Origin of the sequence: Lacticaseibacillus manihotivorans DSM 13343 = JCM 12514 (assembly GCF_001435035.1) — a bacterium.
Lineage (GTDB): Bacteria > Bacillota > Bacilli > Lactobacillales > Lactobacillaceae > Lacticaseibacillus > Lacticaseibacillus manihotivorans.
Genome location: NZ_AZEU01000174.1, coordinates 1 through 57,137 on the forward strand (window position 1 = coordinate 1; position 57,137 = coordinate 57,137).

The window sequence follows — 57,137 nt, forward strand, 5'->3', positions numbered from 1 at the left end:
CTCCACGTACCGGTGGCCAGCTGGAGTCCCAATTTCAAATCACTGTAACGGAGTTAGACCACTGGCGCCTGATGGCGGGCAAGAAACACTTACAATGCCGGACGGCGCCCAAAAAAGCCAGACCATTTGGCCTGACTCTCAAGTTGTCTATTTGGTTAAGGCTTTAACCGCCGCATTGAGTTGCGGATCATCATTGGCATACTTCGTGGAAAGTTCTGCCACTAAGGCTTGCAAGGTTGCGGTATTGGCAGCGCCATCAGCCGTTAAGCCATGAGCGGATTGGAACGCCTTGACGGCGGCTTGCGTGGATGGCCCATAATACCCATTTTCAGTCTGAGGGTTGTTGCCTAAAGCTTTCAACAATTGTTGCAAGGACTTCACATCACCAGATTCATCTCCGAGTTTCATGGACGTCACTGAAAAGGCAGTGATGTTCATGTAATCTGGATACTTCACTTTGATCGTTGGCGTGAGGCCTTTTTTGTTGATCCACGTACCGTTTGGTGTCAGCCACTTGGCGACGGTCAACTTCAATTCGGCACTGGATGACATCGAGGCGACATTTTGCACCGTGCCTTTGCCAAAACTTTGTTCCCCGACTAATGGCGTCTTGTTATTTTCGTTTAAGGCGGCGGACAAAATTTCGGAAGCAGAAGCAGAGTTGCCATCGATCAAAATGGCCATCGGTTCTGTCACTTTGAAGCCTTTGTCATATTTCTTGCCGGCTTTATAAGTTTGCACGGCGCCGGTACGATCTTGGACTTTGACGATCGTTTGGCCATTCTTCAAGCACATCGACGCGATTGCCAAGGCTTGCGTCAATTCCCCACCAGGATTGCCACGTAAATCTAGGACAAAGGATTTAGCCCCTTGTTTGCGCAACTTCTTAACCGTACTTTCGAATTGCTTAGACGTTGGGTCAGAGAAGGTGTCCATGGTGATGATGCCGATGGTTTTATTGGTTTTAGACATACTGCCTTCAACGGTATCCGTGGTGATCTTCGCACGCTTCATTGAGAAGGTCATGGTTTTACCATCGCGTTTGACGGTAACTTTCACCGTGGTGCCAATTTTACCGCGGATCTTTTCAACCGCAGTGTTCACATCATCTTTGGCGACGTTTTTGCCATTGACTGCGATCAGCACATCAGCAGTTTTCATGCCGGCTTTTTTAGCTGGCGTATTGGCCATGACGCCTTCAATGGTCAACTTGTTGTCGCCTTGTTGAACGGTGGCGCCGATACCACCAAATGATGCCGAAAGCGTGGAATCAAGGCTTGATTTAGAATCATTGGTCAAATACGTGGAGAATTGATCGCCTAATGAGTTGACCATGCCTTTGATCGCACCATTGGCTAACTTTTTGCTACTGGTGGATTTGTAATAGTTGTTTTCAATCGTTGCATAAGTACTTAACACTTTATCAAAGCCGGCTGGCAAATTGGCGCTAGACACGCCGACTGCTGAATCTCTTAAGCCATGGGCATAATAGCCGATCAAACCGCCACCGACTAAGGTGACACTCATCCCGACAGCTAAAAGCCAAGCAGGCACTTGTAAATGTTTTTTTGCCACAATTATCCTCCGATCTGTTCAGACGCTAAATATTCGCGCCAGACATCGTCAAACACACTCATGCTTTGCAAATAATTACCGTTGAGTTCCAAGTAATTGCTGAGTGCGTCAAAATCTGTTTCTTGCTTGGGAAAACTGTGGTCTAAAAATGCGTTTTGCGCAAAACCGGCAATTTCGCCGTGATCATTGGGATCGCGCTTGGTCATTAAATATTGATAAAAGGTCTGGCGCATGCCCGACTCCTTTCAAACTACTGCCAATTCTCGTCAATAAACGTTTGGCGTTGCGCATGTTCTTGGGCATAGCGCCGCGGGTTGTGTTGATAGAATTCTTGATGTTCATCTTCTGCTGGATAAAACGTTGACGCATCCACGATTTGGGTGACGATTGGGTGATCAAATCGCCCGCTGGCTTCCAAAGCTTTTTTAGAAGCCGCTGCAATGGCGCGTTGTTCAGCGTTGGCCACGTAAATCACGGGACGATAATTGTCGCCGCGATCTTGGAATTGGCCCATGGCATCAGTGGGATCCGTTTGTTGCCAATAGATCTCAACCAGTTGCGCATAGGTGATGATGTCAGGATCAAAGGTAATCTCAACGGCTTCCGTATGGCCAGTGGTGTGGCTTTTGACTTGTTCGTAAGTCGGATTGGCGACATGGCCGCCAGTATAGCCGGAAACCACATTTAAGATCCCAGGTTGGGTCTCAAAAGGTTCGACCATGCACCAAAAACAGCCGCCAGCAAAAATTGCAGTTTCTTTCATTTCAAATCAGTCCTTTGTTGAACTGCTTGGCAGGTACACTGAAAAGTCGATATCATCGTTTGGTAAATCGATTTTCGTGGCTTTCAATTGCATGCCGTTTTGCAGTTTGAATTTGCTCAATTTTAACACAACCGTTTCTTTTGAGCTATTGAGTTTGACCCAGCTAGGTAATTTATAGCTGTGGCCAACATAATTGAGCACATAAGAAATCGGTACCGGTAAGCTGCCAATATTGAGCTTGGTAGCTTGGAGCTCGACATCACCATTGGCGCGCACTAGCGGGTCAAATTGGAGTCCGAACTTGATCGTCGCCCCAAAGAATTTGAAGTGGCCGCCAAGGACTGCCGAGTCCCCCACTGTCAGCGTGTATTTAATTTTGGAATCTTTTAAATAATCGTTTAAATAGTAATCAACGATATGATTAACTTGGCGTTTCGTCAATTGAACGGAAAATGCCGGTTGTGAGTCATCAACGTCGGCACTTTGCGTAATTTGATCGTTGTACGGCGTCAAGATCTTGGCCGTGAACCAAATCCCTGAGCCTAAAATCAAGCCCAATAAGATCAACGTCGCCCAACGCCACCAGTTGATGGCTTTTTTTGGACTAGTCGATTTTGCCTCATTTTGTTTTTGTCGTGTCATCGTTATCGCTCCCATTGATTCTTGGTTTTTGCCATCACTTGCCACAACTGTTTGGTCATTTGCGCATACCCGGCATTGTTAGGATGGAAATGATCTTGCGTGAAAATCAACGGATTGGCACTACTGTCGCCGTTAACGGCATCTTTCAAAGCCTTTTTGGTGGCTTTGGACTTGTCGCTGGTGTTGCCCTTAGTCAAAACTGAATCAATATCGACGTAATAAGCGTGATCGACTTTAGTCAAAGTTTGCTTCGTGCCTGAATTCCACTTTTGGACACTGGTGGTCATTGCCGTTAAATTCGGGAAATACACGTAAAACGGATTATAGATCCCAAACACATAAATCGGCGCATCAGGATTATCTGCACGCAAGGTTTTCACCAACTTCAACAGGCGTTTTTGAAACTGAGCATTCCCGTTGGCCACATCTTTTGCCGTCATATCAAAAAAATGCTTCTGCAAAACCGCCATTAAATCATTGCCACCAACCGTTAAGGTGATCACATTCGCTTGCTTGACGGCTTTTTGCATTTTAGGTTGAGAATCAAGGCGATGTTGCACTTGCGGCGCCGTGTTGCCAGTGACGCCAAAGTTTGCCGCCGTAACCGTATAATCGCCGCTTTGTTCCAAATCCCGCTTGATCAATTCGACATACCCGCCAGAATCGGTGGCATCCCCGACACCATGGGTCAACGAATCTCCGACTCCGACGACATTCAAATGTTTCACTTTTGTCGTCACGCCAGCTAAGCGCGTGGGTTCGACTTTAGGGCCAAACAGTTGCCAGCCGCCAAACGCTAACAGCGCAACGACTAAGATTGTGGCCAGATTTTGCCATAAATGTTTGATGAGGTTCACCTCTCTATCATATTTTCCGATAATGATGTCGGGTAGCATAAGTGTACGTTTAATCTCCCAGTTAGCTATGCCAATAAGCCTTACGACCCGAAAATCTGTGAGCGCCAGCGGATTTCTGGCTTAACTATTATTTCAGGCAAATTTCAAGACAAGCGGTTTTCTTGGCTCGAAATTTAGGCAAAAGAACATCGGCGGTTTGTGCCGATTTCTGGAGACGGCCGGTCACGAGAGATGATTTCAGTTCCGAAACGGAGCTAGATCGCTGGCGTCTGGTGGCGACATGAAACATTATCGCTGCCGGTCCTCATTAGCGGCCAACTAAAAAATGGCAGGAGTTAGCCTCCTGCCAGCAGTCATTAATCGGTGTAGCACATAATGGCAAAGGCGCCATCACCAGTATGCGTGGCGATCACCGGATCAGTCGGCCGCACCAGCACTGGCAAGTTTGGCAAGACGGCTTTGATCTTGTTGCCGATTTCTTGAGCATAAGCTTCGCCACCAGCAAAACTGATGCCGACTTCTTTGAGATTTTCTAAACCTTGAAGTTTTTCCACGAAACCATCGACGAAGCGATGCAAGGTTTTGAGCCCGCGGCCTTTTTGCATCACTTTGAGTTCGCCGTCAGCCACTTGTAACACCACTTTGATGTTCAACAAGCTGCCGACCACACCAGCAGCCTTGGACAAGCGACCACCTTTGACCAAGTTATCTAACGTGGACACACCCATTTGTAAAATGGTATGTTCGCGAACTTCAGTCATGCGCGCTAAGACGCCATCCATATCCGCCCCTGCTTCAATGGCTTTGGCGGCTTCGATCACTTGAAAGGCCATAGCGCGATCAGTGAAGTCGCAATCAACCACCGTGACGTCGCCATCAGATAATTCTGCGGCTTGGCGCGCGGAGTTGACCGTGCCGGAAATGGCTTGCAACATATTGACGCAAAGGACTTGGCTGCCATCTGCGGTCAAGTCATTGAACACATCTAAAAATGTGCCGGGCGCTGGTTGAGACGTTTTAGGTAAGGCTTTGGCTTCAGCCATTTTTTCCATAAATTCTGAACGGGTGATGGTTTCGCCATCAATATAAACGGTGGAGTCGATCATGATGGTCAACGGGACCACGCGGATATCGTATCGGGCCACTTCCTCCGGGGTCAGTTGGATCGAAGAATCAGTAACGAGTTTAATCTTTGCCATGTCGCGGCCACACTTTCTTATAGGTTAATTCACACCGCTATAGTATAACAAACAGTGGCGTGATTGTCAGTAGTTGTCATCTAGTATTAAAGACTAGTTATCATTGCATAGTGTATTCTACCATGTTAAAATGAATTCGTAAACGACAACTAGTCTTCAACACCAGATATGGAGGTCACCCATGCAATTGACCAAACAAAATGCAAATTATCGCTTCACCAATGAAACGTTAAGCGCCACCACCCATGCCACCGGCTTAGGCATGGCCATCATCGGGACCATCGCCCTCGCCTTTCGTGCCGGTCACTCACCGCTGCGATTGGTGACTTTCATCGGCTTTGGCGTCGCCTTGATTTTATTGTATTCAGCGTCAACGGCTTTTCATAGCTTTTACTTCACCAAAGCGCGGCATGTGTTGCAAGTCCTCGACCACTCTGGCGTCTTTATTTTAATTGCCGGATCGTACTTACCTTATTGCCTCGTGACCATCGGCGGCGCGTTAGGCATCGGCTTGTTAATCGCGATTTGGAGTTTGTGTTTAGCTGGTATTTTGTATAAATGCTTCTTCAACGGCAAATGGAAGTATTTAGAAACCAGTATTTACGTGATTTTAGGTTGGCTGTGCTTGATCGGCATTCGGCCGCTGTGGGCAGGCTTGGGCCCGATCGGCTTTTGGTTATTAGTCGCAGGCGGGGTCGCTTATACGTTAGGCGCAGTGCTTTACTCACAAAAACAAATTCCTTACATCCACGTCATTTGGCATTTGTTTGTCATGTTAGGCTCTGCTTGCATGTATGCGTCGATTTACTTATTTGTTTAACAAAATCTCAAGGTCCGGCCATCCCGGCTGGGCCTATTTTGTTGCACAAAAATAGTCGCAGCATATCAGCTGCGACTACTGAAATTACCGTTTCTCCCAACGCTCAAACACATGAGTCAACGCGGGATCTGGATTTTCCACTTGGCGAGTTGAAACCAATTGATAATCAGACCAAGGCAGATCCACCATCGTCACATCTCCGTCGAACTTGCCAGCTAAGCGCGTCACCAACAAGGTATCTGGCCAAGCTTTCAAGCTTTCAAAGACGCCAGCACCGCCAGTGATCACCAAATCCATATCGGGATGTTGTGCCTGGAGGTCTCGCAATTCAGCGCCTGAATGTACCACCACGGCGCCTGGAGCAACACATTCAGGATCGCGGGACAACACCACATTGGTGCGCCCTGGCAGCGGTCGCTTTGGCAAAGCCCAATACGTCTTGCGCCCCATCACCGTCAGCGTCCCTAAGGTTTGTTGTTTGAAGTATTTCAAATCATCGGGTAAATGCCATGGTAGCGTTCCATTTTTACCGATGGTGCCTTGAGCGTCTTCCGCCCATAAAAATGCGATCATGTTAAGCTCCTTTAAACAGCCACCGGCGCTTTAATGGCCGGATAAGGGTCATAGTCCAAGACTTTGATATCATCCATTTGAAAATCAAAGACATCTTTGATCTCAGGATTCAACCAGAGTTTCGGTGCGGGACGTGGCGTGCGGCTGAGTTGTTCATGAATTTGATCGATGTGATTGGTGTAAATATGCGCATCGCCAAAGGTATGAATAAAGTTGCCGACTTGCAAGCCGCACACTTGCGCGATCAAATGCGTGAGCAGGGCATATGACGCAATGTTAAACGGCACGCCTAAGAACATGTCCGCCGAGCGTTGATAAAGTTGCAACGACAACTTACCATCATTCACGTAAAACTGGTACATCGTGTGGCACGGTGGCAAGGCCATGGTCGGCACATCTTCAGGATTCCAAGCACTGACGATCAAACGGCGCGAGTTCGGGTTCGTTTTGATCTGTTCGATCACATCCCCGAGTTGGTCGATGGTGTCGCCTTTTGAGGTTTTCCAAGCGCGCCACTGACTGCCATAAACATTGCCGAGATCGCCGAATTTTGCGGCGAAGTCGTCGTCTTCAAGCACTTGTTGATCAAATTTGGCCATTTGTTCATGATAAACCTTGGCAAATTCCGGATCTGACAGGCGGCGTTGACCGAAGTTGGTCATATCAGGGCCGGTATATGCCTCAGAATTGACATAGCGTTCAAACGCCCATTCATCCCAAATATGATTGCGATGCTTGAGCAAATATTGAATGTTGGTATCGCCATGCAAAAACCACAACAGTTCGCTTTTGATCAAGCCAAAAGGCACTTTTTTAGTGGTCAACAACGGAAACCCTTGACTCAAATCAAAGCGCAGTTGTGCCCCAAAATGACTATAGGTCCCAGTACCAGTGCGATCGCCTTTAAAGTCCCCTTCGTCTAAAATCTGTTGGCAAAGATCCAAATAAGGTTGTTCGAGACTGCCCATGATTTCCTCCTAGTTGACGTATTCATCCAGCGCGGCAAAACGGTCAAACATCTCATCAAGTTGCGCGTTGGCATCATCGATTTGTTGTTGCAAGCCGCCGAGTTTTTGATAATCTTTGCCGTCGGTGGCATCCATTTCCGCTTGCCAAGCCGAGATCTGATCATCTAAAGCGTCCATTTTTTCTTGGAGCTGGTCGTGTTCGATGCTTTCGGCATAAGTCAGTTTAGTTTTGACTTTCGGCTGCTCTGGGGCAACTGGTGCGGTCTTTGGCTTGGCTGGAGCGGCAGTGGTCGTTGGTTGATCGGCTTGTTTGGCCAAATAATCGGTGAACATGCCGACTGCCCGCTCAATTTTGGCAATGCCGTCAAAAATCAACAAGTGATCGGCGACTTTGTCCAAGAAGTAGCGATCATGGCTAACCGTGATCACAGTGCCTGGGAATTGATCCAAATAATCTTCCAACACGGTCAACGTGGCCACATCTAAATCATTGGTCGGTTCATCTAACAATAAGACATTAGGTTGTTCCATTAAAATGGCTAACAGATACAACCGGCGTTTCTCCCCGCCAGATAAGCGCCCGATCAATTCCCCATGCATACTGCGCGGGAATAGGAATTGTTCCAGCAGCTGGGTGACGGTGATGCGTTCGCCAGAATCGGTGACTAAGCCTTCTGCGATGGATTGCAAGTACGCGATCACCCGCTTGTCATTGGGGAGATCTTGGGACAACTGGGTGTAATAGCCGAGCTTCACTGTGTCACCGATCTCTAAAACTCCAGAATCCAACTTGCGAGAGCCTGAGATCACATTCAACAACGTGGACTTGCCGGCACCGTTTTGCCCGGTGATGCCGATCCGCTGGCCTGGTTGCACCAGCCAGTCGAAATCATTGAGAATGTGATGCTCGCCGATAGTTAAGTTCGCGCCTTTAAAGACGATCACTTTTTTGCCTAAGCGCGTGGAAGCGACTTTCATTTCCACTTGCCCTTGGGCTTCTGGGCGATCATTCATATTTTGCTTGATATCGTTGAAGCGATTGATCCGCGCTTGTTGTTTCGTCGAGCGCGCTTGGGCCCCGGCATGCATCCAAGCGAGTTCTTGTTTGTAAAGTTGTTGTTCTTTGTGAGCGGCAATCGTGTCTGCTTCGACTTGTTCGGCCTTTTTCTCAACATAAGCTTCATAGTTGCCAGCATATTGATACAGTGTGCCGTGGTCGAGTTCCCAAATCGCATTGGCCACCCGGTCTAGGAAGTAGCGATCATGCGTCACGACCAAAAGCGCGCCTTTATATGTGCTCAGGCGTTTTTCCAGCCAAGCAATGGAATCAAAGTCCAAGTGGTTGGTCGGTTCGTCTAAAATCAACAAATCAGGCGATTCGATCAAGACTTGCGCCAAGCCCACCCGCTTTTGTTGACCACCGGATAAATTACCGATGGTTTGGTCGAGATCTGGCAAGTGCAGTTGCGTCAAAATGGTTTTGATATCCGTATCCACCGACCACGCATCCGTTTGCGTCATCGCCGCATCCGCTTTTTCATAACGGGCTTGGGCCTGTTGATCCATGGGGTCTTTGGTATAAGCGGCTAAGGCACTTTGATATTGTCGCAATGCGGCAAATACGGGACCTTGCCCGCCGTATACGGCATCCATAATTTTTTTGTTGGGATCGAGTGCCGGTTTCTGTGCCAAATACGCGATCCGATAAGTTTTGCTGGTTTCCACGGTGCCGGCATCAAACGGATCCGTATCGGCCAAACCATTTAATAACGTGGTTTTGCCCGTCCCATTGACCCCGATCAAGCCGATGCGGTCGCCTTCGTTGATCAGAAAGTCGATCGATTTAAATAATTGTTTGTCGCCATACGCCTTACTGACGCCTGTTGCGCTTAATGTTTGCATGTTCATGCTCCTCGTTAATCTAAGCTCTAGTTTAACAAAAATTCTCAGTGCATACAAAAAAGACCGCCAAGGCGATCTTCAATGGATTTCGTTTAAAGCAGCTTTCAGCAACGTGGCTTGATCATTCGCCAAGTCCCCAGAAACCACTGCTATTTCCAGTTGGTGTAGCGTTTGCCCAAGCTTCGGGCCAGGTTTAAACCCATGTTTGATCAACATCCCACCATCGACGGCTAAGTCTTTGCTGGATTTGATCGGTAACGCCGCATAAGCGTTCAAAATCGTTTGGGCCTCAAACCCAGGTTGCAAATATTGTTGCGCCAAGGCTGCGGCTTCAACACCTTCAGCACCGGCTTCATACAGTGGCCAAGCATCAGCGTCAGTCAAGTGTGATAACAAGGCCACCGCCCGCTGCACAGTGTTACTCAAGGCATTGGCTTGCTTCCAAGCTTTCATCAACTTGACTACTGGCAAGTTTAAGCCGGCTGCGATCAACGTCCAAACCACGGCTTCGGATGAAATCGGCGTTGGGTCAATGGCAGCTAAGTTTTCTAATTCGCGTTGATGGCCGGCAAACAGCGGTGCATGTTCACTTAAGCCGGTTTCAACAAAGTCAGCTAAGCCCGCTGTGCGCGCTTGGCCTAACATCATTTTGACAAATTCCGTGGCGATACGTTCAACCGAGATTTTCTCCAGCAACGCGGCATTTTCGCGAATCGCTTTTTTGGTTTTAGCTTCAATTGAAAAGTTTAATTGACTTTCAAAGCGCACGGCCCGCATCATCCGCAGCGCATCTTCGTGAAAGCGTTCGTGGGCATCCCCAACGGCGCGCAAAACGTGTTGTTGCATATCATCGATGCCGCCAAATAAGTCGACCACCGTGCCGTCGTGCCGCGCAGCTAAGGCATTGACGGTAAAGTCGCGGCGCTTTAAGTCTTCTGATAGTGATCGCACAAAGGTCACATGATCAGGTCGGCGGAAGTCTTGATACGTCGATTCGGTTCGAAACGTGGTGACTTCATAGCCGACGCCATGTTGTAACACCATCACCGTGCCGTGTTGGATCCCAGTATCTACCGTTTTGTGAAAAATCTGTTTGATTTCTTCAGGATAAGCGGAACTGGCGATGTCCACATCATGGATCGGCAAGCCTAACAGCGCGTCGCGAACACTGCCGCCGACAAAATACGCTTCATACCCGGCTTGTTCGATCGCCTGTAAAATCGGGATCGCCGCTTGAAAATCTGGATGAGTTAAATCAATTTGCATAAAAACACCTCGCTTCAACTATACCAGAAATTAGTTTTCCGCGTTGAGTTCATCCAAGCTCGCTTGCATTTGGTCGTCATCAGGCACCAACGCCACATATCGTGTGAGCGCCGCTTTGAGTTCGGCGATCGCTGCAGTGGATTGGAAAAAGTCGATGATGTCGCGCAAAAAGTCTGGAGAATCTTGGAAGGAGCCAAACGCCAACAAATAATTCTCGCGGGCATGGTCAACGTCATCCAAGCGATCATAAGATTTGGCTAAGTTCCAATAAATTTGCGGATCCACATCCCCAGATTTGTCGATGGCTTCCAAAAATGCGATATTGTCGTCATCTTCATGCTTGGCCAACAGCAAGTTACTCCAAGACAGCATCACGGCTTGATTTTCTGGATCGATGGCGCGCGCTTTTTGCAAATAAGTCGTCGCTAAGTCGTTGTCTTCTTCTTTTAACGACAAGTCAGCGCCAACGGCAAACAATTCGGCATTGGTATCATCGACTTGGATCCCGGCTTGAACTGTCGACAAGGCTTCCGCTTGTTGATGATCCGCGACTTGTGCTTGGGCAAGCGGCAAATAGGCGTTGGCAAAACTTGAATCTTCTTCTAGGACCGCCTTCAGTGAGTCGATGGCGCGCGGATAGTCTTTGAGTTGTAAATATAAACTGCCTAACGTGAAGCGGCTATTGAAATCAAGCGTGTCGCCGAGTTCTTCAAACACCGCCACGGAATCTTCATACTGCCCGAGATTGGCCAATACAGCCCCATAGCGCGCTTTGACGGAAACATTGGCGATCTCGTCAACGCCTGCTGCGATCAAGTCAGAATAAGCTAAGGCTGCTTGCGAGTCTTTGCCCCAGTCAAAATACAATTCCCCTAGCGCAAACGTCACCACCGGTTCATCTGGAGCTAAGCGTTGGGCCGTGAGCAACTTTTGTTCACTGACTTCATATAAGCCTTGCGTTTGATAAACATCGGCTTGGGTCATCAAGCCCGCCACGTAGCTATCCGAATCTGGTTGGATCTGGGCCAAATAATTCAAGGCTTTGTCGGGATCGCCATTGGATACGGCAATATCTGCCAAATTGGCCCGCAATTCATCCATGTCGGGATATTTGCCTAACAATTCTTCATAAAGGCGCTGGGCTTGGCCGATAAACCCTAACGCGTAAAGTTCACCTGCCAAGTTGTACAACGTTTCATCGTCATCGTTTTTTAAGGCTTGGGTAAACAATTCCCGAGCTTGGGCTTGATCGCCTTGTTCTAAGGCTGCTAACATTTGTTCAGAAAAGCTCATGTGTGCCTCCATCCATTCGCGAAAAAACGGCCGAATCCCATGGGGACTCAGCCGTTATGTGTATCATTGTCTCAGGAGACTACTTAACAGCGTCCTTGAGAGCCTTACCAGGCTTGAATGCTGGTACCTTAGATGCAGGGATTTCGATCTCTGCACCAGTTTGAGGGTTGCGGCCCTTACGAGCAGCGCGTTCGCGCACTTCGAAGTTACCGAAACCGATCAGTTGAACCTTAGCACCTGCGGCCAAGTTATCTTGGATCGAAGAGAATACGGCGTCAACCGCAGCAGTTGCGTCTTTCTTGGTTAAACCAGTCTTTTCCACAACGCTTTCGATCAATTCAGCTTTGTTTGCCATGAGCAATTTCACCTCCATATAGATTTAAGTGATTTCCACTTAAAGTCCCAACTGTGAGTCGCCTCACAGCATGAGGAAACAATGACCAATACGTATCACTATTTCATGCTTAAAGATAGCACACCAACGCTGGTGTAGCAAGGGTTTTCGCGTTTTTAAGGCGAAAGTTAGCCTAGAATTCAAGAAATCACGTGAAAATCGCCTCAAATTCTTGCAAGCGCCGACAAGCTTGATTACTTGCGGCTTCTTGCGATCAAGTGGATCGGCGTGCCATCGAAGTCGAAGGTTTGACGCAATTGGTTGATCAAAAAGCGCTGATACGAAAAGTGGAGCAAGTCCGGATCGTTGACAAAAGCCACGAATGTCGGCGGCTTGACCGCCACTTGGGTGAGATAGTAAATGCGCAAACGCTTGCCGTTGATGGTTGGCGTTGGCGTCACGGCCATGGCATCCATTAAGACATCGTTCAACACCGCACTTTGGATCCGACGGTTTTGGTTTTCAGAAACCAAGCGGATCATATCCGGTAAGTTTTTCAGGCGTTGATGGGTCTTGGCAGACACAAAGACGATCGGTGCATAGTCCAAATATTGGAATTCATCGCGGATATGCTGTTCGAACTCTTGCAAGGTGTGGTTGTCTTTATTGTGCAAGGTGTCCCACTTGTTGACCACAATAATGATCCCACGCCCGGCTTCATGGGCGTAACCGGCCACTTTTTTATCTTGTTCGCGAATACCAGTTTCCGCATCTAACACGACTAAGACGACATCTGAGCGATCGATAGCCCGCAATGCCCGCATCACGGCATATTTTTCCGTGTTTTCGTAGACTTTCCCACGTTTGCGGATCCCAGCTGTGTCGATCATGGTGAATTCTTGATCGTGATCGACGAACTTGGTATCGATGGCATCACGAGTGGTGCCTTCAATGTCAGACACGATCACCCGCTCTTCGCCTAAAATGGCATTGACCAAACTGGACTTGCCGACATTCGGCCGCCCAATAAAGGAGAATTTGATCGAATCGTCTTCAACGTCTGTGCCTTCTTCAGGAAAAGCTGCCAGCACGGCGTCTAACGCATCACCTAAGCCGATCCCATGCGTCCCAGACAATGGATATGGTTCACCAAAGCCTAAGGAGTAGAAATCATAGATCTCGCTACGCCGTTCAGGGTTGTCGACTTTGTTGACGGCGAGCACCACTGGTTTGTCGGCACGATACAAGATCTGCGCGACTTTTTCATCCGCGTCAGTCACCCCTGCTTCCACAGACGTCAAAAACAAAATGACGTCCGCTTCTTCAATGGCGATTTCCGCTTGTTGGGTGATTTGAGATAAAAATGGTTCATCCCCCATATCGATCCCACCAGTATCGATCAAGGCAAATTCTTTGCCGAGCCATTCTGCTTTGCCGTAGATCCGATCCCGGGTAACCCCAGGGGTATCTTCGACAATGGAGATCCGCTCGCCGATGATCCGATTAAAAATAGTCGATTTCCCGACGTTTGGGCGGCCAACAATGGCCAGAGTTGGTAATACCATTTTGTCACTTCCTTTACTTGTTTCCGAAGCCCTTCAGGAAATGGGCCTCTCGAGTTGGTGCTTACTAAGTTGCGCTTTGAAATTGGGCCTCCGGCTGGCTCGCCGCTACATAGTGAGGGTCCTCGGGAAAGCTAGCCGAATGGGTCGCTACGCTCCCCATTCGCCGGATCTTTCCCTGCGGATTCTCGTAAGCGGTAAACCGCTAACGAGAATCTCACTATGCATCGGCGGCCAGCCTCCGTCCCAATTTCAAATCGCGGCAACTACTAACGAAGACTGGCATCCGATTTGTAACGGAAAGTCTACGAGGCAATCACTAAACTGTTGAAAATTCGTGGTCACAGCGCAAATCCGGTGTCACCTTTCCACGATGGCGCGAAGGCGTTCTGAATTTTGACCAGAAGCTGGCCGGCACGGCATAGTGAGATCTCCGTTGGCAGTTTACTGCCTACGGAAAACCGCAGGGGAAGATCCACTTGGTTCAACGCGAAGCGATGAATCAAGTTAGCTTCCCCGAGGACCCTCATTATGCCGTGCCGGCCAGCTGGAGGCCAAAATTCAAAATCTCCGCTGAAACCAGCAAAAAGCGGGACAAAATCACTTTTGTCCCGCCTTTTTATTTGCATTGATGAAAATTACTTTTCGTCTTTGCCGAAGTCTTTCAATGCATCACCGAGCATATCGCCCAAGGAGAAGCCGGAATCATCTTGTTGATATTCGGCTGGGATGGACGTACGTTCTTGACGGTTGTTGCGACGAGGACGATCGTTGCGGCTGTTATCGCGGTTGTTGTTGCGAGGACGGCTTGAACGTTGTTCTTCTTCAGCAGCACCTTCAGGAGCTTCTTCAAGCGCCTTGATGGATAATGCCAAACGATGTGCTTCTGGGTCGACGGACAGAACCTTGACCTTGATTGCTTGGCCTTCCTTCAAGACATCTTGAGGAGTGGCAATGTGTTCGTGAGAGATTTGGGAAATGTGAACCAAACCTTCAACGCCAGGGAATACTTCCACAAAGGCACCAAAGCTAGTCAAGCGACGAACAGTACCATCGAGCACTGCGCCAGCTGGGGCTTCAGTTTCAACGTTGTCCCAAGGTTGAGGCAAGGTTGCTTTGATGGACAAGGAGATACGATCGCGGTCAACGTCAATGGCGAGGACTTTAACCTTAACATCTTGGCCCACTTTGAGGACATCAGATGGCTTGTCAACGTGATCAAAAGCAATTTCTGATACGTGGACCAAACCGTCAACGCCGCCAAGGTCAACAAAGGCACCGAAGTTAGTCAAACGAGCAACCTTACCTTCAACCACGTCGCCAGGTTGGAGCTTAGCGAAGATTTCCTTGCGGGCTTCGGCTTTAGAAGCTTCAACGATCGCACGGTGGGAAAGGATCAAACGGTTGTCAGATGGTTCGATTTCAATGATCTTGAATTCGAGTTCTTGGTTCTTGTATTGGTTGAGGTCTTCAACGAAGTGATCTTCAACCATGGATGCAGGCACGAAGCCACGTACACCAGCGTTAACAACTAAGCCGCCTTTAACAACGGAAGTAACGGGTGCAGTGATAGTTTCACCAGCATCAAATTTAGCTTGGATTTCTTTCCAAACTTTTTGCGCTTCTAAGCGGCGCTTGGAAAGCAGGTATTGGCCGTTTTCCTTATCTTTACCAATCGTGGAGATGACCACCAGGTCGATCTCATCGCCGACGTTAGCAACCGAACGAATATCATCGATTGGCTGAGTTGATAATTCTTTCAGAGGAACGACACCTTCTACACCGGTGCCTTCGATACCGACGATCAGTTGCTTGTCCTCTACGGCTAATACTTCACCCTTCACGGTGTCACCGATATGAACGGTTTCGACGCTGTTTAAAGCATCCGCCATGGTTTGGGCGTTTTCGTTTACGTTGTTTTCACTCATGCCAAAAAAATCCTCCTATACGACTGTCATACATTGTCTATTGTACATAACTCTCGTGAAAAATGCCAACTTTTTCGTTGAAAATCATGCAGAATGTTTGGGTACTAACGCAATGATCTCGGCGACTTCTTCGTCGATGGTCATTTTGGTGCTATCGATTTCAACTGCATCTTCTGCTTTGCGTAATGGTGACACCGCGCGAGTGGAATCTTTGCGATCGCGTTCGGCAATTTCTTCTTCCAACTTCGCAATTGGGGTCATGATGCCTTTTTCGACATTTTCTTTATGCCGACGAATGGCGCGGGCTTCCACTGAGGCGATCATAAAGACTTTGACTTCAGCGTTTGGCAACACCGTGGTGCCAATATCGCGGCCATCCATCACGATGTCATTTTGCGCGGCGATGTCGCGTTGGCGTTGCACCAAGTCTTCGCGCACTTTTGGCAAAGCGGAAACTTGTGACACATTGTTGGTGGTTTCAGGTTGACGAATCGCCAACGTCACATCAGTCCCATTCATCAACACCTTTTGACCGTCAGCACTGGGAACAAAGCGAATGTCCAATTGTTTCAATTGGTCCATGATCGCCGCTTCATCACCGAGATCGATCCCTAAGCGTAAGGCCATCACGGTCACGGTGCGGTACATTGCGCCAGTGTCACAATAAATATAGCCGAGTTTGTGGGCCACTAACTTGGCGATCGTACTTTTCCCAGAGCCTGCTGGTCCATCAATTGCAATTTGCATGAATACATACCCCTTTTGCTGTTTTTCCAAAAAAATTGAGCCGTCGCCGACTCAACTGTGGTTACTGGTTCACTTTCAAGGTTTGTCCGGCAGAAATACTTGCACCGCTGGACATGCCATTGAGTTGTAACAATTCGCTTAAGGTCATGCCGTGGTTGACCGCAATGCGATACAAGTTGTCCCCGGCTTTGACGGTGTAAGTGCCAGTGGCCGCGCTGCTGCTTGAACTCGAAGAAACACTTGAACTGCTGCTTGAAACGCTAGAACTGCTGCTTGAAACGCTAGAACTGGAAGCCGGCGTACTGCTGGATGACACACTAGACGAACTGGTACTTGATGATTTGCTAGACGTTGAGCTACTAGATTTCTTGGAACTTTCAGATTTTTGGCTCGACGAATGCGACTTGGCTTTTTTCGACGTCGACGTGACCGTGATTTTATCATTCGGATAATTGCTGGAATTTGCCGAATTGTTCCGCAGCGCCTGCCACGTTACTGGAATGATGATCACTAATGCCAACGCCACCCATACCACGATTGCTAAAATGGAGCCGCCACGCTTTTTCTTGCGTGTCGCTACGCGTGATAAGTTGCCATCATCATCGCGATCATCTTCAAATTGCTTATTCCATGGTTTGGTTTGGTCGGAAGCGTCTTGTTGGACAGGTTCCTTTTTATTGGTGGTTTTCTTGCGCAAACCGATCCCCCCTCACATACTGCAATTATTGTATCATAGAAACCCCCGAAAAGGTTTTAGACTTCATTAAATAACCGGGCAAAATCCACCTGCCAGTCTGAGTCTGGCGCAACCCGCAAGGAACTTTTGGCTAAAGCCGCAATTTGTGGCCCTAAAAGTTCCCCACAGCATTGTTCGTGGTGCTCAGTAGTTGGGGCATCAAAGTAGCGCAACCACAAGGCACGTTTACACCCAGGATTGGTTAAATAAGTTGCCACTGCTTGGGCGCTGGTCATTTTTTCATCCGCCCGCTGAGCGAGTAGCTGTTGCACTTGCGCTTGGGAAAAGCCTGATTGTACATAGGCTTGCAACAACGCAATTTGCGGATCGTCAAAGTCTGTGTAGGCATCCGGATGCGCATAAATGGTTTTGATCAGTTGTGGATCTGGTAAACTTTGGGCAAAATGGGCTTGGCGGCTTAAGTCCCCTGGTGCCAACAACACCACGCTAGCAGAATTTTCCCCATCCCGGCCAGCACGACCGATGCCTTGTGAATAAGCTTCCAAGGATTCTGGCGCGTAAGTGTACATCACTAAACGCACATCCGCTTTGTCGATCCCCATGCCAAAGGCACTGGTTGCGCAGATCACTTGCAACTCCCCGGCCATAAATCGCCGCTGGATCAATTCGCGCTGTTGACTGGGTAAACCGGCATGATAAAAATCTGCCGCCACGCCTTTTTGTTGTAAGGCTTTGGCCCAAGTTTCGGCTTGGGCTTTCGTATCAAAATACACGATCGTGGCCGCATTCACTGCTTGAATCAACTCGATGCCGCTGACTTGTTTTTCTGCCGGGTTGGCCACTTGATTCACCCCGAGAAAAATATTGGGCCGATCAACGCTGGCGATCACCATTTCAGGCGCCTGTAACTGTAGCTCGGAAACGATTGCGTCTTGAACGCGTTTAGGTGCCGTGGCCGTCAACGCCAAGCAACTGCGCGGATGCAGGCGCTTAATGGCTTCACCTAAGCGCAAATAAGCAGGCCGAAAATCTGGTCCCCATTGCGCAATACAATGGGCTTCATCGATCACAAAACAATTGATCGATAAAGCTGCCAACGCATTTAATACATCTGGGCGCATCAACGTTTCCGGCGCCACAAATAAAAACTTCGCCTGATTTAAATGATGCAACAACCACTGAAAGTCTGGCGGCGTCAAGCGACTCGATAACGTGACCACTTGTTTTTGTCCAGCATTTTGCAGGCGGGCAACCTGGTCGTCCATCAACGCCAATAACGGTTCAACCACCACGCACAAACCATCCAACACCAAAGCGGGCAATTGATAACACAGCGTCTTGCCACTACCCGTCGGCAAAATACCTAAGGCGTCACGCCCATCAAGGACGGCTTGGACTAATTCTTTTTGGCCTGGGCGAAAGCTAGTGAACCCAAAGTGTTGTTCAAGTAATGTTTCAAGCTTGTCCATGTGGCCACCTACCTTGTAAACACAAAATTTGAAATAATCGAATCTGGAAAAAATCACTATCAGGAACTTGTTCCAGCAAAGGTTGATAATTTAAATGGGCATCTGCTTGATTCAACTGCGTCAGCATCGTGGCAGGATACAATCGCGCCAATGGCAGATCCGCACCAAAAATTGCCGCCGTCAACAAATGCTCATTGATCGTTGATGGTTTCAAACGCAGGCGCTGGCTAACTTGTTCGCGCGTGGCCCCTTGTTGGATCATTTGTAACGCAGCGTATTGCGTTTTGGTGCCTAACGCTTTGCGCCCACCCCAAAGTGCCTGCCAACTTGACGCAAGGCCGGCGTCCAGTTGGGCGATCAATTGGGCTAAGGCTTGGATTTGGCTGATGTCATCAACTTGACCCGCCCCGACAAAATCATGGCCGATCATGGTACTCAGCAAAACTGTCGCCGATTCATCCCCAATGACTTCAAGCAAAGTTTTTAATTCTGAAATTGCAGTTTGGCGGTCAATATGTTGCCACCACTGGCGTAACTGTTGTTGAATCGCCCAATCTTGCGTTACCGGGCGATAACGTGCATTATGAAAGCTGGCTTCAGACAACATTTGTACCGCCAAGTGAAACTTCGGGCTGAACGTGTGCACCCCCATCCATGGCTGATAAGCGGTGGGCAAGTTTGCTGGTTGAGCCTTGGGGCCACCCAGTATCATACCCAAATCAGTTTTTTCAAGGTGATGCGCCGCTTGGAGTCGTGCGATCGCCGCTTGAAAATCTGGGCGTGACAGCGTAGGGTACAAGTGAAGCCATTGCAATTGCTGATGTTCAAGCGCCGCAAATAACACCGACAACGTTTTTTTACCCGTCAACAGCAGATATAAACTGGTTGCCCGGCGCGGCTGATCGTCAAAGAATTGCAAGAGAAAGTCATCTAACACGTACTCACCACCTTGGAGGAAGATATGCATCCATTATACGCGCAGGTCGACCGCGACGCATGCATTGCGTGTGGTCTTTGCCAAATGCTCGCCCCAGAATTGTTTGATTATGATGCAAATGGGATCGCCAGCTATACGCCAGATCAAAACACCGGATCAATTTCTTTGACGCCAGCGCAAGCAATTTTATTTAAAAAAGCCTTCAGTCGCTGCCCCACTGGTGCCATTCAACATTCCGATCAGCCGTTTGAACCCAAAGAAAAACCACGCCGATAATTTTTCAGCGTGGTTTTTTGATTTAGTGCATCTGTTGCATGCGTTGGGCTTGAATCGCTTGTTGCTTATCTAGCCATGGCATCAAAGCTTTGGCCAAAGCGAAGAATACGACCGAAACCACAACGCCTTTGATCAAGTTGAACGGCACGACGCCGATCAACACGTATTTCGTGGTGGACATCCCTAATTGGAAATTCATCACGGCTAAGTACATCGGCATAATGGCCACGAGATTTAAAATACTCATGATTACCGTCAATGAAATCGTGCCACCAGCCAAGCCGGCAATTTGACGGCCCAGTGAGTTCTTTGATTTCATCAACATCACCACCGGATACATGAAGCCGACACTGGCAATGAAGCTAGCCAAATCGCCGACTAAGTTGACGATCCCAGCGCCAGTCATCAAAAAGTGAAGCAGCGAACGCACAAACGCAACGGCGATTCCGCCCACCGGCCCATATAACAGCCCGCCGAGCAATACTGTGAGATCTGATAAGTCAAGTTTCAAAAATGGAAACATCGGCAAAATCGAAAACTCAAGAAACATTTGCAAAATAAAACCCACAGCAGACAACAATGCGATCCCGACTAAACGGTGCACCTTAGAACCAGACATAGAACATTCCTCCATGTTGGTCGCTTCAGAAGAGCCTAAAAAGGCCTGTTTACCCAAGGGCAAACAGGCCTTATTTGAATGTTAGGATTCAATAAGCCCCATCTTCTTTTATCTAGACTTTAACTATCGGTCAAGGAATCACACCTTACTCAACCGCACACAAGGTACGGGTCGCGGACTTTTACCGCCGGTCGGGAATTTCACCCTGCCCCTGAAGACGAACCAGTTTATTTAATTACAAGCGTATTGTAACCTCTTACAGATTCACTTGTCAACAGTAAGTTAGAAAAATAGCTGATTGCGGCTATCTGGTCTCATGATCAACGTCAACCACAAACGCTAAACACGAAAAAGGCCAAGACCGAAAATCGTCTTGACCAATTGTTTAACGCAAATCTTCGCCTTTGGCTAATTTCCGCAACGCATCAACTTCGCGTGGCTTCAATGGCCGATAGTCGCCTGGTTGCAACCCGTCTAACGTCAACGGTCCGTATTGTGGTCGAGATAGCTTGATCACAGGGAAACCAACAGCCTTTAACATGTTTTTGACTTGGTGGTTAACGCCTTGGTGAATGGTCAATTCCACGATCGCCGTTTTCTTGGCTTTATCAGATGAAATAATATTGAAGCGTGCTGGCGCTAACTTCTTGCCGTCGATCTTCATGCCTTTACGCAAAGGATCCAAGGCCAAACGCGTTGGGATGCCTTGCACTTTGGCAATGTAATGCTTTTCGATTTTAAACTTCGGATGCATCAACTGGTTGGCGAATTCACCATCATTAGTCATGATCAACAACCCGCTGGTATCATAATCCAACCGACCGACAGGATATAAGCGTTCTGGCACTTCTTCGAAATAATCAGTGACGACTTTGCGCTTTTTATCATCAGTCACCGCGGTGATCACCCCACGCGGCTTATAAAATAAGTAATGCCGGGAAATCGGCTTGGTCAATGGCACGCCATCGACTAAGACTTCATCACGCGAGGTGACTTTCACACCCATTTCCGTAACCACTTGGCCGTTGACTTCAACGTGTCCGGTGGCGATCAACTCTTCTGCATGCCGGCGTGAGGCCACCCCAGCATTGGCGATCGCTTTTTGTAAGCGAACCAGTTCTTCATTCATTGGTTTCTCCTTCTAAAGCCGAATTGAAATCAAACAAATCGATTTCACTGGCGGCTTGGTGTTCTTCCAGCGGTGGCAGATCTTTCAAGGTTTTTAAGCCAAAATAATCTAAAAATAACGGCGTGGTCGCATATAAAATCGGCCGACCGGGGGCTTCTTTTCGGCCAGCTTCTTTGACCAACTGGCGACTAGCCAAAGTGGTCAAGGCGCCACTGGACTGTACGCCGCGCACTTCATCGATTTCGATGCGGGTGATCGGTTGTTGATACGCAATGATCGCCAACACTTCAAGGGCAGCTTGTGATAACCCTTGCGCAGGTGGCCCGGCAAAATACTTCCGCAACGCGTCAGCAAATTCTGGCTTGGTCAATAAGTAATAGCGATCTGCGCTTTGGCGCACGAACAACCCGGCATTGGCGTCTTCAGCCAAAGCCTTTTGGTAAGCTTCCAGTTGTTGGCGCATGGCGGCGGTACTGATGCCTAAGATCCCAGCAAAATCTTGCAGTTCGACACCAGCTGTCCCTGCCGTATATAAAACTGCTTCAATGACGCCTTGCATCAAGCCGCCTCCTTCAACGTTACGGTGATCGGCGCAAAGGGCTCAGCTTGCGCACAATCCACTTGATTATTTTTCATCAATTCCAAAATCGCCAAAAACGTGGTCACCACCCCATCGACAGAATGCTCTGCCAACAAGTCTTCAAATAAACATTGATGGCTTTGACTCAATTGTTTCATGACTGCCCCAATGCGTTCCGTCAACGAAATGGGCTCTGCTTCAATATGCGCGATGGTTTTTGCCGTGGCGAGCTGATTGGCCACCACTGCGCTCATCGCTTGCACCAAGTCGCGCAACTTCACCGCGCCAGGTGCCATCGGGACGGCTAAATCGCTATCCGGCAAGGTCGGGTCTTTGGCAAACGACTGCGCCCGCTGAACTTCTCGCGTTTGTAGTTGTTTGGCGGCAGCCTGATACATTTGATAGGTCAGCAGTTGATTGACCAAATCAGATCGCGGATCGACATATTCTTCGTCATCCACATCGACTTCAGGCTGTGGCAAAAGCAGTTGACTTTTTAATGCCATCAAACTTGCAGCCATGACAAAATAATCACCAGCCACATCTAGGCTTAATTCTTGCATTTGGTGCAAGTAGTCAAGGTATTGGCTAGTGATTTCAGCGATCGGAATGTCATAAATATCGACTTCATTGGTGCGGATCAAATGCCACAACAGATCCAGCGGCCCAGAAAAGTCATCTAGCACTAAGGTCAGTGCCATCTTGTTCCTCTTTTCTAAACGTGTTGAACTTGGCCACTAAGCTGGCGGTTTCCATGGATCCCATCAATTTCTTATCAGGATACAAGGCCACCAAATCACTTAGCGCCGCAAATTGGGTTTTTTCGTCGCGCACTGCCGGAGATAATGACAAATGGCGCAACATCACAAAATCGTTGGCGGATTCCACGCCGACGACCCCTTCAAAGTCCGCATCACGATCTTGACGGTATAAATATAAGACGTGCGTCGGGTCTTCTGTATAGAGTTTTAACTCCGTTTGCAGATGATTGATGTCTTTAAGATCGGGAATGAACGATAAAAAGCCCATCGCGATCTTGGCATAATCTTGCTTAAATTTCGTCAGCATCATAGCCTCCAGATTAATGACTCTCAGAAGCTACTGTACCATATCCGCAAATTAAGGACAAATTTACGTTTAGGTTACAATTCGCCTGATCACCTAAAAAATGGCCCCTCACCCGCGCGGATGGGCTTTGTGATACACGGCAACTAAATGGGAATTATCCAAATGGGTATAAATTTGCGTCGTGGAAATATCACTATGCCCCAGTAACTCTTGCACCACCCGCAAATCAGCTCCATTGGCTAATAAGTTCGTCGCAAAACTATGGCGTAAGGTATGCGGGGTGACATTTTTTTCAATGCCCAATGCATCGATGTAAGCTTTGAGATTTTTCCAAATGCCTTGACGGGTGAGTTGATGTCCATGGAAATTGACAAACACCACCGCTGGTTGGTCTTGTTTGATCATGCGCGGGCGGGCAGTATTCAGATATTCTTGCACCCATTCCACGGCTTGCGGACTGATCGGCACAATGCGCTCTTTGTCGCCTTTCCCAGTGACTTGCAACAAGTTCAAGGTCAAGTGCAATTGTTCCAAGCGCAAGTTGACCACTTCAGACACCCGCAACCCGGTGGCATACATCAATTCAAAAATCGCGCGGTCCCTCAGCCCCAATGGCTTGGTGACATTAGGTGCCGCCATCAAACGGTCGATTTCATTTCCAGATAGGGTTGCCGGCAAATGTTGCGCGGGTTTTGGTGATGCCACTAAGGTCATCGGATCTTGGTCGATCACTGATTCGCGCAACAAGTAGCGGTAAAACTTGCGCATCGCCGAAATCATGCGACTCATGGAACTGGCCGCTTTGTTTGTTGTTTGCACCCGCAAAAATTCTTGCACCACCGCCAACTCAACGGGAAATTCAGCTAATTGCTGAGACTCAAGCCAAGCGGCAAACTCACGTAAGTCTTGTTGATAACTGGTTTGCGTGGTTTTGGCCAGTCCGCGCTCGACATCTAAATAATGGACAAAATCAGCAATTAATTGCTCCATTTTTGACCTCTATTTCAATAACTCTGTAACGCCATCATGCTCTTTGATCTTCTTGGCTTTCAGCAAATTCCCGAGTGCCCGCTTGAAAGCGCCTTTGCTGATACCAAACGCCAACTTGATGGCTTCAGGATCAGATTTATCGGTAAATGCGATCGTGCCATCTTCAGAATGTTCCAACACGGCTAAGATCATCGCGGCATCATCGGAAATCGCTTCAAACGCCCGCGGCTTCAAGCTCAAGTTCAATTCCCCGTTTGGCCGCACGCCGATCACGCGCGCATGCACCACTTCACCTAAGCGCGGTTCGATATCGCGTTCGCTTGGATGAATAAAGCCTAAGACATAATCATCCGTGACCACATGCGTCCCCGCCATTTTCAAGCGGTAAACGGTTGCCGTCACATCAGCGTTCATTTGGCTTTGCTTGCCAATGTTGGATACGGCTTTGATCATGTCAACGTCGGCGAGCTTGCCCCATAAGCGGTGCTTCTTATCGATGGTCAACGCGACCATCAACTTATCACCGCGCGCTGGCCACAAGCGGCTGAGTTCAGGCAGTTGATCAAGGGATACCACGATATCTTTATCGGGTAAGCCGATGTTAACGAACACCCCAAGATCATGACGCACTTCAACCACAGTTGCCCAGGCAAAATGATCATGCCCCACGGTTGGGATCTTGGTGGTCATCTTCGCATCGCCATGTTGATTTTCATAAACAAAACCGTGTACGTCGGTCCCAGTTTCAGGGATTGTTTCAAATTCTGCGGCATCAATGGCAAAAGTGTCACCTTGATATTGCGCAAAAACATTTTTATCATTGTGATCACTGACGGTTGCCGTCAGGATCTGTCCATTTAACTTCATTGTGTTCTCCTTAATGTTGCGGGATCAAATTAAAAACAGTCAAAATCACGTAAGTCATCCCACTGGCGATCACCGGTCCGGCTGCGATCCCGCGCAACAGCACGACTCCCATGATCGTCCCAAAAACTAACGCGACGGTCATTTCCGGGCTTTGGGCTAACAAGCCAACGCCTTTAGCTGAAAGTACGGCGACCAATACACCCATGGCGATGGCGATCCACCCTGCAGGTTCGCGTAAGACTTTCAATAATTCTTTAAACCCGATTTCGCCAGTGGCGATCGGTACCATGATGGCCGCTGAAATCACAGTCACGCCCCAGTTGATCCCTTGGCTTTGCAAAGTTTTCAATAGCGGTTGTAGTGGTGGCAAAGCTTTTAAGATCATCACAAAACCCACGCCGATCATCAGCGACCGATTCTTGGCAAGCGTTGCGATCAAGAAGATGCCGGCAAGAAATACCCAACTTTCCATTGCTTCCTCCTTCAAAAACTCGTCTTTTTCTACTTTACCTGAAAGCTTGTCTTAATCATAGTCTTTTCGATGAATTATGTTAACTTGTCTCAGCAAAAAAGCCGGCCTCAGCCAGCTTTTAGTGAAACCACTGCAGATACACCCATAACCCTAACCACGCCCACGCCGCGAACCAATACCAACGCTTGGTTTGCTGGTTAAGCGATAAAACGAATAAAGGGATCCCCGCAATGATGAAGTTACCGATTATGGTCAACATCGGCGTATGAATAGTCGCAAGATTTGCCCGCACCCAAAACGTGATCACCAACAGCAAACTCCAGATCCCAAGTATTAGGCCGCGCGCCTTATTCAAATGCAGGCGATGTCCAGAGCGTGCCACCTTAAGCCAAGCAATGATGGCCAGGCCAGTCCACGCGATGCCATCAGCCAAGTCATGGCACCGATTTGCACTCGACCATGCGTCCAAACTGGATCAAGTAAATGCAGTTGAATATCTTGGATGATCAACGCCCACTGCCCAACTGCAAGCCACGAGAAAACAATCGCAAAGCCCGGTAACAAATGCGCCCGTTGTTGCGAAAGATACGCGTCGACCGCTAATTCGTATCCGATCAAGGGCATCAGGACCACACCTAAAATCAAAGTGAGCATCAGCGTATCATCAGCAAACAGCGCATGCCCGATCAAAAGCTGCGCACTTATAATGAAGAAAAAAATCACGATCAAGGCAATAAACGCCCATAACACCCCACGCAACGCTAATTGTCGTTGCCGCTCATCCAATTGTCGCATGGCTTATTCCTCCCAGAACAAATCGTCCAACGTACAGCCCAGCACCTTGCAAATCGTGATGCATAATTGCACCGTAGGATTATAATTGCCTTTTTCAATGGCGCCGATGGTTTGCCGCGTCACTCCTACACGCTCGGCGAGTTCTTCTTGGGTGAAATCTTTGGCCGCACGAGCTGCGCGTAATTTAAGATTTTTTGCCAAGCACACCCCTCCAGTCAAGTTAAACATAAGCGTCATCATGTTAAGTATAGTTTACATCCAACGGCATAAAAAAACCAGTGCTCAACGAATTGAGTACTGGCTTTTTCTTACACAGTGTAATCAGAGATTACAGGGTGTTAGTAGCGCCTTTGTAGACGATACCACGACGGGAATCAACGGTGATCACTTGACCATCGGTGATCGCATCCATTGCGCCGGCTGCGCCGACAACAACTGGGATACCCATAGCGATACCAACAACAGCAGCGTGGCTAGTCAAACCACCATTTTCGACAACTAAAGCAGCTGCCTTTTCGATGGCTGGTAAGTAGTCTTTGTCGGTCGTCTTAACGACAAGGATGTCGCCTTTGCTCATCTTAGAAGCAGCTTCATCAGCGTTGCTTGCTAAAACAGCTTTACCAACAGTGGATTCGTCGCCAACACCAGAGCCTTCAACCAGCTTGGAGCCGATCAATTGAGCCTTCATGACGTTAGTAGTACCAGTTTCACCAACTGGGACACCGGCAGTGATCAAGATCAAGTCGCCTTCTTGAGCAAAGCCTAATTCGACAGCCTTCTTAGTGGCTAATTCGAACATTGCGTCAGTTGAGTCTGGCTTTTCAGCAACGATTGGGAAGACACCCCAGTTAACCGTCAAACCGCGACGAGTCTTGTCGTCAAAAGTGATGGCAAGAATGTCAGCCTTAGGACGATACTTGGAGATCATGCGGGCAGTGAAGCCGGATTCAGTAGCAGCAACGATGGTCTTAACACCAAGGTTACGTGCAGTGTGGGCAACAGATTGGCCAACAGCTTCCGTAACGTTTTCTTTGTTAGCAAATGACTTCAAAGCATAAGTGTCGCTGTTTTGCATTGCGTTTTCGGCGTATTCGTCGATACGAGCCATAGCAGCAACAGATTCTACTGGGTAGTCACCGTTAGCAGATTCGCCAGAAAGCATGGTTGCATCAGTACCATCAAAGACGGCGTTAGCAACGTCAGAAACTTCGGCACGCGTTGGGCGTGGGTTTTCTTGCATGGAATCAAGCATTTGGGTAGCGGTGATAACTGGCTTACCAGCAGCGTTAGCCTTCTTGATCATGGTCTTTTGAACGAGTGGCACTTGTTCGAATGGAATTTCGACACCCATGTCACCACGAGGAACCATCAAGCCATCGGAAACTTTCAAGACAGCATCGAAGTTGTCGATACCTTCTTGGGATTCGATCTTAGGGAAGATTTGGACGTTAAGCGCGTCTTTTTCTTCAAGCAATTCGCGAATGTCCAAGATATCTTGAGGCTTACGAACGAAGGATGCGGCGATGAAGTTGATGCCGTGGTCCAAACCGAAGCGGATGTCAGAAGCATCCTTTTCAGTGATACCAGGCAAGTTGATGCCGACACCAGGGGCGTTGACACCTTTACGGGAGCCAAGCATCCCACCGTTTTCAACTTCGACAACCAATTCACGGTTGGCTTCGTCTTTTTCGGTGATCAAGGTATCGATCAAACCATCATCAAACAGAACGTGGCCACCAACATGAGTATCGTCATACAAACCAGGGTAAGTAACGGCGATCTTTTCAGGGGTGCCTTCAATGGAGTCATCCATGGAAATACGCATTACGTCGCCAGTGTGTAATTCGAACTTCTTGCCCTTTTGGACAGTGGTCCGGATTTCAGCACCTTTGGTATCAAGCATGATCCCAACAGTCTTGCCAGTGATCTTTTCTGCTTCATGCACCATGTTTAAACGGGATAAGTGTTCTTCATGGTCACCATGAGAGAAGTTAAACCGGAAAACGTTAGCCCCCGCTTCGATCAACTTAACGATGATATCAGTACTGTTTGATGCAGGTCCAAGCGTGCTAACGATCTTGGTTTTTTTCATAAAAGAAATCGCTCCTTTGACAATTTTTTTAAAATGACTGGACGTCAGTTTAAACAGAAATTAGATGGACAAATCATGAGCCAAATCGTAAAGATCTAATTGGGCTTCATGCTTTGCGTCGAATAGGTCAAGCATGTTGTGGTTGACCAACTTGTTATTTTGGATACCGATAGCTAAGCCACCTTTGCCTTCGAGTAACAACTCAACGGCATAAGCACCCATTTCAGAAGCAAGGACACGGTCGCGGGCAGTTGGTGAACCACCACGAACAACGTGACCTAAAACAGTGGAACGTAACTGGAAGTCGCCGTATGCGGATAATTCCTTGGCAAATTCATCGGCGTGCATCACACCTTCAGCTAAAACGATGACAGCGTGCTTTTGGCCAGCTTCACGAGAAGCGCGGAGCTTTTCAGCCACTTTCTTCACGTCAAAGTCATGTTCAGGGATGATGACATCAGAAGCAGCCCCTGCAACACCGGCCCATAAGGCGATATCACCGGCGCCACGACCCATCACTTCAACCACGAAGGTGCGTTCGTGAGAAGCGGCAGTGTCTTGCAAACGGTCGATGGCTTCAACGACAGTGTTGACAGAAGTGTCAAACCCGATGGTGAAGTCAGTGTAAGGAATATCATTGTCGATCGTGCCTGGCAAGCCGATAGCGTTGTAGCCATGTTCAGTCAAGCGCAGGGCACCGTGATAAGAACCGTCGCCGCCGATAACAACCAAGGCTTCGATCCCGAACTTGTTGAGTTGTTCGATCCCTTTGAGTTGGCCTTCTTCTTGGGCAAATTCAGGGTAACGAGCGGAGTAAAGCATCGTCCCGCCGCGTTTGATCGTGTCGTTGACAGATTGTGCTGTCATTTGGAAAATGTCACCAGCAACTAAGCCAGCAAAACCATAGTTGATCCCAAATACTTCCAAGCCTTCGTGCATTGCTTTGCGGGCAACGGCACGGATCGCAGCGTTCATACCAGGGGCGTCGCCACCGCTGGTCATAATCCCAATGCGTTTCATCATTTCACCTCATGCATAATCTTTTTAAGATCAAGGACTTGATCTCAAATACTTATTCATCTTAACACTTTTCAGAAATCGTGTCGCCTAAAAACACGCTTTTATGCAGATTTTCACCAGCTTGTCATTTTTCTTGCAGGACAACATTGGCTGAACCTAACTGGTTTCGCAGTTCTGCCAGCAATCGCGATTCCCCGCTCACCCAGAATTTTTGTGCGAGTTGGGTAATTTGGCGGTGCGGTTGTTGCACCAAGATCACCGGAATCGGGCCATGGGCGCGACTTAATGTTTTCAGCAAATTCGCTTGATCATTGAAATTTTCAGGTAATTGCAAGAATAACTTGGCTTTCGGCAACTGCGCCAATGCATCATCCCCGAGTTGCACCGTATCTACGAGCACTTGTAGGCCATCGCGTTCCTCGATTTTGCCAGTGACCACGATCACTTGACCAGCATTTAACTCTGGCAAGCGTTGAAAGACTTGCGGAAATACTGTAACGCTGGTGCTGCCAGTCCCATCTTGTCCATCGATAAACGCCATCGCTTGGCCTTTTTTGGTGCGGATCGACTTGATGCGCCGCACGACCAGCACTGTCGTCACGCGACTGTTGACTTCAAAGTCTGCCACTGCCGTCAGCTGTTGGAAAGGCTTCAAGGCCTGCACATAACGATCGACTGGATGCCCGGATAAGTAAACGCCAAGCACTGCGGCTTCTTGATCCAAGCGCTCAACTGGGGGAAAATCTGGCACCTCGACGGATTTTGGCGCCAGCACCGCAAACAATTCCATATTGTTGCCAGATAAAGCAATACTTTGGATCAATTCATCGAGGTTCGCCAAGGTTTTAGCGCGATTGGCATCAAAACTATCAAAGGCGCCGGCATATACCAGTGGCGCAAAGGTATCTTTTTTCAGCCACTTGGCATCAAGTCGGGATAAACAATCGCGCAGATCTTTGAACGGCCCATTTTTACGGGCAGTCAGGATCGCCTCGACAAAATCGCGCCGCACCCCTTTGATCGTCGACAGTCCAAAGCGAATACCTTGTTGTTGCAAGGTAAAATACCGTGCACTTTGGTTGATGTCTGGGCCAAACAATGGGACTTTGCGATCTTTGAGCTCTTGCACATACACCCGCAATTTTTCCGTATTGCTCAAGCTGGTATTCATCAGCGCGGCAAAAAAGGCGGTTGAGAAGTGACACTTCAAATACGCCAACCAAAAGGCGATCATCGAATACGCCACCGCGTGACTGCGGTTAAAGCCGTAATTGGCAAAGCGGTCGATATAATCGTAAACCGTTTCGGCCACTTCAGCCGAGTACCCTTTCGCTTGCGCCCCAGCCAAAAAGCGGGCCCGTTCTTCTTTTAACACGGCTTGTTTTTTCTTACTCATGGCGCGCCGCAATAAGTCGGCTTCGCCTAAGCTGAACCCACCCATCGCACTGGCCACTTGCATGACTTGTTCTTGGTAAACCAGGATGCCATAAGTCGGCTTTAAAATCGGCTCAAGCGCTGGCGCCGCATATGTGATCGGCTCGCGGCCTTGTTTTCTGGCGATAAAGTGGTCGATGTTTTCCATTGGACCTGGCCGATACAAGGCATTGGTCGCCACCACATCTTCAAAACTGGTCGGCTTTAGATTGCGCAATACCCGCCGGATCCCGCTTGATTCAAACTGGAACACCCCATTGGTATCCCCGCGTGCAAACAATTGCAAGGTTTGGGCATCATCCAAGGGGATCGTTTTGGGATCAAAAGGTTGGTCGGTGAGTTTTTCCACCCAAAAGCTGGCAGTGGCTAAGATGCTCAAGTTCCGCAAGCCTAAGAAATCCATTTTCAACAACCCAAGAGCTTCGACATCTCCCATTGGCACTTGGGTTTGCGCGATGCCATCGCCGCCAGTTTGCAAAGCGACAGTATCAGTCAAAGGCTCTTGGGCCAACACGATGCCGGCTGCATGCGTCGAGTCATGGCGTGGCAAACCTTCTAGCGCCAGGGCAGTGGCAAACAGCTGTTGATTTTGTTCTGAGTCAGAAACCAAGTTGCGCAACGGTTGCGATTGTTTGTAGGCTGTTTGCAAATCGATATGAAAAACACTCGGAATCGCAGCACTCCATTTGTTGCTTTCAAATTGACTCAACCCAAACACCCGCGCCACATCGCGTAGTGCTTGTTTAGCGCCAAAGGTCCCAAAGGTGATGATCTGGGCCATGTGGTCGTCGCCATAGCGCTGATGCACATATTCGATCAACTCTTGACGCCGATTATCGGGAATATCCAAATCGATATCCGGCATTTGGGCCCGCGCTGGATTTAAGAAGCGTTCAAATAATAAATGATATTTGATCGGATCCACTTCTGTGATCGCCAGCGCCCAGGCGACTAACGCTCCGGCGGCAGAACCACGGCCAGGTCCAGTCATAATGTTAACTTGATGGGCATGATTCATCACATCCCACACCACCAAGAAGTAATCTGAAAAGCCCATTTCCGTGATCACACCCAGCTCGTAATTCAAACGTTTGGTGTAGTCATCTGGAAGCGGCTGTTTGCCAAAGCGTGCTTGCAGGCCTTGCAAAGCGAGTTGTTTTAAGTATGTTGGCGCATCTAGCCCTTCAGGCGTATCAAAATGCGGCAGTTGCGGCTGTTTGAATTGGATCGTGACGTCAGCTTGTTGGGCAATTATTTCAGTTTGCTGAACAGCCGATGCCAACCCCGCCTCGATAAAAGGTTGAGCGGCAGCTTCTGGTGACATCAACCATTGCGTGCCTGGATCCATTAAGGTCGGATCGCGCAAATTCAACGGCGTGCCTGCCCCGATGGCTTGTAGCACTTTTTGATTGAAGGCATCGTTTGGCTCGATGTAGTTAACATCTCCCAGCGCTACGATCGGCAGCTTCCGCGCTTGAGCAAAAGCAGGCAACTCAGATTGCAACTCCTGCGCGCGCAATCCGAGATTCACAAAGGCAGGATGCTTGGCTTGAATCGCTTGCACAAAGTCATCGCCGCTGGCCCATAGATCGCCAAACCCAGGTGTCAACAAATAAGCCCCTGGCACGATCACAGCCAAGCCAGTAAACTCAGGTAAATCAGCGAGTTTCACAGGATTTTCTGCGAGCTTGATTTGGGAGCTGATTTTCAACAGCTGGTGGTAACCAGCATCATTTTCTGCAATGGCGACGATTTCTGCATCGGCAATTTGCACCGTCAAGCCCATTAATGGTTTGATCCCGGCGGCCTTAGCTTGACGATAAAACTCGACGCTGGCGTATAACACGTTCACATCAGTTAAGGCCAAAGCCTGATAACCTCGGGCTTTGGCGGTATCGATCAAGGCATTAATGGTGATAGGACTTTGCAAAAGCGAAAAGCTACTTTTGACTTGTAATTGTGTGAATGACATCTTTTCACCTCTATGAACATTGTACCTGATTGTGCTTGCAAAATCTTGAGCCGGTGTTAAGATTGAGAAATGAAAAGAGGGATCATATGCGCTATCTTGCAACTATTTTTTGGGCCGCTATCCTCGGCCAAGTCGTTGGCTTTTTGATCGGTGCGTTAAACTCCGCCCCATACGATCCAATGCTGAGTTTGATCATCAGCGTGGTATTTGCCATCATCTTGTGCGTCTTACCACCAATCATGAAAGCAAATGACCTGTCTGCTAAAAGTGAACATTAAAAAATAACCGCCAATTGGCGGTTATTTTTTTGCCCTGAAGCCAAAAAAAGTAGGACCTCAGCGATCCTACTTCGAGACAAAACTTATTTCGTGATGTAAATATACAAATCAGTCGTTGATAACCCGATATTGAATTTCACCCCATTGCTGGTGATGGTATCAATGGTGGTCGACCCACTGCCGGCATCTTTGATGGCTTTGGTGAAAGCTTTGCCAACTTTTTTGGCGTCAGCGCCAGTCGCGTTAGCTAACAAGCCAAACTGCGTGCCAAAAGCAGTTTTAGCCTTTTTATTCTTCATCGCTTTAACGGATACCACATCCGTGATGGCGATCAGTTGACCATTTTGGACATTGAGCCGCAGTTTGCCCCCGTTAGTCGACAACACTTGCTTTAAACCATCAGTGCTGGTTGGCAATTGACTATCTTTGGTCGCTTGTTGGGCTTTGACCATCGCGGCTTGCAAGGCTTGTTGTTGCTTGGCATAGGCGACTTTTTGCGCCGGTGTCATCGAAGCAACAGCACTGGTGCCAGCTTTTTGTGCCGCAGCCAATTGCGTTTGAACCGACTTTGGCAAAGCCATCGCCACGATGGCTTGGTTGTATTTGGCCGAAATCGTCTTATAATCGCCGATTGATTTGGCCGCTTTGACGGTCACGGTCTTTTTTTGCCCATCGGAACTTAATTTCACCGTTTGTTTTTGGTTGCTCATCGGCACGGTCACGACGTAAGAGCCAGAGTTGACCTTACTCGTCCCGTTACCGGTAGGCGCTTGGTACTTCACGGTTTTGCCACTGGCTTCGCCTTTGATCACGGCAACCATGCCGGTGGCTTTGTATGTGGTTTTAGAAGTGGTCAGTTGCTTGCCGCAAGCACTTAAGCCAAGCAATGCGGACATCGCAATGGCCAAAAATGCGATTTTTTTCATGTGTAAACACCTTTCATCTCGTCAATCTGAATTCAACCATACACTTGCGCCGGTTAGTTTTCAATTCAAATGTGACTAGGTGTCACATTCCGGTAACGACTTGAAAATTGTTGTCTACCGTTGCATCGATGCTTGGATGGGCTTGTAAATAATCGGCGATCAATTCGGTCATATCCTTTTGATTTTCACGGATCACTTTACTTTGCCCAAACATCGCAAAATTTCCGCCACCGCCAGCACGGTATTGATTGGCGACAACTTCATAACTGCCGTTGGGGTCGATCGGTTGGCCATGATAAGTCAAATTCACCACGCGCTGACCGACTGGACGGCTGATATCTAACACATAATTGATGCCTTGATACATGTCGTAGTTATAATGTTGCGGCTTGGGATGCTCAAAGCGCGGGGTAACTTTCAGCTGACCTTGATCATCTAAAGAGAAGTATTCCGCATTTTGTTCCAAGGCTGCTTTGAGATCTGCGCCAGAGAGTTTCAAAACCGCCAAAGTATTCGGATAAACATAATTGGTCACCACATCGCGCATGGTAATGGTTTGCTTGAACCCGCGCCCGTCATTAGTAAACAGCGCCGTCCCAGAAATATCCGTATCAGTCGCCACCATTTGGACTTTATTGATGAACTCGATATAAGCCGATTCATGTATTCGGGCTTGCCAAGCAGAATGCAACGACATATCGCCATTGACATGACCCAGTGGCGAATCTAACCAAGCTTCAACCGCATCATTGGTCGTCGCCACGGCTTCAGTGACGTTCTCGTCTGATTTGGCGTCTGCCGTATTGAGCAATTGCGCGGCGCCTTGCACCACTTGCCACCCTTCAGCCGTTGATTCAAGGGTCAATGTGATTTGGCCAACGTTAGCCCCGCGGTATCCCGGCTGGGTCACTGGGACACCATTGACGACCCCGGCGAGTTCACGATGTTGATGGCCAGTGACTAAGGCATCAACACCTGGAATTTCAGTCAATTGATAGCCGACGTTTTCACCGGTGAGCTTTTCAGTCGGCTTACCAGTTTCCAAATCGCGCTCAAAGCCACCGTGATAAGCAATCACCACGACATCAGCCAGTGCATGCAATTTCGGCACCCAAGTTTTGGCCACGTCAACTGCCGATTCGAATTCAAGCCCTTCAATATTGGTTGGTGTTTCCCAATGTGGAATATAGCTGGTAGTCAAGCCTAACACTGCCACTTTCACCCCAGCCTTTTCAAAGACTTGGTATGGTTGGCCAAAAGCCGGCTGGCCATCGCGTAAAATGTTGGCACACAGGATCGGGTAATTGAGTTTGGCGATCGCCTTTTGCAAATAATTCGCCCCATAGTTGAATTCATGATTGCCTAATACCCCGGCATCATATCCAACCGCATCATAAGCATCCGTCAACTTGGTCACATCTTTGGCGATCCGGGCCGCATAATAAGCTAGCGGTGAGCCTTGCAACCAGTCGCCATTATCGATCGTCAACGTTGCCGCATTTTGATGTTGGGCCAATACGGTCGCTGCGCGCGTTAAGCCAAATGGCAGGGATTGGTCACGTTCAGCATAATTGGTCGGCAACACAAAACCATGCGTATCACTCGTCGATAAAATTGTCAGTTGCATATTAGCCCTTCTTTTTTGAAGTTGGCGCTGGTGCGACAGCGTCGGTCATCGATTCCACCAGCAGTTTTTCCAGCACCGCATTGATGGCTAAGCTGACCATGGCACTTTGAATGTTGGTGGTGTCTTCTTTGTTGACTTGGTTGATCGTCACTTCGCCGGTGAAATCAGAATTGGCTTGTTGCACCGCGGCAATAAACGCCAAAATGAACGCGTCAAAGGCTTGGGCAGCTTGGCGATCGACTAATTGATAATTGATGCCATTGGCAATGGTATCCAAGCTAAACACAGGCTTCAACATTGCAATCACTAAAATGTTGGCCAGTTGCGCGCGTTGATATTTCTTTTTGATCGGCGCTTTGATCACGCCTTTTTTCACATAGTTATTGACCATCGTTGGGGTCAACGCATCAAGTCCTAACGGCACGACGGCATCGTTGACGAATTGCACCACTTGATCCATATACAGATCAAATTGTGGCAAGTCAGACCAGCGCGGCAGACGCGCTTGTTGCAGTTTGGCTAAATAAGTTTGAAATTGCGGTTCAGACATATGATCACCCTCCGCATTCAGTATACCATGACAGCTAGTGTTTGAAACTATTTGCACCGCATTCTGTGTCAGAAGCGCACAAAGCCCACGAAACAGTTGCCTATTTCGTGGGCTTCTGGCGTTTAGCCGTTCAATTACGCTCATGCAGTTCAAACAATTTCAAGTGCGTGTCTGCGCCACCGCCGCTTCTTAGGCCTTGGCCGCTTTCAGGACTAGTCAGCGATGCATTCGCTTTTCGTCCACAGGCGTCACTTGCTTCTCATGTTACCATGAGGCAAATCGTCCATTCACACCTGGTATGAGTCCGAGAGGGGACCCTTATGTGCCGGCACGACTGATGCTGAGACCCACCGTCATCAAAGAGACTGACTGTGTGGATCGATCTCACTCGGGTTTGCGGGGAACTGCCCCCCGTTGCGAAGTAATGCAGGTGACGTGCGCTAAGCCACCTCTTCCTCCTAGTATACGGCAATCATGATAACGCCTTCAAAAACTATTGTCAAGTATTTTCTGTTAGTGGAAATCGATTCGTCCGACTACCCGAAGCGTGGCGCATTCGCGTGTTACTGGCATCAGCGTCGTTGCGGTTTGAAAAGCAACACTGACACAGCGATTTACGTTTGATCGGGACGTTCATTTTTCAAAACGCTGGGCACAAAAAAATACCAACCACTTGGCTGGTATTTTTGATTAAGCGTTCGCGTTGTCGTTCTTAACCACTTGGGCACCTTTGTAGTAACCCTTTGGAGATACGTGGTGAGAAACACGATATTCGCCGGTCGTGGCATCAAATTGTAAGTTAGGAACGTTCAACTTGATGTGGCCGCGGCGCATACGCTTCTTGGTCTTAGATGTTCTGCGTGCTGGAACTGCCATGGCGGAAAACCCCTTTGTATTAGATTTCTTTTCTACTATACCGGACTAGCCGAAATTTGCAAGACAAAATTCAGCTTCCGATGCATTGGATAGTATGAGACTATCACAGCAACATTTATCTTACTAGAAAATGGCCGTCAAGGCAAGACCTTAACAGCACATTTTCAACATTACGCCTCATCTGCTGGATTTACGCTACTAGAAAACGTTAATTGTCCCGCTTCCACGCCTAAGGTCACGGTACTATTTGGCAAAATGTCCCCAGCGATCAATTGTTTAGCCAACGGCGTTTCCACAGCGTTGGTGATCAAGCGTTGCAGTGGCCGCGCCCCATAAGCTGGTTCATAGCCTTTATCCGCCAGCCATTCTTGCGCCGCTGGGGTCACAGAAAGTGTAATGTCTTGATCTTGCAAACGGGTATTCAAATGTTCGAGATCTTTCATCACAATTTTTTCGATATCAGCGAGTTGCAATGGGTTGAACATGATGATGTCATCGATCCGGTTCAAAAATTCTGGCTTGAAGTGGCCTTGGATCATTTGCATCACTTGTTGACGACGCTCGTCCGTAATTTTGCCATCTTGTTGCATGCCATCGAGTAAGGCTTCAGAGCCCAGATTTGACGTCATGATAATGATCGTGTTTTTAAAGTTGACCGTCCGCCCTTGGCTATCGGTCAAGCGCCCATCATCGAGCACTTGAAGCAAAATGTTGAACACATCTGGATGGGCTTTTTCGATTTCATCCAGCAATACAATAGTATAAGGATTGCGCCGGACGGCTTCAGTCAACTGCCCGCCTTCTTCATAGCCGACGTAACCAGGCGCTGCCCCGACTAAGCGCGATACTGAGATTTTGTCCATGTATTCGGACATATCGATACGCACCATGTGTTTTTCGGAATCAAATAAGTCATCCGCCAAGGTTTTGGCGAGTTCCGTTTTCCCGACCCCAGTTGGGCCTAAGAATAAGAAACTGCCTAATGGCCGGCTTGGATCTTGCAAGCCAGCGCGAGAACGCAATACCGCGTCGGCGACTGCTTGCACCGCAGTATCTTGGCCGATCACCCGTTGATGCAAGTTATCAGCTAAATGGATCAGCTTATCGCGATCCCCTTGCACTAATTTGGCCACCGGAATGCCGGTTTGTCGTGAAATCACTGCCGCAATTTCTTGTTCCGTGACGGATTCTTGGACTAACCAAGCATCAGGCCGATCAGCTTTTTCAAGATCTTTCAACTCTTGTTCAAGTTGCGGGATCGTGCCGTGTTGCAAACGCGCCGCCGTTTCCAAATCGTATTTGGCTTGAGCGTCTTCAAGCTCATGTTTGGCCTTGTCGATTTCAGATTTCTTGGCGTTGACCGCATTGATATCTTTCTTCTCAGCATCCCATTGCGCTTTGAGGCGATTGGTTTCTTCTTTCAAATCTGCCAATTCATGCTGGAGCTGTTCCAAGCGCTTGACGGAGGCGGGATCGGTTTCCTTGGACAAGGCTTGGGCTTCGATTTCCAATTGCATTTGTCGGCGTTCAGCCACGTCGAGCTCCGTTGGCCGCGAGTTCATTTCCACATTGATATTGGCACTGGCTTCATCCACTAAGTCGATGGCTTTATCGGGTAAAAAGCGGTCGGTGATGTAGCGATCTGACAAAGTCGCCGCCGCCACTAAGGCTGCATCATGAATGCGCACGCCATGGAAAATTTCAAACCGTTCTTTCAAGCCGCGCAAAATCGAAATCGTATCTTCGACGGTTGGCTCTTGAACCAAAACTTTTTGGAAGCGGCGTTCAAGGGCTTTATCTTTTTCGATGTTTTCGCGATATTCATCTAACGTCGTCGCCCCGATCAAATGCAGTTCACCACGCGCGAGCATCGGCTTGAGTAAGTTGCCGGCATCCATTGCGCCTTCCGCTTTCCCAGCACCCACAATAGTATGGATCTCATCGATGAACAGTAAGATCTGGCCTTCAGATTGTTGGACTTCTTTTAACACCGCTTTGAAGCGCTCTTCAAATTCCCCGCGGTATTTGGCGCCTGCCAACAAACTCCCCATATCCAAGGAAATGATGGTTTTATCTTTTAAGTTGTCTGGCACATCTTGGCGGACAATGCGTTGGGCTAAGCCTTCCACGATTGCAGTTTTGCCGACCCCAGGTTCGCCGATCAGCACGGGGTTGTTTTTGGTTTTCCGCGATAAAATGCGGATCACATTGCGAATTTCGTCATCGCGACCAATGATCGGATCCATTTTGCCAGAGCGGGCTTGTTTGACCAAGTCAGTCCCATATTTTTTCAAACTTTGGTAATTGTTTTCCGCATTTTTGCTGGTGACTTTGGCGCCGCCGCGCAGTTTTTCCACCACTTGGCGCAGTTTCTTTTCGGTCACGCCATTGTCGGTTAAGTACTTGGTGATCGGCGAATACTTTTGGTCAAATAATGCCAATACCACCGCTTCAGTGGCAATGTACTCGTCGCCAAGTTCTCCGCGAATGCGATCCGCTGCTTGCATCAATTGATACAAGTTTTGACTCATGTTTTGGCCATATTGGGTATTGCCTTCAACCACTGGCTCATCATCTAAGGCTTTGTCGATGGTTGCATTCAAGCCATCAATATTGATCCCGGCTTCTTGAAAGACTTGGGTGGCAAAGCTGTTGGGTTGGACTAAGCTTTTGAACAATTCAGGAATATCGATGTCTTGATGATGACGCACTTGCGCCACTTGTTGGGCTTGGGCAAGCGCCTCAGTGACTGCTTGGGTGAATTTATCTGGATTCATAACGTGACTCCTTTACAGTTTTTGGATGCCTTTATTATACCAAGAATCCATTGGTCAAAAAAGGTCAAACTCATCAAAATTGCTTCTGCTTGCGACTGATTTTTATCTCAGGCTGGAGTCTGAGGCCGACAAAAAAGACCAAAGCCCAACGACTTTGATCTCCCAAACCTTATTTTTTCGGTGTTTTCGCTTTGTTACCCCAACTTTTAGACGCTAACCAAGCGATGATCGCCCCAATTAACACCGACACGACGATCACCACGATCAAAGGCCAATGCACCATGGCGCCAAAGAAATTCACAGTCACGCTTTGGCCGTTTAATAAAGCAAAAATGATCAACACTAAAGTCAACACGATCCCCACGATCAAACGCTGTTGTTGTTTCATTTTCCCTGCCTACTTTCGATTAAAGACCCCGCCAGCTAACCAATCCCCAACATGCGGCATCAAGGTATAACCTTTGGCTGCGATCGCCATAAAGCGCGGTGCATTGATTTCTCGCACAGCATGGCCCATCGCCCGCACAATGCGTTGCGCCAAGCGGTCAGGATCTAGCGCAATGGCTTGCACACTGCGCTGATAAGCCGTCGCGTCTGCCACTTTGAAGAAATTGGTATTGATCGGCCCTGGGTTGACGGTCGTGACTTTCACGCCAAAAGGCTTCAATTCCAAACGTAACCCATTATCAAATCCTACCACTGCAAACTTCGTCGCCGCATACACCGCAGATTTCGGCGTGGCCATCAACCCTGCCATCGACGCGACATTAATGATATGACCGTGGTGTTGATCGATCATCATGCGCCCGATCACTTGGGTGAGGTACATCAACCCTAAGACATTGGTGGCAAACATTTTCTGCACGACTTTGAAATCGGTGTCCAACGCATTTTGAAAACGCCCGAAGCCCGCTGCATTCACCAAGACATCCGGTGTGCCAACTTCAGTCGTTAAGCGCTGCACCATGGCGTCAATACTGGTTGGATCAGACACATCGACGGCGTATGCAAACGCTGGGTGACCAGACAACGCTGAAGCTTGAGCTTGGACGTGACGCAAGGCTTTTAGGTTACGCGCCAAGACTACCACTGTCGCATGCTTGCGCGCCGCTTGTAAGGCGATGGCTTTGCCTAAGCCTGAAGAGCCGCCAGTCACCACCACGATTCGGTTACTTAACATGGCCACTCTCCTTGGCAAAAGGCACATCGATGGCTTCTAAGTCATGCACCACATGGGTATTGGCGAAAACCTTTTGGGCAGATTTTTCTAACATCGCCACACCTTTGCCTAAATACCGGGCCGAAATATGGTTCAGCAATAATTTCTTTGCGCCAGCATCTTTGGCCAAATGGGCGGCTTGTAAATTGGTCGCATGATAGTATTGGCGTGCCAGCTTAGCTTCATCTGGGCCAAAGGTACTTTCATGCACTAACACATCGACATCTTTGGCTAAACTCAACGTATGTGGGGTTTTGCGGGTGTCGCCTAAAATTGCCAAGGTGCGTCCAGGTTGCGCCGGCCCAATAAAGTCTTGCCCATTAATTTCTCGACCATCGGGCAAGGTCACCGTTTTGCCAGCTTTGAGTTGCCCATAAACTGGACCACTTGGAATGCCTGCCGCTTTAACTTTATCAACTAACAAGACGCCTTCATGGGCTTTTTCTTCAATACGATAACCGAAGCTTAAGATCCGATGATCCAAGGTGTCAAAGGAAACCTTGAACGTGTCATCTTCAAAAATCACGCCAGGATTGGACAACAATTTGAAATTCAATTTATAAGGCAAACGCGTTTGCGTTACTTGTAAACTGGTGCGCACAAAGCGTTCAATGCCTTCTGGTCCATAAATCGTCAGCGGTTCTTCCCCGCCTTGATTGGCCCGACTCGCCAAAAAACCAGGCAAGCCAAAAATGTGATCGCCATGTAAATGCGTGATAAAGATCTTGGTCACTTTGCGCGGACGAATGGCGGTTTTTAAGATCTGGTGTTGCGTGCCTTCGCCGCAATCAAATAACCACACCTCATTGCGTTCGTCTAAAAGTTTCAAAGCCAAGCTCGAAACATTGCGCGTTTTGCTTGGAGAACCTGCGCCGGTCCCTAAGAATTCGATTTCCATGGTGTCCTTCCTTTATCTGATCTGTGATTCATTCACATGTATTTACTTTTGATGTTCGACAGTGAATGCTCAGTACTGATTTCAGTTTTCAAATGGAAACTCGCCTACTATAAACTGAAGCATCACGTTGTCGACTCATGATTGTAGTTACAACAAATTAGTATACCATACCTACTCAAGGCATAAGAAAACGGGACCTGAAATTCTGTCCCGTTTGGAATTTATTGCACCAGTGATTTGACGATCAAGCTTGCGTAATAAGGGTTGCCGGTTGGATTCATATGCACCTGATCGCGATAGAACCAATCAGGATGGCCATTGGCAGTATCATACCAATCGATCACATGCAGATTATGGTATTGCCCAGTTTTTTGTTTCAGCAAGGCGTTGACTTGATTTTGCCAAGTCCGCGTCGGCACATGCACATTGATCCAATAAACCTGACGCTTAGCCCCGATGGCTTGCATCATTTTGTCAAAATCACCACTTGAAAATGGGCCATTTGTCCCCAGGCCGATCACCACATCATTGGCTAACACCCCAGTGCTGGCATAATGTTGCACGGTGCTGATTGTGGCAATCATTTGCCGAGACACTGCGGCATCGACAAAAGCATGCGGCATCAGCTGTTGTAATAACGGCTTGCCATCGAGCATCACCGAGTCGCCGATAGCCGTGACTTGCAAGTTTTGGGCTTGTTGCAGTTGCACTTGTGTCAAGCCGTATTTTTCGAATTCGGCATTCACTGGATGCGTTTTGGCTTTGGATTCAGCCGCGGCACTTTGTGATTGCGATAAACTTAATGATTGTGAGCGGTTCTTTGCCGCCTTCAAACTCGCCGCGTTTTGCTGACGCGCCTTTTTTTCAGCAGCTTCTTGTTGCTTGGAATCATTTTTGTTTTTTTGCAATTGTTTGGCTAAAGGCGATGTATCTGCAGTAGACTTCGCCGCTGGCGCCATCACCACACCTGCTGTGCCTAAAATTAAGATCAAAGCGGAAATGATCGGCACCACGCGACTGGCCCCATGCGTGCGCCCATGCACCAAGTCAGATAAAAAGGTGCGCGTTTGCCGATAATCAAAGTGAGCCAGTGGCGTTTCAATGTAGCGATAACTCAACTCGCTGATTGCCACGATCAATATCGCTTCAACTAATGGATACAAAAACGGATGGTCGGCGATATTGCTAAACCGCGTTTCAAAAAAGATCATCACCGGAAATTGATACAAGTACAACCCATATGAACGCTTGCCGACCCAAGTGAAAAACGGATTGGATAAGAAGCGATCAAAATGCGCGCCAGGATGCGCCACCACTGCCACTAACAGCGTGGTCAAAACAGAAAATAAGAACATCCCGCCTTGATATAAAAATGGTGATTGCGCATCTAAGGTGAACGCCAAGATGATCATACCGATTCCAGCCACGGCCCCGATACCATCAAGCACCCGAGTTTGTTGCTGGCCAATATGTTCAGACAAGTGCACCGATGGCCAAATGAAAGCCAACGCTGCGCCAAGCAAAATCGAAAACGCGCGGGTATCCGTGCCGTAATACAACCGGCTAGGATCTGCTTGTGGCCCAGTCATCGTGAGATGATACAAAATAAACATCCACACGGCGGATACCACGGCCATTAGCATCACGACATTAAAGATCCGCCCGCGGTTTTTGACGAACAACACTAACGCCAACACCAAAAACGGCCAAATCAAGTAGTACTGCCCTTCAATCGACAAGGTCCACAAATGCGTAAACGGTGACTCGTTATTGGCAAACCGCGTGAAATACGATTCGCCATGCGCAATTTGAAACCAGTTGTACACGTAAAACAAGTTGGACAACACCATCAAGTGCAAGTTGTGCAACAAGTTATGCGCAAACAATGCGATATACGCACTGGTTGCAAACAGCACCGCGATGAGTCCCGGATAAAGTCGCCGGATCCGCTTCAGGAAAAACGTTTTAAAATCGATTTTCCCAGTGCGATCCAATTGTAACAACAGGCCATCGGTGATCAAATACCCAGACACCACCATAAAAATCGGCACTCCAAGATACCCGCCGCGAAAAATATCCGGCCGTAAGTGATATAAAATCACCATCAGTACCCCGAGGGTGCGCAACCCGTCAAAGCCTGTGATGTAACGCCTTGGTTTACTGCGTTTCATCGCCAAATCAACACCCCATTAAGACTTACTCCACAAATTCAAAGGTGAAATCATCGATTGCGACCATGTCACCTTGTTCTGCCCCAGCTTCACGCAAGGCATCATCGACCCCTAAGCGCCGCAATTGACGCGCAAAGCGGACGACCCCATCATCATGATCCAAGTTCGCCATCGCAAAGGCCCGCTCAAGCGCCTTGCCAGACAAAATAAAGGTCCCATCATCATCGCGTTCCACTTTGATCTTATCGGCATCGGCCAAGTATTGGTAATCGACTGCCGTTTCAGATTTCGGTGCAAAGGCAGGCGCAGATTGCAGTGCAACGCTGGTGGCGCGCATCAATTCTTGCACACCAGTATGCGTAATGCTGGAAATTTCATAAATATCTTCGGCCTTCACGCCTTCTTCAAGCAATTGCGCCTTGAAGGTTTCGAAGCGTTCTTGAGCCCCTGGCAAATCAAGCTTGGTCGCGACGACTAATTGTGGCCGTTGTAAAATCGTATCATCATAAGTGGCCAATTCTTGGCGGATCTGATGATAATCATCGATCGGTTCGCGCCCATCATCTGGATCCATTTCCACCAAATGTAAAATGACGCGGGTACGCTCAACGTGGCGCAAGAATTGAATCCCTAAGCCAACACCAGTCGACGCCCCTTCAATCAAACCAGGTAAGTCCGCCATGACAAAATCATTGCCATCATCGAGTTTGACCATGCCCAAGTTTGGCACCAAGGTGGTAAATTGATAAGCGGCAATTTTAGGTTTGGCGGAAGTGACCACGGAAAGCAATGTCGACTTCCCCACTGATGGGAAGCCAACTAAGCCGACATCGGCCAATACTTTGAGTTCAAGTTGTACATAGCGATGCACACCTGGTTCACCATTTTCGGCGATTTCTGGTGCGGTGTTCTTAGGCGAAACGAAATGCACGTTGCCGCGACCACCGCGACCGCCACGGGCCACGACCAGCTCTTCGCCAGGGTGCGTCAAGTCGCCGATCAATTCATGGGAATCAGCATCGGTGACCGTGGTCCCAGCAGGCACCGCCACGCGCATGTCTTCGGCTTTGCGGCCATACATTTGCTTTCCTTGGCCATTACCACCAGACTTGGCTTTAAAGTGGCGTTGATAACGAAAGTCCATCAACGTGCGCAGCCCTTCATCCACATAAAAAATAATACTCCCGCCACGGCCACCATCGCCGCCAGCAGGGCCGCCGAAAGGCACGAACTTTTCGTGACGGAATGCCACCATCCCGTCGCCACCTTTTCCGGCTTGTACTTCAACTGTTACCTGATCGACAAACATAAAATCCTCCCTGGACGCCAATTACGACAATCCATCCATCATATCCGAATTGCGCCAACCATGCAATGTTGGCAATCTGTCATAAGTATACCAGAAATGCTGTTGGCGGCAAGAGACGCTCATAGGCCTGTCATTAATCGTTGTATAAAAAACAAGCCGAGATATCAATCGATCTCAGCCTTGATTACACAAACGCGGTTCGACAGCGTGAGTGTGTTTTCAATCTGCCTCCGGCACGAAAATTTGTGACTCCAGCGCCTTGGCGACACTACAGAAAACTGGACAAGTTGCCAGTGCGGCCGGCTCCAGAAATCGGCACAACCCGCCGATGTTCTTGCGCCTAGATTTTGAACCGGAGAAAACCACTCCGTTTCAAAATCTGCCGGTGAAATCTGCGCGAACCGCAACAAACCGGCGTTTCACTTGATTACACTACCACGGGCAATTATCCAATTTTCCTCCGTTTTGCCAAGCCGCTTCCGCTCACCAATTTTCTCCATTGAGCCACAAGCTCACGGACTAAATACATTCACGTCGCATCATCACGCCATCATTGGTTGTCTTGAGTTTCGTATGAACGTTGGCATCACCCGTTACGTAGCCATCAGGCGACAGTGGTACACGTAAGACCCGTGGAGGAACTGAAATCATTGAACGTGGCAGAAATACTAGTTGAGACAGTGGGCTTCTGGCGCAGCTAGTATTTCAGGAAAATTTCAAGACAAGCGGTTTTCTTGGCTCGAAATTTAGGCAAAAGAACATCGGCGGTTTGTGCCGATTTCTGCAGCCGGCCGGCCACGAGAGATGATTTCAGTTCCGGAACGGGTCTGGAGCTATACCACTGTCGCCTGATGGCGAACGAAAACACTATCGCTGCCGGACATCAATAGTAAAAAAAGCGACTCAGACGCATTAGGTCTGAGTCGCTTGGATCTGTGTTAAGCTTCAGTCATCCGGAAACCACTCCATGGCTTCAAGTAACTTAATAGGAACAATTCGTCTGGATGGATGTGACCGACAACATTCACCCGTCCATCATTCGGCATCGCTTGCAAGGCGATTTGAGTTTCGCCTTTGTATTGGCCGTAACCATTGTTGTCGATCAACACATCTCCGCGCTTGATATCAACTGTGTGATGCGGAGCAAAATCACGATCTGCATACTTCACGCGAGTTTGCGTCGACCGCAATAAGTATTCAGACGCATCCCCGCGATAAGAATGTTGATTTTCAAACAGCAATTCTTTATCTAAATCAGTCGCTTCAGGATCAGGAATCACCTTCAGGACTGGATAAGGCGCAGTGAAAGCTTCATGAGCGGCTTTCAGTTCTGCCTTGCTGGCGTAGGCATTGCCAATGATAATGTCATCAATACTGCCTAATAATAGGTAATGTTTCACTTGGGTGGCGATTGGTAAATCTCGATGTGCTTCCAGCGAGCAAAGGCCATCTTGCGTTGGCCATGGTCCAAACGTAGCAGCTTGGGAGTTGATGAACGCCGCAGTGTTCAAATTATAATCGGTGTACATCTTGGTGGCCCGATCAAAGAAGGCTTGGCCTAAACCTGAGAAGCGATGTGGGTAGAAATTATGCGAGCCCAACAAATTCTCACGGTTAGGATTAAAACTCATAATGTTGTCGATATAATGCGTACCTTGCGACATGTTGACTTCGATTTTGATGCCATAGTCGTTGCGCGTCATCGCCGCTTCTTCGGCACCAGTGAAGCCCAGATCCAAACGCACACCATAAGCGCCGAGATCGTGGAAGAATTTCAAATTATCATAAGTCACGCCGAGTTGTTTGAACAAGGCTGGATTGATGTCGACCATCACTTCCATGCCTAAATCGTTGGCTTTGCTGATCACCTTTTTAAAACCGGCGACCACTTGTTCTTGATCACCTTTGATTTCAAGTAAAGACGTGAACACGCGCTTGAAGCCATTTGCCGCAGCCAATTCTAGATATGCAGCATCTTTTTCATATGTGGAGCGTTCGGGATAAACCGAGACACCTAATTTGCCCATAAAGCATTCCCCCTTAATACCTGTAGCGTACCATATTTGTTCACACAAATGAAAGGGTTTGCAGTAATTTGTGGGTACAAAAATGCAATTGAACGCTTATGAATGATTTTTTGAATGTTTTTGAAAGAAAAGGGTTGCTTTTGACCGGTTGATGCGTATACTAATGGTTGTGAGGTGAATGCAAATGCTTACAGAAGAACGACAGCGCTTTATTCTCGAACAACTGGAACAAACCCCAGTCGTCAAATTGAAAGATCTGATGACCGCACTTGGCGCTTCCGAGTCGACCATTCGCCGCGATCTTGGCGAACTGGAAGATGCTGGAAAACTCCGACGCATCCATGGTGGCGCGGAACGCTTGGCCAAAACCCAAAGTGAACCTAGTGTTCAAGAAAAAGCGACCCAACACTTAATGGCCAAAGCCCAAATCGCCAAAGCTGCTGCGGCAATGGTCCCAGCACATGCCTGCATTTTCTTAGATGCTGGCACCACCACCGCCCAAATGATTCCATTACTTACAGGACGGGACGTAACGGTGGTTACCACTGGGGTCGATAATGCTTCAGCCTTAGCCGATGCCAACATCGAAGCGTACATTTTAGGTGGCAAGATCAAATCCGCCACCAAAGCAACGGTCGGTGCCGAAACGGTCAGCGGTTTGCAAAAGCGGCATTTCGATTACGCCTTCTTAGGCACGAATGGCATTCATCCAAAATTCGGGTTGACCACGCCAGACGCTGAAGAAGCGGTCGTCAAAACCACTGCGATCAATCAATCCCACACCGCAGTGGTGCTGGCAGACGCGAGCAAATTCGGCGAAGTCTCCAACGCCTTGTTCGCCAAAATCAACCAAGTCGTGATCATCACCCCAGAACTATCGCAATTATCCCCAATTTACGCCGATTATCCCAATATTCAGGAGGTCTAACATGCTTTACTCCATTACTTTAAATCCTTCCATCGATTACGTCATTGGCCTGCCTAAGCTGGAACTAGGCTTAGTCAACAGGCTTGAATCCGACCACAAGCTCCCAGGGGGCAAAGGCATCAACGTCTCTCGCATTTTAGAACAACTCGGTTTGCCTTCCATTGCTTTAGGCTTTGCCGGCGGCTTTACCGGGAAGTTCTTACAAGATCGCCTCGCTGAGCTCGGCTTGAAAACCGATTTCACCAAAGTCGCTGACGACACGCGCATCAATGTGAAGCTCAAAGCCGATCAAGAAACGGAACTCAACGCTGCCGGGCCAACGATTCGCCCAGATGAAGTCAACGCCTTTCGCTCCAAGCTCAAACATCGCTTGCAACCAGGCGATGTCGTGGTAATGGCTGGCTCCTTACCTGCTGGCTTGCCAGAAACGTTTTACCGCGATTTGATCCCAGATATTCAAGCTGCCGGCGCCGATTTTGTGATCGACACCACCGGCCAAGCCTTACTTGATACCTTGGCTGACCACCCTTACGTGGTAAAGCCTAACCATCACGAACTCGCTGAGCTGTTCGGGGATGCGGAATATGACAGCTTTGCAGCCACGGCAGAAGCCGGACGCAAGCTGTTAGGACTGGGCGCCCAACATGTGCTGGTTTCCATGGCCGGCAAAGGTGCTTTGATGATCACCAAAGATGCCGCCTATCACGGCTTCTGCAAGCCAGACAAAGTGCAAAACTCTGTCGGCGCAGGCGATTCCATGTTAGCCGGCTTCACTGGGACCTTAGCGCAAACTGGCGACGCGCTTGAAGCGTTTAAAATGGCGTTAGCTTGCGGGTCTGCCACAGCATTTTCTATCGACTTAGCGGATAAAGCTAAAATTGATGCTGTCTACCAAACCATTACTGTCGAAAAACTTTAGGAGGACCTCATGGACATTCGAGAATTACTACTCAAAGACGTCATGATCATGGATCTCAAAGCCACTGATAAAGCTGGCGTGATCGATGAAATGACTGCCAAGTACCAAGAACAAGGCATTATCGATGACTTAGATCTCTATCGCGCAGACATTTTAAAGCGCGAAAGTGAATCTACCACTGGCATCGGCGATGGCATCGCGATGCCTCACGCCAAAGACAAAGCCGTTAAGCGTGCCACGGTACTGTTTGCCAAAAGTGATGCCGGGGTTGATTTCAACGCTTTAGACGGGCAACCGGTGCACTTGTTCTTTATGATCGCCGCTCCTGAAGGGGCCAACAACACCCACTTGCAAGCCCTCGCCGCTTTAAGTAGTTTATTGATCAACCCAGAGCTTGTCGCTGCCTTGAAAAAAGCGCAAACGCCTGATGATGTGCAAAAATTATTCTCAGATGCACAAGCGGCTAAAGAAGCCAAAGATAAAGCTGACGAAGAAGCCGAACAAGCCAAGGTGCAAGCAGCCGCTGCGGCAACCTCCCCTGCTGATCGCCCTTACATCGTTGCGGTCACGGCCTGCCCAACTGGTATCGCCCACACTTACATGGCCGAAGCCGCTTTGAAAGAAACGGCTGAAAAAATGGGCGTCGACATCAAAGTTGAAACCAATGGCTCTGAAGGTGTGAAGCATTTGCTTTCCAGCTCAGAAATCGCCAAAGCTGAAGGGGTCATCATCGCTGCCGATAAAAAAGTAGAAATGGCGCGTTTTGACGGCAAGCATTTACTCAACCGCCCAGTCATTGACGGCATTAAAAAGCCTGAAGAACTGATTCAAGAAACCTTGGATCAAAAAGGTGCGATTTATCACGCTGAAGGTGGTGCAGTTACAGAATCCGACGACGGCGAACAAAAGAGCACTTGGAACAAGATCTACCAAGACCTGATGAATGGTGTGTCCAACATGTTACCATTCGTTGTCGGTGGTGGGATCATCATGGCGCTGAGTTTCTTATTTGAAAACTGGTTTGGCGCCCATTCCATGGCCTTCACCTTCACCAATAACTTAGGGAACTATGCTTTCTCCTTCTTAGTCCCAGTCTTAGCTGCTTACATCGCCGTTTCCATCGGCGACCGTCCTGCTTTGATGCCAGGGTTTGTCGGTGGGTATATGGCCACATTAGCTGCGGCTTCTGTGGTTAAAGCCCAAAACCCTGCCGGCTTTATCGGCGGGCTTGCCGCTGGGTTCATTGCCGGTTGGATGATCGTTGGGTTAAAGAAAGTCTTCGCAGGCTTGCCACATTCACTGGATGGCTTAAAAACCATTTTGATCTATCCAGTCGTCGGCTTGGCCTTAATGGGCTTGATCATGTTCTTCATTGTTAACCCGATTTTTGCCGCCATCAACGGCGCTTTGATCGGCTTCTTGGAAGGCATGGGGACTGGTAATGCCATTATCGTTGGGGTGATCTTAGCCGCCATGATGTCCATCGACATGGGCGGTCCCTTCAACAAAGCCGCTTACACCTTTGCCATCGGGATCTACCAAGCGTCTAACTTTAAAGATGGTCGCTGGATGGCTGCCGTCATGATCGGTGGGATGATTCCACCTTTGGCCATCGCCATTGCTTCCACTTTCTTCCCGAAGAAGTTCACAGCCACTGAACGCAACTCTGGGATCACCAACTATGTGTTAGGTTTGACCTTTATCACTGAAGGTGCGATTCCATTTGCTGCAACCGATCCAGTCCACATCATCGGCTCTTCTGTTATCGGCTCCGCCATTGCTGGTGGCTTAACGCAACTCTGGCATGTCAACGTCCCTGCTCCTCATGGTGGCATCGTTGCCTTAGCCTTAACGGATCAAAAGTTCGGCTTCATCATGTCCTTAGTCATCGGAGCAGTGATCGCCGGGGTCATTTTAGGCATCTGGCGTCCAGTTGCCAAGGAAAATGCTTAAACTTGATTGATAATGAAAAATCCACCTTTTGCGAGGTGGATTTTTTCATGCCTTAAAGTTTCAATTCATAAGTGCGCGAGGCAATACCAGTTGGCGGATACATCACATCCCCGATGTAAGTAAATCCGAGTTTTTCAATCACATGTTGAGAGGCCAAGTTGCCGGGTTGATGACCAGCAATCAGCTTGGTGGCTGGTAATTGCTCCCGGGCAAACTGAATCACTTGTTGCGCAGATTCAGTCGCGATGCCTTGATGCCAAAACTTCGGTCGTAAATGATAACCTAATTCGTACACGCCAGCAGCTTGCTTGTGCAAACCGCAGACGCCGATCAGCTCCTTTTCTGGCGTAAGCATGGGCCAGTATTGGACTCCATCTTGTCGGTCACTGTCACATTCAAATGCCAGCCGGTCTTTGATCATTTGCGCAGAAAAGCCATTTTTTGAAATCAGTACTGTGACTTTGGGATCACCCCACAACAATTCAGCTTGGGCTAAATCATTTGGATGCCAGTGTTCAAAGTGGAAACGTTTGGTTGCATCAGGTTGTTGCATACGATCGCCTCCTTAAGAAATTGTGTCTAGCCTAACACGGTTACGGTTCGATGACAACGCTATCTCATTGATTGCACTATGGTATACTAGCGTCATTGTGAAAGGAAGTTTGATGATGAATATTCGCTATGAAAAGATGGACGCATGGCAAGATCAAGCCAGAACGTTTTTCAAGGATCACTGGCAAACCGACACCATGGTGGTTTCTTCTGGTGAATATCGCCTCGCCGACCTCAACGGCATCGTGGCAGTGACTGAAACCAATGAAGTCGTCGGCTTGGTCACTTACACGGTTCACGGCAATGCCATGGAAATCGTGTCGCTGAATTCCGTTGAACCTAACCAAGGCATCGGCACCAAGTTAATGGCCGCCGCAGAAGCCCGCGCGCAAGCCACCGGTTTGACCAAAATGGTCACCACCACGACCAATGATAATTTGGCGGCGATGCGTTTTTATCAAAAACACGGCTACCGCTTTGCCAAAGTGATCCGCGGCTCTGTCGATACGGCTCGGACATTGAAGCCGACTGTTCCTGAAATCGGCAATGATGGCATCCCCATCCATGATGAACTCTTAATGAATAAAGACTTACCGCGTTTGTAACCAATGTAAAAGGGTCCCAGTTGTGCACATTGACAACTGGGATCCTTTTTTAATGGCGATTTTCACGTTGGCCGTGACGGTCACCGCGATGATGATCGGCAAACCATTCGCGCAATTGCGCTTGTTGTTCAGGCGTTGAGCGACCATAGCGCTGCATGATGCGTTGGCGTTTTTTCGGATCGATACTTTGATCGAGCCAATGTTGCCAGTTGACGGCAGGTTGATCGGGGTGATTTTCGGTTTGGGCATCCCCTGACGCATTCATGATCGCTTGTTGGGCTTTGCGGAAATCTTTCATTTCACTGGTGTTGAAGGAGGCAACATCTTGTTGTTGTTCTTCAGGCAAGGTTTCCACGTCGTACATTTCTTGGCGCGCTTGAGCATTTAAAAAGAAAGTCAAAATCGGGTAAGCCAAGTAGAACACCAAGGCGACTTTTGGAAAGAACCAGGCGACAACTAGGTCCCAGGTGGCTAAAGCGTCCAACCACAAGTTCGCATTGCCATAGATTTTTTGGTAAACCTTTTGCATCGCGTCTTTGTCATCATATTGCAGGTGCACGATGATCCGCGACAAGTAGCGAAACATCATATTGACTAAAAACTGCACCCCACCATAGGCTAACACCGTGATGCGCGTGGTGTTGGCCGTCATCATGTTGGTAAACAGTGGCATCAAGGCGAGAAATGCCAAAAAGATCAAATCAAAAATCACGATCCGATAAGTGATGGTTTCAATTTCGGCAAAAACGGTCGCGTGCTGATACCAGATATTCGCCACGAAAATAAAACTGATCAAAAAGATGCCAATATGTTTGCCTAACACCAAATAGTTTGCCCAAGAATCGTGCAACACTGGCGCGATATTCAACACCATAATGGTGATGATCACCGCCATGATGCCATCAGCGAATGCATCTAAACGACTTTTAATTTTTTCCATTGCCAACCCACTTCCATTTTCAGACACGCCGTATTCTACGCGTGAACAATCAGTCTTGCAAGTGATACAATTATGGCATGATGAATAATTTAATTGAACCACTATTTAAAAATTGGCACGCAAATGCTACGGCTTTAACCAAATATGGTTTTGTCAATGGTCAGTGGACCACGCCATTGCTTGACGACTTCACACTGACAGTTTCTGTGCTTGGGGATGAGGTCAGCTGTCAGGTCTTTGACGAAGCCGCGCAAGCCCCTTACACCTTGTTCGTGCAACCGACTGCCACTGGACGTTACGTGGCCAAAGTCCGGGACGCTGTGATCACGCAATTGACAGCAATCCGCGATGCCTGCTTTACCCAAGGCTCGATTTATCACCAGCCGCAAACCTTAGATATCATCGCGCAAGTGGCCAAAACTTACGCCTTGGCACCAGAATTCTTGTGGCAAAAGTTTCCCACGAACGCCGTATTTCGCCGCACAGATTCGAAGAAGTGGTTTGCCGCGATCCTCACGGTACAACCTGATCGTATCGGCCGCACTGGTAAAAAGCCGCTTGAGATTTTAGACTTGCGCATGGCTGATCCCTTGCAAGTTGACGGCGTGAACTTCTTGCCTGGTTATCACATGAACAAGAAAAGCTGGTTCACTGTGGTTTTAGACGGCACCGTCGCCACTGAACAACTCATGGCGTTAATGGCGACAAGCTTTGATCTCGCTGCAAAATAAAATGATCCGCAACGACCCTTTTCAGGATTGCTGCGGATCATTTTTTATTCGCCTTGAAGTGACACTTTCACAGCTTGGGCAACGGTCTTAGAAATGCCCAGTGCTTGAATATCCTCCACACTGGCGGCTTTAATGTGGTTGATCGTTTTAAATTCTTTGAGTAACTTCACCCGGGTGCGCGGCCCGACACCAGTGATGGTTTCCAATCGCGACGCCAACGAGTTCTTATTGCGCAGCTGACGATGGAAGGTGATGGCAAAGCGGTGGACTTCTTCTTGAATGCGTTCCAGTAAATAAAAGCCTTGGGACTTGGGGTCCAAGTCCCGTGGTTCATCCCAGTCGCCAAACAACAACGCTGCCGTCTTATGCTTGTTGTTTTTGACCATGCCGGCTACCGGAATATCCAAGTTCAATTCGTTTTCTAGGACATCTTTAGCCGCGTTCATTTCGATGGCGCCACCATCCATTAAGATCAAGTCAGGCAAGGCGGCATGTTCTTTCAACAACCGGGAATACCGCCGGCGAATCACTTCACGGGTATTGGCATCTTCATTGGCCGAATGGTCCCCTTCGTCTTGCGCCAGCTTATATTTGCGGTAATTGGTTTTCTCCGGTTGGCCATCGACATATTGCACCATCGCGGAAACGGGATCAGCCCCTTGAATGTGCGAATGGTCAAACGCCTCCATCACATGCCCATGTGGCAAGCCCAAAGCATCGAAAATTTCATTATTCGCGCCGACTGTGGTGCGGTTATCCAATTCCAACAGCCGGAATTTTTCTTCCAGCTTGAGTTGGGCATTTTGATGGGCGAGATCCATTAAGGATTTTTTCTCGCCGCGCTGCGGAATGCGCACTGGAATATTCAACGCTGACTCTAATAAATTGGCGTCGATGCCTTTAGGGACCAGCACTTCTTTGGGCTGAATGGCATTTTTTCGTTGATAAAACTGCAAGATGAACGATTCAAATTCTTCATCAGCAGACCCGGTGATCGGAAAAAGCCGGCTTTCCCGCTTCATCAAGCGCGCCTGGCGAATGAAAAAGATCTGAATCGACAACCAGCCTTTGTCCATATAGAAGTTAAAAATATCCCGCTGAGTTTTGTCATTGGAAATTATTTTTTGCTTTTCAACCGTGATGTCGATGTATTTGAGTTGATCGCGAATTTCTGCCGCCCGTTCAAATTCCAGGTTTTCAGCGGCAGTAGTCATTTGATGATTTAACTGCTTGACGATTTTGGCAGTATTGCCATCTAGAAAGCTTTTGATCTTAGCGATTTGCGCATCGTATTCAGCTTGTGGAACTTCTCGCCAGCAAGCGCCGAGGCATTGGCCCATGTGATAATACAAACACGGTCGACCTTGATAACCGTTGCAGCGCCGCAGTGGATACACTTTTTGCAGAAAGTGCATGGTTTCTTGCGCGGCATAGACATTAGGATATGGGCCAAAGTAATAAGCATTGTCTTTTTTAATGTCACCGGTGATTTCCATTTTCGGATCGCGCTCATTGGTGATCTTAATGTAGGGATAGCCCGTGCCTTTTTTCAGCTTGATATTGTAATAAGGTTGCCACTTTTGGATCAAGGTGATTTCCAGCAAAAAGGCTTCTTTGTCACTAGAGGTCACAATGTAATCAAAATCCGCAATATTTGACACCAGTTGGGCCGTTTTGCCGTCGTGTGAGGACTTGAAGTAACTGCGGACGCGATTCTTCAAATTCTTGGCTTTGCCCACATAAATGATCTTGCCATTGACGTCTTTCATTTGATAACTGCCTGGCAAATCAGGTAATAAGGCTAATTTGTGTTCAATGTGTTCTGACGCCACGTTCTTGCCTCCACAAACAATTGTTTGCTTACTATTATACTTAATTGTTTAAGGGGTCGCAACCTGCAAGCGCCGGCTCAATGCGATCACACTGAGCGCCAACGCCGCAAACGTCATCCCCCATATGCGTTGGGCGATGCTTAAGCCACTAAAAATAAACGGGGACACCAATTGTCCCGCAAATACCATCGCATATCCGATACTCAACGCATGGTCACGATCAACTGGCTGCGTTTGGGCAATCACCCGTTCATTGAAAACTGGCATCGCAAGCGCCACCCCAAATCCGGCAAACACCATCGCCCAGATTTCCAGATGCCCCAATAAAAAGCCACCAGCCAGCATAAGGACGCCAAACACACTGACGAGCTTCTCACGCGCTGGCAACTTAATGCGAACATAATTCATCCCCACGACTAAGGCTACCGCCGACACCCCTGCCATTAACAGCCCAGCGTGACTGGCGTTGGCATCATGTAACCAACTTTGAAAATAAAATGGAATCGTGGTCGGGATGATAAAGTATAACGCATTCCAACTCAAATTCAAGCCATAAGTCACTACCAATCCCACCGACAGTTTAAACGGTTGTCCAGTATGCGATGCTTTGTGGGTGGTTTCAGGTAACCAACACCAAATCAAAATCAATGGCACTATCGCTGCGCCATATAAGCCAAATACCCAATGCCAATCATGCCCGACTAACCAACCAGATAGCGACACGGCACTGATCGTTCCACCAGACGTCACAGCAGAAGCCCAGCCTAAAAGCTGTCGCCGAGTTTGCGCTTCAGGATAATGATCCCCGATCAAACTAATGGCAGGGCCGGTAAACAAACTCAACCCTAGCCCTGAAAGCAATCGGGCCAGTGCTAAACCCATAAACGGCAATGGTAAAATCGGCATCAATCCGCCAATTAGATAGATCAATAAGCCGACGATGACTTGTTGTTTCTTCGTTCCAGGCAAATGCCGCGCAATCATAAGCATCAGCAATAACGACAACGATGGCAAGGTCAACAAGCTTTGAATCCAAAACGCTGAAACTTGCGGATAACTTTGTTGAATCGCGGGTAACGCCGGCGCAAGCATTGCCCCAGTTAACACGGTGAAAAACGACCCCGCGTTTTACAATCAAGTTAGCCACTATCGTTAGCACTCAGACAAAATAAA

At 48.4% G+C, this 57,137-nt stretch carries 53 protein-coding genes, 2 pseudogenes and 1 riboswitch; of the genes and pseudogenes, 8 read left to right on the plus strand and 47 right to left on the minus strand.

The annotated features are described in order from the left end of the window. Positions 1-147: 147 nt before the first annotated feature. The 6 genes from FD01_RS09760 to FD01_RS09785 form a co-directional block, all read right to left on the minus strand. Positions 148-1,575 carry a S41 family peptidase gene (locus FD01_RS09760; RefSeq protein WP_449826300.1) on the minus strand — a complete coding sequence of 476 codons (1,428 nt, stop codon included), beginning with the start codon at positions 1,573-1,575 and terminating at the stop codon, positions 148-150. Positions 1,576-1,577: 2 nt separating this feature from the next. Continuing rightward, positions 1,578-1,808, minus strand: coding sequence for a YozE family protein (locus FD01_RS09765; RefSeq protein WP_054714755.1), 231 nt, complete (start codon positions 1,806-1,808; stop codon positions 1,578-1,580). Between the two features lie 17 nt (positions 1,809-1,825). Further along, the gene (msrA, locus tag FD01_RS09770) at positions 1,826-2,338 is read right to left on the minus strand and encodes a peptide-methionine (S)-S-oxide reductase MsrA (protein WP_056963985.1); all 513 of its coding nucleotides are present in this window, start codon (positions 2,336-2,338) and stop codon (positions 1,826-1,828) included. 6 nt (positions 2,339-2,344) lie between these two features. After that, on the minus strand, positions 2,345-2,980 hold the full coding sequence (locus tag FD01_RS09775; protein ID WP_152164718.1) for a YpmS family protein: 636 nt from the start codon (positions 2,978-2,980) through the stop codon (positions 2,345-2,347). A gap of 2 nt (positions 2,981-2,982) precedes the next feature. Further along, complete coding sequence (locus FD01_RS09780) at positions 2,983-3,837, minus strand: SGNH/GDSL hydrolase family protein (RefSeq protein WP_054714750.1); 855 nt, start codon at positions 3,835-3,837, stop codon at positions 2,983-2,985. A 356-nt stretch (positions 3,838-4,193) separates the two neighbouring features. Further along, a complete protein-coding gene (locus FD01_RS09785; RefSeq protein WP_056963987.1) occupies positions 4,194-5,036 on the minus strand; it encodes a DegV family protein in 843 nt (280 codons plus the stop codon). Positions 5,037-5,217: 181 nt separating this feature from the next. Between FD01_RS09785 and trhA the strand changes: the two genes are divergently transcribed. Beyond that, a complete protein-coding gene (gene trhA / locus FD01_RS09790; protein ID WP_056963989.1) occupies positions 5,218-5,856 on the plus strand; it encodes a PAQR family membrane homeostasis protein TrhA in 639 nt (212 codons plus the stop codon). Positions 5,857-5,940: 84 nt separating this feature from the next. Here trhA and FD01_RS09795 read toward each other — a convergent pair whose 3' ends face one another. The 12 genes from FD01_RS09795 to FD01_RS09855 form a co-directional block, all read right to left on the minus strand. After that, positions 5,941-6,429: a dihydrofolate reductase gene (locus FD01_RS09795; RefSeq protein ID WP_056963991.1), complete on the minus strand. Its 489-nt coding sequence runs from the start codon at positions 6,427-6,429 to the stop codon at positions 5,941-5,943. An 11-nt stretch (positions 6,430-6,440) separates the two neighbouring features. After that, on the minus strand, positions 6,441-7,397 hold the full coding sequence (locus FD01_RS09800) for a thymidylate synthase (protein WP_056963993.1): 957 nt from the start codon (positions 7,395-7,397) through the stop codon (positions 6,441-6,443). A 9-nt stretch (positions 7,398-7,406) separates the two neighbouring features. Further along, positions 7,407-9,299 carry an ABC-F family ATP-binding cassette domain-containing protein gene (locus FD01_RS09805; protein ID WP_056963994.1) on the minus strand — a complete coding sequence of 631 codons (1,893 nt, stop codon included), beginning with the start codon at positions 9,297-9,299 and terminating at the stop codon, positions 7,407-7,409. A 78-nt stretch (positions 9,300-9,377) separates the two neighbouring features. Continuing rightward, complete coding sequence (locus FD01_RS09810; RefSeq protein ID WP_056963996.1) at positions 9,378-10,565, minus strand: CCA tRNA nucleotidyltransferase; 1,188 nt, start codon at positions 10,563-10,565, stop codon at positions 9,378-9,380. Between the two features lie 30 nt (positions 10,566-10,595). Next, positions 10,596-11,858 (minus strand): tetratricopeptide repeat protein, encoded by a 1,263-nt coding sequence (locus FD01_RS09815; protein ID WP_054715202.1) that lies wholly within the window; start codon positions 11,856-11,858, stop codon positions 10,596-10,598. Positions 11,859-11,937: 79 nt separating this feature from the next. Beyond that, positions 11,938-12,213, minus strand: coding sequence for an HU family DNA-binding protein (locus tag FD01_RS09820; protein ID WP_054715215.1), 276 nt, complete (start codon positions 12,211-12,213; stop codon positions 11,938-11,940). 233 nt (positions 12,214-12,446) lie between these two features. After that, positions 12,447-13,757 carry a ribosome biogenesis GTPase Der gene (gene der / locus FD01_RS09825; RefSeq protein WP_054715201.1) on the minus strand — a complete coding sequence of 437 codons (1,311 nt, stop codon included), beginning with the start codon at positions 13,755-13,757 and terminating at the stop codon, positions 12,447-12,449. A 635-nt stretch (positions 13,758-14,392) separates the two neighbouring features. Continuing rightward, positions 14,393-15,682 carry a 30S ribosomal protein S1 gene (gene rpsA / locus FD01_RS09835; RefSeq protein ID WP_054715200.1) on the minus strand — a complete coding sequence of 430 codons (1,290 nt, stop codon included), beginning with the start codon at positions 15,680-15,682 and terminating at the stop codon, positions 14,393-14,395. 84 nt (positions 15,683-15,766) lie between these two features. Continuing rightward, positions 15,767-16,429, minus strand: coding sequence for a (d)CMP kinase (gene cmk / locus FD01_RS09840; RefSeq protein WP_056964000.1), 663 nt, complete (start codon positions 16,427-16,429; stop codon positions 15,767-15,769). 61 nt (positions 16,430-16,490) lie between these two features. Then, a complete protein-coding gene (locus FD01_RS09845) occupies positions 16,491-17,126 on the minus strand; it encodes a LysM peptidoglycan-binding domain-containing protein (RefSeq protein WP_056964002.1) in 636 nt (211 codons plus the stop codon). Positions 17,127-17,182: 56 nt separating this feature from the next. Continuing rightward, on the minus strand, positions 17,183-18,595 hold the full coding sequence (locus tag FD01_RS09850; RefSeq protein ID WP_056964004.1) for a RecQ family ATP-dependent DNA helicase: 1,413 nt from the start codon (positions 18,593-18,595) through the stop codon (positions 17,183-17,185). After that, positions 18,582-19,532: a helix-turn-helix domain-containing protein gene (locus FD01_RS09855; protein WP_056964006.1), complete on the minus strand. Its 951-nt coding sequence runs from the start codon at positions 19,530-19,532 to the stop codon at positions 18,582-18,584. Before FD01_RS09855 ends, FD01_RS09850 begins: the two co-directional genes overlap by 14 nt. A 24-nt stretch (positions 19,533-19,556) precedes the next feature. On the opposite strand from FD01_RS09855, the gene FD01_RS09860 reads away from it, so the two are divergent. After that, the gene (locus FD01_RS09860) at positions 19,557-19,808 is read left to right on the plus strand and encodes a ferredoxin (protein ID WP_054715194.1); all 252 of its coding nucleotides are present in this window, start codon (positions 19,557-19,559) and stop codon (positions 19,806-19,808) included. Positions 19,809-19,830: 22 nt separating this feature from the next. Here the strand turns inward: FD01_RS09860 and FD01_RS09865 are convergent, their stop codons facing one another. The 14 genes from FD01_RS09865 to FD01_RS09930 all read right to left on the minus strand — a co-directional run bounded on the left by FD01_RS09865 (position 19,831) and on the right by FD01_RS09930 (position 32,846). Continuing rightward, complete coding sequence (locus tag FD01_RS09865; protein ID WP_054715192.1) at positions 19,831-20,427, minus strand: ECF transporter S component; 597 nt, start codon at positions 20,425-20,427, stop codon at positions 19,831-19,833. 96 nt (positions 20,428-20,523) lie between these two features. Next, a riboswitch (FMN riboswitch) is annotated at positions 20,524-20,650 on the minus strand. Positions 20,651-20,812: 162 nt separating this feature from the next. Further along, complete coding sequence (locus tag FD01_RS09870; protein ID WP_082611831.1) at positions 20,813-21,556, minus strand: pseudouridine synthase; 744 nt, start codon at positions 21,554-21,556, stop codon at positions 20,813-20,815. Continuing rightward, the gene (gene scpB, locus FD01_RS09875; protein ID WP_054715190.1) at positions 21,549-22,115 is read right to left on the minus strand and encodes an SMC-Scp complex subunit ScpB; all 567 of its coding nucleotides are present in this window, start codon (positions 22,113-22,115) and stop codon (positions 21,549-21,551) included. The genes FD01_RS09870 and scpB overlap by 8 nt, the downstream gene beginning before the upstream one ends. Further along, positions 22,115-22,837: a segregation and condensation protein A gene (locus FD01_RS09880; RefSeq protein ID WP_056964008.1), complete on the minus strand. Its 723-nt coding sequence runs from the start codon at positions 22,835-22,837 to the stop codon at positions 22,115-22,117. The genes scpB and FD01_RS09880 overlap by 1 nt, the downstream gene beginning before the upstream one ends. After that, entirely contained in the window at positions 22,812-23,204 is a 393-nt protein-coding gene (locus FD01_RS09885; RefSeq protein WP_054715188.1) for a hypothetical protein, read from the minus strand. The genes FD01_RS09880 and FD01_RS09885 overlap by 26 nt, the downstream gene beginning before the upstream one ends. A 108-nt stretch (positions 23,205-23,312) precedes the next feature. Continuing rightward, the gene (gene xerD / locus FD01_RS09890; protein ID WP_056964009.1) at positions 23,313-24,194 is read right to left on the minus strand and encodes a site-specific tyrosine recombinase XerD; all 882 of its coding nucleotides are present in this window, start codon (positions 24,192-24,194) and stop codon (positions 23,313-23,315) included. Between the two features lie 9 nt (positions 24,195-24,203). Further along, on the minus strand, positions 24,204-25,061 hold the full coding sequence (locus FD01_RS09895) for a CvfB family protein (RefSeq protein ID WP_056964012.1): 858 nt from the start codon (positions 25,059-25,061) through the stop codon (positions 24,204-24,206). 10 nt (positions 25,062-25,071) lie between these two features. After that, a complete protein-coding gene (locus FD01_RS09900; protein ID WP_054715187.1) occupies positions 25,072-25,533 on the minus strand; it encodes a DUF441 domain-containing protein in 462 nt (153 codons plus the stop codon). Between the two features lie 118 nt (positions 25,534-25,651). Then, positions 25,652-25,840: a hypothetical protein gene (locus tag FD01_RS09905; protein ID WP_152164717.1), complete on the minus strand. Its 189-nt coding sequence runs from the start codon at positions 25,838-25,840 to the stop codon at positions 25,652-25,654. A 44-nt stretch (positions 25,841-25,884) separates the two neighbouring features. Next, positions 25,885-26,328 carry a hypothetical protein gene (locus tag FD01_RS09910; protein WP_054715182.1) on the minus strand — a complete coding sequence of 148 codons (444 nt, stop codon included), beginning with the start codon at positions 26,326-26,328 and terminating at the stop codon, positions 25,885-25,887. Between the two features lie 3 nt (positions 26,329-26,331). Further along, entirely contained in the window at positions 26,332-26,529 is a 198-nt protein-coding gene (locus FD01_RS09915) for a helix-turn-helix transcriptional regulator (protein ID WP_056964014.1), read from the minus strand. 127 nt (positions 26,530-26,656) lie between these two features. Next, positions 26,657-28,420, minus strand: a complete 1,764-nt coding sequence (gene pyk, locus FD01_RS09920) for a pyruvate kinase (RefSeq protein WP_056964016.1) — start codon at positions 28,418-28,420, stop codon at positions 26,657-26,659. 60 nt (positions 28,421-28,480) lie between these two features. Continuing rightward, complete coding sequence (pfkA, locus tag FD01_RS09925) at positions 28,481-29,440, minus strand: 6-phosphofructokinase (RefSeq protein WP_056964018.1); 960 nt, start codon at positions 29,438-29,440, stop codon at positions 28,481-28,483. A 124-nt stretch (positions 29,441-29,564) separates the two neighbouring features. Continuing rightward, positions 29,565-32,846 (minus strand): DNA polymerase III subunit alpha, encoded by a 3,282-nt coding sequence (locus tag FD01_RS09930; protein WP_056964020.1) that lies wholly within the window; start codon positions 32,844-32,846, stop codon positions 29,565-29,567. An 86-nt stretch (positions 32,847-32,932) separates the two neighbouring features. Here FD01_RS09930 and FD01_RS09935 point away from each other — a divergent pair, with 86 nt between their 5' ends. Further along, positions 32,933-33,124, plus strand: a complete 192-nt coding sequence (locus tag FD01_RS09935; protein ID WP_054715180.1) for a YjzD family protein — start codon at positions 32,933-32,935, stop codon at positions 33,122-33,124. An 83-nt stretch (positions 33,125-33,207) separates the two neighbouring features. Here FD01_RS09935 and FD01_RS09940 read toward each other — a convergent pair whose 3' ends face one another. From FD01_RS09940 to FD01_RS09990, 11 genes and pseudogenes are all read right to left on the minus strand, one after another. Beyond that, positions 33,208-34,050, minus strand: a complete 843-nt coding sequence (locus tag FD01_RS09940) for a hypothetical protein (RefSeq protein WP_056964022.1) — start codon at positions 34,048-34,050, stop codon at positions 33,208-33,210. 82 nt (positions 34,051-34,132) lie between these two features. After that, positions 34,133-35,677 (minus strand): bifunctional metallophosphatase/5'-nucleotidase, encoded by a 1,545-nt coding sequence (locus tag FD01_RS09945; protein ID WP_056964024.1) that lies wholly within the window; start codon positions 35,675-35,677, stop codon positions 34,133-34,135. A 1-nt stretch (position 35,678) separates the two neighbouring features. Next, on the minus strand, positions 35,679-36,227 hold the full coding sequence (locus tag FD01_RS09950) for a DUF1836 domain-containing protein (protein WP_054715176.1): 549 nt from the start codon (positions 36,225-36,227) through the stop codon (positions 35,679-35,681). 690 nt (positions 36,228-36,917) lie between these two features. Further along, positions 36,918-37,103 (minus strand): 50S ribosomal protein L32, encoded by a 186-nt coding sequence (rpmF, locus tag FD01_RS09955; protein ID WP_056964027.1) that lies wholly within the window; start codon positions 37,101-37,103, stop codon positions 36,918-36,920. 170 nt (positions 37,104-37,273) lie between these two features. Continuing rightward, positions 37,274-39,880: an ATP-dependent chaperone ClpB gene (gene clpB / locus FD01_RS09960; RefSeq protein WP_056964028.1), complete on the minus strand. Its 2,607-nt coding sequence runs from the start codon at positions 39,878-39,880 to the stop codon at positions 37,274-37,276. 184 nt (positions 39,881-40,064) lie between these two features. Next, a pseudogene (locus FD01_RS09965) lies at positions 40,065-40,268 on the minus strand (lipopolysaccharide assembly protein LapA domain-containing protein); the annotation flags it as partial. Positions 40,269-40,277: 9 nt separating this feature from the next. Beyond that, the gene (locus FD01_RS09970; RefSeq protein ID WP_056964031.1) at positions 40,278-41,060 is read right to left on the minus strand and encodes an SDR family NAD(P)-dependent oxidoreductase; all 783 of its coding nucleotides are present in this window, start codon (positions 41,058-41,060) and stop codon (positions 40,278-40,280) included. Then, positions 41,050-41,997, minus strand: a complete 948-nt coding sequence (gene rnz, locus FD01_RS09975) for a ribonuclease Z (RefSeq protein WP_056964033.1) — start codon at positions 41,995-41,997, stop codon at positions 41,050-41,052. Before rnz ends, FD01_RS09970 begins: the two co-directional genes overlap by 11 nt. A 221-nt stretch (positions 41,998-42,218) precedes the next feature. Further along, a complete protein-coding gene (locus FD01_RS09980; RefSeq protein WP_056964054.1) occupies positions 42,219-44,168 on the minus strand; it encodes an acyltransferase family protein in 1,950 nt (649 codons plus the stop codon). 25 nt (positions 44,169-44,193) lie between these two features. After that, positions 44,194-45,477 carry a GTPase ObgE gene (obgE, locus tag FD01_RS09985; RefSeq protein ID WP_056964035.1) on the minus strand — a complete coding sequence of 428 codons (1,284 nt, stop codon included), beginning with the start codon at positions 45,475-45,477 and terminating at the stop codon, positions 44,194-44,196. Between the two features lie 938 nt (positions 45,478-46,415). Continuing rightward, complete coding sequence (locus tag FD01_RS09990) at positions 46,416-47,504, minus strand: DUF871 domain-containing protein (RefSeq protein ID WP_054718386.1); 1,089 nt, start codon at positions 47,502-47,504, stop codon at positions 46,416-46,418. 184 nt (positions 47,505-47,688) lie between these two features. Here FD01_RS09990 and FD01_RS09995 point away from each other — a divergent pair, with 184 nt between their 5' ends. Genes FD01_RS09995 through FD01_RS10005 form a run of 3 tightly spaced genes read left to right on the plus strand, consistent with a single transcriptional unit; the run spans position 47,689 to position 51,304 of the window. Beyond that, positions 47,689-48,432, plus strand: coding sequence for a DeoR/GlpR family DNA-binding transcription regulator (locus tag FD01_RS09995; RefSeq protein ID WP_056964056.1), 744 nt, complete (start codon positions 47,689-47,691; stop codon positions 48,430-48,432). Position 48,433: 1 nt separating this feature from the next. After that, a complete protein-coding gene (gene pfkB / locus FD01_RS10000; protein WP_056964037.1) occupies positions 48,434-49,351 on the plus strand; it encodes a 1-phosphofructokinase in 918 nt (305 codons plus the stop codon). Positions 49,352-49,360: 9 nt separating this feature from the next. Continuing rightward, positions 49,361-51,304 carry a PTS fructose transporter subunit IIABC gene (locus tag FD01_RS10005; RefSeq protein ID WP_056964039.1) on the plus strand — a complete coding sequence of 648 codons (1,944 nt, stop codon included), beginning with the start codon at positions 49,361-49,363 and terminating at the stop codon, positions 51,302-51,304. A gap of 52 nt (positions 51,305-51,356) precedes the next feature. Here the strand turns inward: FD01_RS10005 and FD01_RS10010 are convergent, their stop codons facing one another. After that, a complete protein-coding gene (locus FD01_RS10010) occupies positions 51,357-51,857 on the minus strand; it encodes a GNAT family N-acetyltransferase (RefSeq protein ID WP_056964041.1) in 501 nt (166 codons plus the stop codon). A gap of 112 nt (positions 51,858-51,969) precedes the next feature. On the opposite strand from FD01_RS10010, the gene FD01_RS10015 reads away from it, so the two are divergent. After that, positions 51,970-52,461: a GNAT family N-acetyltransferase gene (locus tag FD01_RS10015; RefSeq protein WP_082611833.1), complete on the plus strand. Its 492-nt coding sequence runs from the start codon at positions 51,970-51,972 to the stop codon at positions 52,459-52,461. Positions 52,462-52,510: 49 nt separating this feature from the next. Here FD01_RS10015 and FD01_RS10020 read toward each other — a convergent pair whose 3' ends face one another. Continuing rightward, positions 52,511-53,401 carry a TMEM175 family protein gene (locus tag FD01_RS10020; protein WP_056964045.1) on the minus strand — a complete coding sequence of 297 codons (891 nt, stop codon included), beginning with the start codon at positions 53,399-53,401 and terminating at the stop codon, positions 52,511-52,513. 77 nt (positions 53,402-53,478) lie between these two features. On the opposite strand from FD01_RS10020, the gene FD01_RS10025 reads away from it, so the two are divergent. After that, positions 53,479-54,132 carry an MmcQ/YjbR family DNA-binding protein gene (locus tag FD01_RS10025; protein ID WP_056964047.1) on the plus strand — a complete coding sequence of 218 codons (654 nt, stop codon included), beginning with the start codon at positions 53,479-53,481 and terminating at the stop codon, positions 54,130-54,132. Between the two features lie 44 nt (positions 54,133-54,176). Here FD01_RS10025 and uvrC read toward each other — a convergent pair whose 3' ends face one another. Together uvrC and FD01_RS10035 are read right to left on the minus strand one after the other, a co-directional pair. Continuing rightward, the gene (gene uvrC, locus FD01_RS10030; protein WP_056964048.1) at positions 54,177-55,964 is read right to left on the minus strand and encodes an excinuclease ABC subunit UvrC; all 1,788 of its coding nucleotides are present in this window, start codon (positions 55,962-55,964) and stop codon (positions 54,177-54,179) included. Positions 55,965-56,012: 48 nt separating this feature from the next. Then, positions 56,013-57,074, minus strand: a pseudogene (locus FD01_RS10035) (MFS transporter); the annotation flags it as partial. Positions 57,075-57,137: the final 63 nt, after the last annotated feature.

What these genes read in the sequence shown, in the direction of transcription:
- FD01_RS09765 (WP_054714755.1), bottom strand. Translation starts at nt 1,808, where the DNA reads ATGCGCCAGACCTTTTATCAATATTTAATGACCAAGCGCGATCCCAAT.
- msrA (WP_056963985.1), bottom strand. Translation starts at nt 2,338, where the DNA reads ATGAAAGAAACTGCAATTTTTGCTGGCGGCTGTTTTTGGTGCATGGTC.
- FD01_RS09775 (WP_152164718.1), bottom strand. Translation starts at nt 2,980, where the DNA reads ATGACACGACAAAAACAAAATGAGGCAAAATCGACTAGTCCAAAAAAA.
- FD01_RS09785 (WP_056963987.1), bottom strand. Translation starts at nt 5,036, where the DNA reads ATGGCAAAGATTAAACTCGTTACTGATTCTTCGATCCAACTGACCCCG.
- trhA (WP_056963989.1), top strand. Translation starts at nt 5,218, where the DNA reads ATGCAATTGACCAAACAAAATGCAAATTATCGCTTCACCAATGAAACG.
- FD01_RS09795 (WP_056963991.1), bottom strand. Translation starts at nt 6,429, where the DNA reads ATGATCGCATTTTTATGGGCGGAAGACGCTCAAGGCACCATCGGTAAA.
- FD01_RS09800 (WP_056963993.1), bottom strand. Translation starts at nt 7,397, where the DNA reads ATGGGCAGTCTCGAACAACCTTATTTGGATCTTTGCCAACAGATTTTA.
- FD01_RS09805 (WP_056963994.1), bottom strand. Translation starts at nt 9,299, where the DNA reads ATGCAAACATTAAGCGCAACAGGCGTCAGTAAGGCGTATGGCGACAAA.
- FD01_RS09810 (WP_056963996.1), bottom strand. Translation starts at nt 10,565, where the DNA reads ATGCAAATTGATTTAACTCATCCAGATTTTCAAGCGGCGATCCCGATT.
- FD01_RS09815 (WP_054715202.1), bottom strand. Translation starts at nt 11,858, where the DNA reads ATGAGCTTTTCTGAACAAATGTTAGCAGCCTTAGAACAAGGCGATCAA.
- FD01_RS09820 (WP_054715215.1), bottom strand. Translation starts at nt 12,213, where the DNA reads ATGGCAAACAAAGCTGAATTGATCGAAAGCGTTGTGGAAAAGACTGGT.
- der (WP_054715201.1), bottom strand. Translation starts at nt 13,757, where the DNA reads ATGGTATTACCAACTCTGGCCATTGTTGGCCGCCCAAACGTCGGGAAA.
- rpsA (WP_054715200.1), bottom strand. Translation starts at nt 15,682, where the DNA reads ATGAGTGAAAACAACGTAAACGAAAACGCCCAAACCATGGCGGATGCT.
- cmk (WP_056964000.1), bottom strand. Translation starts at nt 16,429, where the DNA reads ATGCAAATTGCAATTGATGGACCAGCAGGCTCTGGGAAAAGTACGATC.
- FD01_RS09850 (WP_056964004.1), bottom strand. Translation starts at nt 18,595, where the DNA reads ATGGACAAGCTTGAAACATTACTTGAACAACACTTTGGGTTCACTAGC.
- FD01_RS09860 (WP_054715194.1), top strand. Translation starts at nt 19,557, where the DNA reads ATGCATCCATTATACGCGCAGGTCGACCGCGACGCATGCATTGCGTGT.
- FD01_RS09865 (WP_054715192.1), bottom strand. Translation starts at nt 20,427, where the DNA reads ATGTCTGGTTCTAAGGTGCACCGTTTAGTCGGGATCGCATTGTTGTCT.
- FD01_RS09870 (WP_082611831.1), bottom strand. Translation starts at nt 21,556, where the DNA reads ATGAATGAAGAACTGGTTCGCTTACAAAAAGCGATCGCCAATGCTGGG.
- scpB (WP_054715190.1), bottom strand. Translation starts at nt 22,115, where the DNA reads ATGCAAGGCGTCATTGAAGCAGTTTTATATACGGCAGGGACAGCTGGT.
- FD01_RS09880 (WP_056964008.1), bottom strand. Translation starts at nt 22,837, where the DNA reads ATGGCACTGACCTTAGTGCTAGATGACTTTTCTGGGCCGCTGGATCTG.
- FD01_RS09885 (WP_054715188.1), bottom strand. Translation starts at nt 23,204, where the DNA reads ATGCTGACGAAATTTAAGCAAGATTATGCCAAGATCGCGATGGGCTTT.
- xerD (WP_056964009.1), bottom strand. Translation starts at nt 24,194, where the DNA reads ATGGAGCAATTAATTGCTGATTTTGTCCATTATTTAGATGTCGAGCGC.
- FD01_RS09895 (WP_056964012.1), bottom strand. Translation starts at nt 25,061, where the DNA reads ATGAAGTTAAATGGACAGATCCTGACGGCAACCGTCAGTGATCACAAT.
- FD01_RS09900 (WP_054715187.1), bottom strand. Translation starts at nt 25,533, where the DNA reads ATGGAAAGTTGGGTATTTCTTGCCGGCATCTTCTTGATCGCAACGCTT.
- FD01_RS09910 (WP_054715182.1), bottom strand. Translation starts at nt 26,328, where the DNA reads ATGCGACAATTGGATGAGCGGCAACGACAATTAGCGTTGCGTGGGGTG.
- pyk (WP_056964016.1), bottom strand. Translation starts at nt 28,420, where the DNA reads ATGAAAAAAACCAAGATCGTTAGCACGCTTGGACCTGCATCAAACAGT.
- pfkA (WP_056964018.1), bottom strand. Translation starts at nt 29,440, where the DNA reads ATGAAACGCATTGGGATTATGACCAGCGGTGGCGACGCCCCTGGTATG.
- FD01_RS09930 (WP_056964020.1), bottom strand. Translation starts at nt 32,846, where the DNA reads ATGTCATTCACACAATTACAAGTCAAAAGTAGCTTTTCGCTTTTGCAA.
- FD01_RS09935 (WP_054715180.1), top strand. Translation starts at nt 32,933, where the DNA reads ATGCGCTATCTTGCAACTATTTTTTGGGCCGCTATCCTCGGCCAAGTC.
- FD01_RS09940 (WP_056964022.1), bottom strand. Translation starts at nt 34,050, where the DNA reads ATGAAAAAAATCGCATTTTTGGCCATTGCGATGTCCGCATTGCTTGGC.
- FD01_RS09945 (WP_056964024.1), bottom strand. Translation starts at nt 35,677, where the DNA reads ATGCAACTGACAATTTTATCGACGAGTGATACGCATGGTTTTGTGTTG.
- FD01_RS09950 (WP_054715176.1), bottom strand. Translation starts at nt 36,227, where the DNA reads ATGTCTGAACCGCAATTTCAAACTTATTTAGCCAAACTGCAACAAGCG.
- rpmF (WP_056964027.1), bottom strand. Translation starts at nt 37,103, where the DNA reads ATGGCAGTTCCAGCACGCAGAACATCTAAGACCAAGAAGCGTATGCGC.
- clpB (WP_056964028.1), bottom strand. Translation starts at nt 39,880, where the DNA reads ATGAATCCAGATAAATTCACCCAAGCAGTCACTGAGGCGCTTGCCCAA.
- FD01_RS09970 (WP_056964031.1), bottom strand. Translation starts at nt 41,060, where the DNA reads ATGTTAAGTAACCGAATCGTGGTGGTGACTGGCGGCTCTTCAGGCTTA.
- rnz (WP_056964033.1), bottom strand. Translation starts at nt 41,997, where the DNA reads ATGGAAATCGAATTCTTAGGGACCGGCGCAGGTTCTCCAAGCAAAACG.
- FD01_RS09980 (WP_056964054.1), bottom strand. Translation starts at nt 44,168, where the DNA reads ATGAAACGCAGTAAACCAAGGCGTTACATCACAGGCTTTGACGGGTTG.
- obgE (WP_056964035.1), bottom strand. Translation starts at nt 45,477, where the DNA reads ATGTTTGTCGATCAGGTAACAGTTGAAGTACAAGCCGGAAAAGGTGGC.
- FD01_RS09990 (WP_054718386.1), bottom strand. Translation starts at nt 47,504, where the DNA reads ATGGGCAAATTAGGTGTCTCGGTTTATCCCGAACGCTCCACATATGAA.
- FD01_RS09995 (WP_056964056.1), top strand. Translation starts at nt 47,689, where the DNA reads ATGCTTACAGAAGAACGACAGCGCTTTATTCTCGAACAACTGGAACAA.
- pfkB (WP_056964037.1), top strand. Translation starts at nt 48,434, where the DNA reads ATGCTTTACTCCATTACTTTAAATCCTTCCATCGATTACGTCATTGGC.
- FD01_RS10005 (WP_056964039.1), top strand. Translation starts at nt 49,361, where the DNA reads ATGGACATTCGAGAATTACTACTCAAAGACGTCATGATCATGGATCTC.
- FD01_RS10010 (WP_056964041.1), bottom strand. Translation starts at nt 51,857, where the DNA reads ATGCAACAACCTGATGCAACCAAACGTTTCCACTTTGAACACTGGCAT.
- FD01_RS10015 (WP_082611833.1), top strand. Translation starts at nt 51,970, where the DNA reads ATGATGAATATTCGCTATGAAAAGATGGACGCATGGCAAGATCAAGCC.
- FD01_RS10020 (WP_056964045.1), bottom strand. Translation starts at nt 53,401, where the DNA reads ATGGAAAAAATTAAAAGTCGTTTAGATGCATTCGCTGATGGCATCATG.
- FD01_RS10025 (WP_056964047.1), top strand. Translation starts at nt 53,479, where the DNA reads ATGATGAATAATTTAATTGAACCACTATTTAAAAATTGGCACGCAAAT.